General features: G+C 56.3%; 55 protein-coding genes and 1 riboswitch (2 of these 56 running past the window's edge). Of the genes, 29 read left to right on the top strand and 26 right to left on the bottom strand.

Features of this window, described 5'->3' with window-relative positions; genetic code table 11:
* A protein-coding gene (gene argJ, locus OKX01_RS15855) for a bifunctional glutamate N-acetyltransferase/amino-acid acetyltransferase ArgJ (RefSeq protein WP_094197752.1) crosses the window boundary here: on the top strand, nt 1–1,021 show its 3' portion. The gene continues 206 nt to the left of window position 1, outside the view; only the last 1,021 of its 1,227 coding nucleotides appear in the window; the start codon falls outside the window, past its left edge; it ends in the stop codon at nt 1,019–1,021.
* 75 nt (nt 1,022–1,096) lie between these two features.
* Here argJ and OKX01_RS15860 read toward each other — a convergent pair whose 3' ends face one another.
* Both OKX01_RS15860 and OKX01_RS15865 read right to left on the bottom strand, forming a co-directional pair.
* A complete protein-coding gene (locus OKX01_RS15860) occupies nt 1,097–1,258 on the bottom strand; it encodes a DUF1328 domain-containing protein (RefSeq protein WP_009460570.1) in 162 nt (53 codons plus the stop codon).
* A 106-nt stretch (nt 1,259–1,364) separates the two neighbouring features.
* Nucleotides 1,365–1,568 (bottom strand): CsbD family protein, encoded by a 204-nt coding sequence (locus OKX01_RS15865; protein WP_094197753.1) that lies wholly within the window; start codon nt 1,566–1,568, stop codon nt 1,365–1,367.
* A 400-nt stretch (nt 1,569–1,968) separates the two neighbouring features.
* On the opposite strand from OKX01_RS15865, the gene rplU reads away from it, so the two are divergent.
* The 5 genes from rplU to OKX01_RS15890 all read left to right on the top strand — a co-directional run bounded on the left by rplU (nt 1,969) and on the right by OKX01_RS15890 (nt 6,640).
* Nucleotides 1,969–2,280, top strand: a complete 312-nt coding sequence (gene rplU, locus OKX01_RS15870) for a 50S ribosomal protein L21 (RefSeq protein ID WP_003801901.1) — start codon at nt 1,969–1,971, stop codon at nt 2,278–2,280.
* Between the two features lie 50 nt (nt 2,281–2,330).
* Nucleotides 2,331–2,591, top strand: a complete 261-nt coding sequence (gene rpmA, locus OKX01_RS15875; protein ID WP_094197754.1) for a 50S ribosomal protein L27 — start codon at nt 2,331–2,333, stop codon at nt 2,589–2,591.
* Nucleotides 2,592–2,877: 286 nt separating this feature from the next.
* Nucleotides 2,878–3,966 (top strand): GTPase ObgE, encoded by a 1,089-nt coding sequence (gene obgE / locus OKX01_RS15880; protein ID WP_094197755.1) that lies wholly within the window; start codon nt 2,878–2,880, stop codon nt 3,964–3,966.
* Between the two features lie 133 nt (nt 3,967–4,099).
* The gene (proB, locus tag OKX01_RS15885; protein ID WP_094197756.1) at nt 4,100–5,257 is read left to right on the top strand and encodes a glutamate 5-kinase; all 1,158 of its coding nucleotides are present in this window, start codon (nt 4,100–4,102) and stop codon (nt 5,255–5,257) included.
* 129 nt (nt 5,258–5,386) lie between these two features.
* Complete coding sequence (locus OKX01_RS15890; RefSeq protein WP_094197757.1) at nt 5,387–6,640, top strand: D-amino acid dehydrogenase; 1,254 nt, start codon at nt 5,387–5,389, stop codon at nt 6,638–6,640.
* Between the two features lie 71 nt (nt 6,641–6,711).
* Here OKX01_RS15890 and OKX01_RS15895 read toward each other — a convergent pair whose 3' ends face one another.
* Entirely contained in the window at nt 6,712–7,488 is a 777-nt protein-coding gene (locus OKX01_RS15895) for a response regulator transcription factor (RefSeq protein WP_125277813.1), read from the bottom strand.
* Between the two features lie 112 nt (nt 7,489–7,600).
* Here OKX01_RS15895 and OKX01_RS15900 point away from each other — a divergent pair, with 112 nt between their 5' ends.
* From OKX01_RS15900 to thiC, 3 genes are all read left to right on the top strand, one after another.
* A complete protein-coding gene (locus tag OKX01_RS15900) occupies nt 7,601–7,975 on the top strand; it encodes a helix-turn-helix domain-containing protein (protein ID WP_125277812.1) in 375 nt (124 codons plus the stop codon).
* A gap of 210 nt (nt 7,976–8,185) precedes the next feature.
* Nucleotides 8,186–8,563: a helix-turn-helix domain-containing protein gene (locus OKX01_RS15905; RefSeq protein ID WP_094197760.1), complete on the top strand. Its 378-nt coding sequence runs from the start codon at nt 8,186–8,188 to the stop codon at nt 8,561–8,563.
* A gap of 40 nt (nt 8,564–8,603) precedes the next feature.
* A riboswitch (TPP riboswitch) is annotated at nt 8,604–8,698 on the top strand.
* A 55-nt stretch (nt 8,699–8,753) separates the two neighbouring features.
* Entirely contained in the window at nt 8,754–10,670 is a 1,917-nt protein-coding gene (gene thiC / locus OKX01_RS15910) for a phosphomethylpyrimidine synthase ThiC (RefSeq protein WP_108728535.1), read from the top strand.
* Nucleotides 10,671–11,790: 1,120 nt separating this feature from the next.
* On the opposite strand, the gene OKX01_RS15915 is transcribed toward thiC, so the two are convergent.
* The 6 genes from OKX01_RS15915 to OKX01_RS15940 form a co-directional block, all read right to left on the bottom strand.
* Nucleotides 11,791–12,369, bottom strand: coding sequence for an OmpA family protein (locus OKX01_RS15915; RefSeq protein ID WP_264672885.1), 579 nt, complete (start codon nt 12,367–12,369; stop codon nt 11,791–11,793).
* A gap of 266 nt (nt 12,370–12,635) precedes the next feature.
* The gene (locus OKX01_RS15920; RefSeq protein WP_094197762.1) at nt 12,636–13,625 is read right to left on the bottom strand and encodes a Bug family tripartite tricarboxylate transporter substrate binding protein; all 990 of its coding nucleotides are present in this window, start codon (nt 13,623–13,625) and stop codon (nt 12,636–12,638) included.
* Nucleotides 13,626–13,695: 70 nt separating this feature from the next.
* Nucleotides 13,696–14,433, bottom strand: coding sequence for an amino acid ABC transporter ATP-binding protein (locus tag OKX01_RS15925; RefSeq protein ID WP_094197763.1), 738 nt, complete (start codon nt 14,431–14,433; stop codon nt 13,696–13,698).
* Between the two features lie 59 nt (nt 14,434–14,492).
* Nucleotides 14,493–15,587: an amino acid ABC transporter permease gene (locus tag OKX01_RS15930; RefSeq protein WP_108728534.1), complete on the bottom strand. Its 1,095-nt coding sequence runs from the start codon at nt 15,585–15,587 to the stop codon at nt 14,493–14,495.
* Nucleotides 15,588–16,775: an amino acid ABC transporter permease gene (locus OKX01_RS15935; RefSeq protein ID WP_125277810.1), complete on the bottom strand. Its 1,188-nt coding sequence runs from the start codon at nt 16,773–16,775 to the stop codon at nt 15,588–15,590.
* A 98-nt stretch (nt 16,776–16,873) separates the two neighbouring features.
* Nucleotides 16,874–17,890, bottom strand: coding sequence for an amino acid ABC transporter substrate-binding protein (locus OKX01_RS15940; protein WP_094197766.1), 1,017 nt, complete (start codon nt 17,888–17,890; stop codon nt 16,874–16,876).
* 220 nt (nt 17,891–18,110) lie between these two features.
* Between OKX01_RS15940 and OKX01_RS15945 the strand changes: the two genes are divergently transcribed.
* The 3 genes from OKX01_RS15945 to mutY are packed head-to-tail and all read left to right on the top strand — an operon-like array spanning nt 18,111 to nt 20,778.
* Nucleotides 18,111–18,782 carry a cell division ATP-binding protein FtsE gene (locus OKX01_RS15945; protein ID WP_094197767.1) on the top strand — a complete coding sequence of 224 codons (672 nt, stop codon included), beginning with the start codon at nt 18,111–18,113 and terminating at the stop codon, nt 18,780–18,782.
* Nucleotides 18,779–19,687 carry a cell division protein FtsX gene (locus tag OKX01_RS15950; RefSeq protein ID WP_108728532.1) on the top strand — a complete coding sequence of 303 codons (909 nt, stop codon included), beginning with the start codon at nt 18,779–18,781 and terminating at the stop codon, nt 19,685–19,687. The genes OKX01_RS15945 and OKX01_RS15950 overlap by 4 nt, the downstream gene beginning before the upstream one ends.
* Nucleotides 19,687–20,778 carry an A/G-specific adenine glycosylase gene (gene mutY, locus OKX01_RS15955; RefSeq protein WP_264672058.1) on the top strand — a complete coding sequence of 364 codons (1,092 nt, stop codon included), beginning with the start codon at nt 19,687–19,689 and terminating at the stop codon, nt 20,776–20,778. The genes OKX01_RS15950 and mutY overlap by 1 nt, the downstream gene beginning before the upstream one ends.
* An 86-nt stretch (nt 20,779–20,864) precedes the next feature.
* Here the strand turns inward: mutY and rodA are convergent, their stop codons facing one another.
* The 5 genes from rodA to OKX01_RS15980 form a co-directional block, all read right to left on the bottom strand.
* Nucleotides 20,865–22,007: a rod shape-determining protein RodA gene (gene rodA / locus OKX01_RS15960; protein WP_094197770.1), complete on the bottom strand. Its 1,143-nt coding sequence runs from the start codon at nt 22,005–22,007 to the stop codon at nt 20,865–20,867.
* Nucleotides 22,004–23,863, bottom strand: a complete 1,860-nt coding sequence (gene mrdA / locus OKX01_RS15965) for a penicillin-binding protein 2 (protein WP_094197771.1) — start codon at nt 23,861–23,863, stop codon at nt 22,004–22,006. Before mrdA ends, rodA begins: the two co-directional genes overlap by 4 nt.
* A 14-nt stretch (nt 23,864–23,877) precedes the next feature.
* The gene (gene mreD / locus OKX01_RS15970; protein ID WP_264672059.1) at nt 23,878–24,459 is read right to left on the bottom strand and encodes a rod shape-determining protein MreD; all 582 of its coding nucleotides are present in this window, start codon (nt 24,457–24,459) and stop codon (nt 23,878–23,880) included.
* The gene (gene mreC, locus OKX01_RS15975; protein WP_108728530.1) at nt 24,443–25,324 is read right to left on the bottom strand and encodes a rod shape-determining protein MreC; all 882 of its coding nucleotides are present in this window, start codon (nt 25,322–25,324) and stop codon (nt 24,443–24,445) included. Before mreC ends, mreD begins: the two co-directional genes overlap by 17 nt.
* 61 nt (nt 25,325–25,385) lie before the next feature.
* Nucleotides 25,386–26,429 carry a rod shape-determining protein gene (locus tag OKX01_RS15980; RefSeq protein WP_003801946.1) on the bottom strand — a complete coding sequence of 348 codons (1,044 nt, stop codon included), beginning with the start codon at nt 26,427–26,429 and terminating at the stop codon, nt 25,386–25,388.
* Nucleotides 26,430–26,700: 271 nt separating this feature from the next.
* Here OKX01_RS15980 and gatC point away from each other — a divergent pair, with 271 nt between their 5' ends.
* Genes gatC through gatB form a run of 3 tightly spaced genes read left to right on the top strand, consistent with a single transcriptional unit; the run spans nt 26,701 to nt 29,996 of the window.
* A complete protein-coding gene (gene gatC, locus OKX01_RS15985) occupies nt 26,701–27,009 on the top strand; it encodes an Asp-tRNA(Asn)/Glu-tRNA(Gln) amidotransferase subunit GatC (protein WP_108728529.1) in 309 nt (102 codons plus the stop codon).
* A 9-nt stretch (nt 27,010–27,018) separates the two neighbouring features.
* Nucleotides 27,019–28,539: an Asp-tRNA(Asn)/Glu-tRNA(Gln) amidotransferase subunit GatA gene (gatA, locus tag OKX01_RS15990; protein ID WP_108728528.1), complete on the top strand. Its 1,521-nt coding sequence runs from the start codon at nt 27,019–27,021 to the stop codon at nt 28,537–28,539.
* Complete coding sequence (gene gatB, locus OKX01_RS15995; RefSeq protein WP_108728527.1) at nt 28,539–29,996, top strand: Asp-tRNA(Asn)/Glu-tRNA(Gln) amidotransferase subunit GatB; 1,458 nt, start codon at nt 28,539–28,541, stop codon at nt 29,994–29,996. Before gatA ends, gatB begins: the two co-directional genes overlap by 1 nt.
* A gap of 91 nt (nt 29,997–30,087) precedes the next feature.
* Here gatB and pyrE read toward each other — a convergent pair whose 3' ends face one another.
* Both pyrE and OKX01_RS16005 read right to left on the bottom strand, forming a co-directional pair.
* A complete protein-coding gene (gene pyrE, locus OKX01_RS16000; protein ID WP_094197776.1) occupies nt 30,088–30,762 on the bottom strand; it encodes an orotate phosphoribosyltransferase in 675 nt (224 codons plus the stop codon).
* A gap of 53 nt (nt 30,763–30,815) precedes the next feature.
* A complete protein-coding gene (locus tag OKX01_RS16005) occupies nt 30,816–31,706 on the bottom strand; it encodes a LysR family transcriptional regulator (protein ID WP_094197777.1) in 891 nt (296 codons plus the stop codon).
* 202 nt (nt 31,707–31,908) lie between these two features.
* Between OKX01_RS16005 and OKX01_RS16010 the strand changes: the two genes are divergently transcribed.
* The 3 genes from OKX01_RS16010 (at nt 31,909) to OKX01_RS16020 (ending at nt 34,044) form a co-directional block, all read left to right on the top strand.
* Nucleotides 31,909–32,310: a DoxX family protein gene (locus OKX01_RS16010; protein ID WP_094197778.1), complete on the top strand. Its 402-nt coding sequence runs from the start codon at nt 31,909–31,911 to the stop codon at nt 32,308–32,310.
* 57 nt (nt 32,311–32,367) lie between these two features.
* The gene (locus OKX01_RS16015; protein ID WP_264672060.1) at nt 32,368–33,177 is read left to right on the top strand and encodes a DODA-type extradiol aromatic ring-opening family dioxygenase; all 810 of its coding nucleotides are present in this window, start codon (nt 32,368–32,370) and stop codon (nt 33,175–33,177) included.
* Between the two features lie 72 nt (nt 33,178–33,249).
* Nucleotides 33,250–34,044 (top strand): exodeoxyribonuclease III, encoded by a 795-nt coding sequence (locus OKX01_RS16020; protein ID WP_094197780.1) that lies wholly within the window; start codon nt 33,250–33,252, stop codon nt 34,042–34,044.
* Between the two features lie 24 nt (nt 34,045–34,068).
* Here the strand turns inward: OKX01_RS16020 and OKX01_RS16025 are convergent, their stop codons facing one another.
* The 8 genes from OKX01_RS16025 to OKX01_RS16060 all read right to left on the bottom strand — a co-directional run bounded on the left by OKX01_RS16025 (nt 34,069) and on the right by OKX01_RS16060 (nt 45,376).
* On the bottom strand, nt 34,069–34,398 hold the full coding sequence (locus tag OKX01_RS16025) for a c-type cytochrome (protein WP_094197781.1): 330 nt from the start codon (nt 34,396–34,398) through the stop codon (nt 34,069–34,071).
* Between the two features lie 192 nt (nt 34,399–34,590).
* The gene (gene nirK, locus OKX01_RS16030; RefSeq protein ID WP_094197782.1) at nt 34,591–35,736 is read right to left on the bottom strand and encodes a copper-containing nitrite reductase; all 1,146 of its coding nucleotides are present in this window, start codon (nt 35,734–35,736) and stop codon (nt 34,591–34,593) included.
* A gap of 229 nt (nt 35,737–35,965) precedes the next feature.
* On the bottom strand, nt 35,966–36,430 hold the full coding sequence (locus OKX01_RS16035) for a MarR family winged helix-turn-helix transcriptional regulator (RefSeq protein ID WP_094197783.1): 465 nt from the start codon (nt 36,428–36,430) through the stop codon (nt 35,966–35,968).
* A gap of 129 nt (nt 36,431–36,559) precedes the next feature.
* Nucleotides 36,560–38,335: an acyl-CoA dehydrogenase gene (locus OKX01_RS16040; protein ID WP_264672061.1), complete on the bottom strand. Its 1,776-nt coding sequence runs from the start codon at nt 38,333–38,335 to the stop codon at nt 36,560–36,562.
* Nucleotides 38,336–38,337: 2 nt separating this feature from the next.
* Nucleotides 38,338–39,708, bottom strand: a complete 1,371-nt coding sequence (locus OKX01_RS16045; protein WP_264672062.1) for a spinster family MFS transporter — start codon at nt 39,706–39,708, stop codon at nt 38,338–38,340.
* Between the two features lie 69 nt (nt 39,709–39,777).
* The gene (locus tag OKX01_RS16050; protein ID WP_264672063.1) at nt 39,778–41,901 is read right to left on the bottom strand and encodes an acetate--CoA ligase family protein; all 2,124 of its coding nucleotides are present in this window, start codon (nt 41,899–41,901) and stop codon (nt 39,778–39,780) included.
* Between the two features lie 89 nt (nt 41,902–41,990).
* On the bottom strand, nt 41,991–42,830 hold the full coding sequence (locus OKX01_RS16055; RefSeq protein ID WP_094197787.1) for a p-hydroxycinnamoyl CoA hydratase/lyase: 840 nt from the start codon (nt 42,828–42,830) through the stop codon (nt 41,991–41,993).
* A 266-nt stretch (nt 42,831–43,096) separates the two neighbouring features.
* The gene (locus OKX01_RS16060; RefSeq protein WP_264672064.1) at nt 43,097–45,376 is read right to left on the bottom strand and encodes a nitric-oxide reductase large subunit; all 2,280 of its coding nucleotides are present in this window, start codon (nt 45,374–45,376) and stop codon (nt 43,097–43,099) included.
* 306 nt (nt 45,377–45,682) lie between these two features.
* On the opposite strand from OKX01_RS16060, the gene norR reads away from it, so the two are divergent.
* Both norR and OKX01_RS16070 read left to right on the top strand, forming a co-directional pair.
* Nucleotides 45,683–47,224, top strand: a complete 1,542-nt coding sequence (gene norR, locus OKX01_RS16065; protein WP_264672065.1) for a nitric oxide reductase transcriptional regulator NorR — start codon at nt 45,683–45,685, stop codon at nt 47,222–47,224.
* The gene (locus OKX01_RS16070) at nt 47,217–47,915 is read left to right on the top strand and encodes a Crp/Fnr family transcriptional regulator (protein ID WP_094197791.1); all 699 of its coding nucleotides are present in this window, start codon (nt 47,217–47,219) and stop codon (nt 47,913–47,915) included. The genes norR and OKX01_RS16070 overlap by 8 nt, the downstream gene beginning before the upstream one ends.
* A gap of 8 nt (nt 47,916–47,923) precedes the next feature.
* Here the strand turns inward: OKX01_RS16070 and OKX01_RS16075 are convergent, their stop codons facing one another.
* Nucleotides 47,924–48,727 (bottom strand): formylglycine-generating enzyme family protein, encoded by an 804-nt coding sequence (locus OKX01_RS16075; RefSeq protein WP_159063954.1) that lies wholly within the window; start codon nt 48,725–48,727, stop codon nt 47,924–47,926.
* A gap of 173 nt (nt 48,728–48,900) precedes the next feature.
* On the opposite strand from OKX01_RS16075, the gene OKX01_RS16080 reads away from it, so the two are divergent.
* Nucleotides 48,901–49,365 (top strand): nuclear transport factor 2 family protein, encoded by a 465-nt coding sequence (locus tag OKX01_RS16080; protein WP_094197793.1) that lies wholly within the window; start codon nt 48,901–48,903, stop codon nt 49,363–49,365.
* Between the two features lie 53 nt (nt 49,366–49,418).
* Here the strand turns inward: OKX01_RS16080 and OKX01_RS16085 are convergent, their stop codons facing one another.
* On the bottom strand, nt 49,419–50,075 hold the full coding sequence (locus tag OKX01_RS16085; RefSeq protein WP_264672066.1) for a TetR/AcrR family transcriptional regulator: 657 nt from the start codon (nt 50,073–50,075) through the stop codon (nt 49,419–49,421).
* 143 nt (nt 50,076–50,218) lie between these two features.
* Between OKX01_RS16085 and OKX01_RS16090 the strand changes: the two genes are divergently transcribed.
* The 8 genes in view from OKX01_RS16090 to OKX01_RS16125 are tightly spaced (at most 37 nt apart) and all read left to right on the top strand, a layout consistent with a single transcriptional unit that may run on beyond the window.
* On the top strand, nt 50,219–51,568 hold the full coding sequence (locus OKX01_RS16090; protein WP_125277803.1) for an NAD(P)/FAD-dependent oxidoreductase: 1,350 nt from the start codon (nt 50,219–50,221) through the stop codon (nt 51,566–51,568).
* Nucleotides 51,565–52,317: a DUF1365 domain-containing protein gene (locus tag OKX01_RS16095; RefSeq protein WP_094197796.1), complete on the top strand. Its 753-nt coding sequence runs from the start codon at nt 51,565–51,567 to the stop codon at nt 52,315–52,317. Before OKX01_RS16090 ends, OKX01_RS16095 begins: the two co-directional genes overlap by 4 nt.
* Nucleotides 52,314–53,585, top strand: coding sequence for an SAM-dependent methyltransferase (locus OKX01_RS16100; protein ID WP_094197797.1), 1,272 nt, complete (start codon nt 52,314–52,316; stop codon nt 53,583–53,585). The genes OKX01_RS16095 and OKX01_RS16100 overlap by 4 nt, the downstream gene beginning before the upstream one ends.
* A complete protein-coding gene (locus tag OKX01_RS16105; RefSeq protein WP_264672067.1) occupies nt 53,578–54,147 on the top strand; it encodes a chalcone isomerase family protein in 570 nt (189 codons plus the stop codon). The genes OKX01_RS16100 and OKX01_RS16105 overlap by 8 nt, the downstream gene beginning before the upstream one ends.
* Before the next feature lie 15 nt (nt 54,148–54,162).
* Complete coding sequence (locus OKX01_RS16110; RefSeq protein WP_264672068.1) at nt 54,163–55,458, top strand: MFS transporter; 1,296 nt, start codon at nt 54,163–54,165, stop codon at nt 55,456–55,458.
* Nucleotides 55,455–56,015: a DUF3833 domain-containing protein gene (locus OKX01_RS16115; protein WP_094197800.1), complete on the top strand. Its 561-nt coding sequence runs from the start codon at nt 55,455–55,457 to the stop codon at nt 56,013–56,015. Before OKX01_RS16110 ends, OKX01_RS16115 begins: the two co-directional genes overlap by 4 nt.
* 5 nt (nt 56,016–56,020) lie before the next feature.
* Nucleotides 56,021–56,812, top strand: coding sequence for an SDR family NAD(P)-dependent oxidoreductase (locus OKX01_RS16120; protein ID WP_094197801.1), 792 nt, complete (start codon nt 56,021–56,023; stop codon nt 56,810–56,812).
* Between the two features lie 37 nt (nt 56,813–56,849).
* On the top strand, nt 56,850–57,417 hold the 5' portion of the coding sequence (locus tag OKX01_RS16125; RefSeq protein ID WP_094197802.1) for a TIGR01777 family oxidoreductase. The gene runs 335 nt beyond the window's last position; only the first 568 of its 903 coding nucleotides appear in the window; the start codon lies at nt 56,850–56,852; the stop codon falls past the right edge of the window.

The raw sequence follows: 57,417 nt of genomic DNA on the forward strand, positions 1-57,417 counted from the left end.
TACTCACGATGGCATCCGCGCCCTGGTTATCAATACCGGCAATGCCAACGCCGGCACAGGTCAACTTGGCCTGGAAAAAGCCCAGCAAACGTGTACAGCAACCGCAAGCCTGCTAAACATCCTGCCCCAGCAAGTGCTGCCTTTTTCTACCGGCGTGATTCTGGAACCGCTGCCTATGGATCGCCTGTTGGGCGCTCTGCCCGCAGCGGTCAGCGATCTGTCCGACAACAACTGGTTCAATGCTGCTCACAGCATCATGACCACCGACACGCAACCCAAAATCGTGTCTCGTCAAATCCAGCTATCGGGTAAAACGGTGACCTTGACCGGTATCAGCAAAGGCGCGGGCATGATTCGCCCCAATATGGCCACCATGCTGGGTTACCTGGCTACTGACGCCGGTATCGCTCCCGAACTGCTGCGTGATATGTGCCGTCTGGCGGCGGATCGCTCCTTCAACCGCATTACGGTTGATGGCGACACCTCCACCAATGACTCTTTCATCATCATGGCAACCGGCCAAAGCGGTGTCACGGTGGAATCGATTGCAGACCCGAACTACAACACCTTGCTGGACGCCCTGGTCGACGCCTCTCGCGAACTGGCCCAGAAAATCGTGCGGGACGCTGAAGGTGCCACCAAGTTCATGACCATTCAGGTTGATGACGCCGGTTCCAGCGAAGAAGCCCTGAAAGTGGCTTACGCGATCGCCCATTCGCCGTTGGTCAAGACCGCATTCTTTGCCTCCGACCCGAACCTGGGCCGTATTCTGTGCGCCATCGGCTACGCAGGCATTAGCGATCTGGACGTCAACAAGCTGCGTCTGTGGCTGGGTGATGTGCTGGTCGCCGTGAACGGCGGTCGCAATCCGGACTACCAGGAAGAGGACGGCCAGCGCGTCATGCAGGAAGCCGAGATTCTGGTGCGTGTGTCCCTGGGTCGTGGTCAACACAGCGAAACGGTCTACACCTGCGACTTCTCGCACGAGTACGTCACCATCAACGCTGACTACCGCTCGTAATAAAAAAACCGCCTCCACCCAATGGGTGGAGACGGTTTTGCAGTTCAGACAGGCCCGCCTCTTTGCGGGCCTGTTCTATTTCTTGCCCATGCCCTTAACCAGCGAGAGCACCGCAAGAATCAAGAACACAACAAATAGTATTTTGGCAATGGACGCGGCACCAGCGGCAATACCGCCAAAGCCCAACACAGCGGCCACAATAGCAACAATAAAAAAGATGACGGCGTAGTAAAGCATACGATTCTCCTCATTATCAGTATGTACAGGACCATGGCTTTGTCTGGCGGGCCGTTTTTTTACGGCTCAAGAAACAAGCATCAGACAAAAAACTGCTCCCGCCTCACTAACGGTCATACTTGTCGTAGAAATCCTTTACTTCGCGCTCTGCCTCTTCGCGGGTACGACCATAGCGCTCTTGCACCAAACCAGCCAACTGAGTGGCATCGCCCTTGATTTTGGCCCAATCATCATCGGTGATCTCACCCCAGACGCTGCGAGCCTTACCCGCCAATTGTTTCCATTTGCCTTCGATCGTGTCCTTATTCATACGTTTCCCCTAGTCAGGTTCGAAAAATAAATGACTTACGCTTCTGTGAACGCAACACCTCTACCGTAACGGAAGGACGGCAAAACAAAGGCCACAGATTGAGGGGAAATGTAACAAGTTAGCGCTTCTGCCCTGATCGGGGGAATCTCCCGCTCTGACCTGCCTTACACAGTCTGCGTCCTTGCCCAACCCTCTACAGCCTAGGGGAGACGAAAGGATTGGATGCAAAATACTGACAGGAGAAGGCCCAAGCCATTGACAGCAAAGCCTTTTTACTCTATTATTTTTTGCTTGGCATTTTGCGTGTCAAGATTTTTTTATGTTAGATGGCATTACAGCGGGCTGTTATTTGTTATTGGCCTTTTAAGCGATGCCTGTTTGACTCTTTAAGGGATTCCCTATGTACGCGGTTATAAAAACCGGCGGTAAGCAATATCGCATTACTGCTGGCCAAAAACTCAAAATAGAACAGATACCGGCAGACATTGGGCAAGAAATTTCGCTTGACCAGGTTCTGTCCGTCGGCGAAGGTGAAGCACTGCAAATCGGTGCTCCTTTCGTTGCTGGTGCTGTGGTCAAGGCTACCGTTCTTGCGCAAGGCCGTCACGACAAAATCAAGATTTTCAAAATGCGCCGTCGCAAGCACTACCGCAAAACGCAAGGCCATCGTCAAAACTACACCGAAATCCGCATCGAAGCGATCAACGCCTAAGTTGTTGCTAAAAGCGAATTTGGTATTTTCTTCATCTAGGAGCTAAAGAAATGGCACAGAAGAAAGGCGGCGGCTCTACGCGGAACGGCCGTGACTCACAGGCCAAACGTCTGGGCGTTAAAGTCTACGGCGGTCAGGTAATTTCGGCTGGCGGCATCATTGTTCGTCAGCGCGGCACTCAGTTTCACCCCGGCGTGAACGTGGGTATTGGTAAAGACCACACCCTGTTCTCCCTGGTCGATGGCAAAGTCAAATTTTCCGTCACTGGTGCTCTGAACAAGCGTACCGTTTCGGTCGTTGCTGGCGAATAAGCCACCCGATCCAAGCGTACTCGCTGCGAAAAAGCCCTGCCGCCCTAGGCAGGGCTTTTTTTATGCATGGCCCCTGTGCCATCCTGAAAACCCGCCCACCCGGCTTAGCCAGTCTCCCTACGGCCACAGCAAGAGATTAAAAATCGGCCACTATCACGGCACATACCGGCAGCTAAGCCAATCTCCTATACACTAAGCAATTGGGGTTTTTGTTTAAAATGGTCTGCTCCCAGACCAGCAGCCCGTACGGTTCTGCGGCCCCTGGACCTATACAGCACTCATCACCATGAAATTCGTAGACGAAGCGACCATTGAAGTGGTCGCAGGCAAAGGTGGAAACGGCGCTGCCAGTTTCCGCCGAGAAAAATTTATTGAAAAAGGTGGCCCCAATGGCGGCGACGGCGGACGCGGTGGCAGCATTTATGCTCAGGCCGATCGCAACGTCAACACCTTGATCGACTACCGCTACGCCCGCCTGCACCGCGCTCGCAACGGCGAAAATGGCCGTGGCTCCGACCAGTACGGCGCGGGTGGTGAGGACATCACCCTGCGTGTGCCGGTAGGCACCATGATTTTTGACGCGGAAACCGGCGAGCAGCTGTTTGACATGAAGCGCCATGGCGAGAAAATCACCCTGGCCCAAGGCGGCGCCGGTGGTTTGGGTAACCTGCACTTCAAATCCAGTGTGAACCGAGCCCCACGTCAATTTACTTATGGCAAGGAAGGCGAGCATCGCAAGCTGCGCCTGGAACTGAAGGTACTGGCCGATGTCGGTCTGCTGGGCATGCCCAATGCCGGTAAATCCACGCTGATCACCCGCATTTCCAACGCCAAGCCTCGCATTGCGGACTATCCCTTTACCACCTTGCATCCTAACCTGGGTGTGGTGCGTTCGTCCGAAGCACACAGCTTTGTGGTTGCCGATATTCCTGGCCTGATCGAAGGTGCCTCTGAAGGTGCTGGCCTGGGCCACTTGTTTTTGCGTCACCTGACTCGCACCCGTATTTTGCTGCATCTTCTGGACGTATCCAGCCTGGATCCGGACGAGGATATTGTGGCCAAAGTAGCTGCGGAAGCCCGTGCCATTGTTGAAGAACTGCGTCTGTACAGCGAGGAGTTGTACGCCAAGCCACGCTGGCTGGTGCTGAACAAGCTGGACATGGTGTCTGATCCTGAAGACCTGAAAGCCCGCCTGCTCAAAGAGCTGAAATGGGAAGGCCCGGTATTCGGCATCTCCGCTCTAACCGGTGTGGGCACGCAAGATCTGGTGTATCAGCTGCAATCCTGGTTGGACGAAGAAAGCCGCAAAGAGCATATCGAGCAAGATATTGCCGACGGCACCCATATTTACGACGAGAGGTTTGCCCCAGACTGATCGTGCTACATAGGTCCCGGGCTTAGACTCCAGGACCGAACCCCAAAATGCCCGGAAGACGCGGTTAAACCAGCCGCCCTACTCCTGGCATTTTCTCTATTTACACGCCAAGCGATGGATTTCTGAACTCGTCATGCAGCACTCTTCTCATTCTGAATCGGCCGTTGCACAATCGCGCCGATTGGTTATTAAAGTAGGTTCGTCCCTGGTCACCAACGAGGGCAAAGGGATTGACCTGGATGCCGTAGAGCAATGGGCTACCCAGATTGCTCAACTGCATGCCCAAGGCAAGCAATTGGTGCTGGTCTCCAGCGGTGCCATTGCCGAAGGCATGGCCCGCCTGGGCTGGCCGCGTCGACCGAAGGCCATGAATGAGTTGCAGGCAGCGGCCGCCGTAGGCCAGATGGGTTTGATTCAAGCCTATGAGGTGGCTTTTGCTCGCCACGGTGTACGCACCGCCCAGATTTTGTTGACCCATGAAGACCTGGCAGACCGCCATCGCTACCTGAACGCACGCGGCACTATCAACACCTTGTTGGATCTGGGGGTGGTACCCATCGTGAACGAGAACGACACGGTGGTCACGGATGAAATCCGTGTGGGCGATAACGATACTCTGGGCGCTCTGGTCACTAATCTGATCGAAGCCGAAACACTGATTATTCTGACCGATCAAGCTGGCCTGTATAGCGCCGACCCGCGCAGCAATCCCGATGCGCAATTCATCTCGCTGGGACAAGCGGGCGATCCGACGCTGGAAGCCATGGCAGGCGGCTCGGGCAGCAATATCGGCACCGGCGGCATGATCACCAAGATTCTGGCCGCCAAGCGCGCCGCACAAAGCGGTGGCCACACCATCATTGCCTCGGGTCGGGAACAACAAGTCCTGTCGCGTCTGGCACAAGGTGAGCGCATAGGCACAGAGTTGCGTGCCACCCTGCCTGTACGTTCGGCCCGTCAACGTTGGCTGGTCGACCAACTACGTGTGCGTGGTCGCGTGTCGCTGGACGAAGGCGCAGTACGTGCCCTGGTAGACGGCCACAAGAGCCTGCTGCCCGTAGGTGTCACCCATGTCGAGGGCGAATTCGACCGTGGCGATGTCGTTGCCTGCGTGGACAAACACGGTGTGGAGTACGCCCGTGGCTTGGTCAATTACTCCTCGGACGACACCCGCCGCATCATGGGCCAGCCTAGCCACCTGATCAATGAGTTGCTGGGTAGCGAACACGATACGGAGCTGATCCACCGCAACAATATGGTGTTCCCGCGCAGTGGGCCAGATCAGGACTAAGCCTTGACCCCTGCCCTGCCCGCCTGTTGAAATAGACGGATAAAACGTATCGAATTGCGACGGTCCGTGCGAACTGTCCGCGCCTGATCGCAACACTTCCCCTTTCGGGCGATGCGCCCAAGGAACCGTATGAAGATCCTCGTGTTAGGTGCTGGCGTAGAAGGCGTAACCAGCGCTTATTATCTTGCCCGCCAAGGACACAGCGTAACGGTCATTGACCGCATGGCTGGGCCCGCTCTGGAAACCAGTTTTGCCAATGCTGGTCAACTCTCCTTTGGCTATGCCTGCCCCTGGGCCGCGCCGGGTATCCCGCGCAAGGCCATCAAATGGATGTTCGACGAGCACCCTGCCCTGACGATTCGCCCCGATGGCACGCTGACACAAATCAAATGGCTGCTGGCCATGTGGCGCAACTGCACGGCAGATCGCTACGCCACCAATAAAGAACGCATGGTGCGTCTAGCTGAATACAGTCGCCATTGCATGGCCGAGTTGCGCGCCCAGACCGATATTCAGTTCGAGCACCGCTCCCAAGGCACCTTGCAGGTTTTCCGTACGCAAAAGCAACTGGATGGCATTGCTGCCGACATCGAGGTGCTGAAAGAAGCAGGTGTCCCTTACGAGCTGCTGTCAGCGTCCGAGCTGCACACGATTGAACCGGCGCTGCGGCATGTAGAGCACAAATTGAGCGGTGGCCTGCGTTTCCCTGAAGATGAAACCGGCGACTGTCAGATGTTCACCCGCCGTCTTAGCGAATTAGCTGAGCAGGAAGGCGTGGAGTTTCGCTGGAATCAGAATATTCAGCGTATTCACAGCAATGGCACAGAGATCAGCGGCGTGCAAAGCTCCGACGGCTTGCTGACCGCCGATGCCTATGTGGTAGCCCTGGGCTCTTGGTCTACGGGTCTGATGAAAGACCTGCAAGCCATTCCGGTCTACCCATTGAAGGGCTACTCCATTACCGCCACGATTGCGGACGCCTCCCGTGCGCCCCAATCCACCCTGCTGGATGAAAGCTACAAGATCGCCCTGACACGCTTTGACAATCGTATTCGTGTGGGTGGCATGGCCGAGGTGGTGGGTTTTAACAAGCGCCTGAATCCACGCCGTGAACAGACTTTGCTGATGGTCTTGAATGACCTGTTCCCCGGCAGCTACCAAAGCGATGCGGACCTGCACTTCTGGACCGGCCTGCGTCCCAAGACACCGGACAGCACCCCGATCGTGGGCCGTAGCCGTTACTCCAACCTATTCCTGAACACCGGCCACGGCACACTGGGATGGACCTTGGCTACCGGCAGTGCGCAATTGCTGGCTGATCTGATCAGCAACAAAGAGCCTGCAATCCGTGCTGACGACTTGTCGGTGCAGCGTTACTACTAAGCCCCTGCTCTAGAGCATCAACAAAGGCTTTGCCGGGTTTAACCGGCAAAGCCTTTTTCAACTCCCCTGCCCTAATGGCGCGCCGGTTCGGCCAGCAACTGGCAATTGGCCGCAAACATATAGCCCCAGTTATGGATAGAGCGTATCGGTAAAACCGTCCCACCCTGGCTGAATTTGCGCCGCATACGGCTGACCAACACACCCAGGCGATTGATATGCAAGGCGCCAGGCGGATTGCTGATGACATCTGTTTTACTGGCAACAGCCCGCATCAGCTCGTAATGGCTAGCCCGGCGATCCTCCTCTCGCAGCAAACGGACCATAAAGGCGCGCTCCGTGCTGGTCAGACTAAATGACATGCCAACCGGTGATATCAAGGTCCAGCCTTCCTGATCCAGCACCCACTCCTGAATCAAGGAGGGTTCAGGAATAATGGGTATCTGCATCAAACGCCGTTGCAGACTCTGCAAACTGGCCGCCAGCAACTCCAAAGACGCATCCTTGGGACAAAACTGATCGCCGCCACTGTGCAAGGCTTGCAACATGGCCGAGTCCGTGGCGTCGGACTGCATCAAGATCCCGATTTGCGGACACAGCATCCGTAAGCGCACGGCTGCAGAGCAAATCTCTGCCAAAGTGCCTCCCAGCCAGGCAATACATAGTGAACCGGCATGACGCCCGCGCGTTTGAGCCAACTGCAATAAAGCCGTTACATCCGGACAAAAAATAAGACGATAACCACGTTCAGCCAGTGCCTGAATTTTTTGTTCTAGTAAATTCCGATCAGGGATAGCCGTGGCCAGGTAGAGCACAACAGGACCGCCAGCAATTTCATTTGCAACCGACATAGTTGAAACCTTAACTATAATGACATCTGATGACTATGTCGGACAGTATAAATCACGACTGTGATTTTTTATCAAAACCATCGTGCTGGCAGTTACATCAACAATCTGTTGTGTGAAACATTTCTCCGAACGCCTTCGCCATGCACGTCAATACCGCGGTCTTTCTCAGGCGGATTTGGCACGTCTATGCGGATTGACTCAAAGCGCCATCTCCAACTACGAAAACGGTACTCGTCGAGATGCCCGCGAAATACTGGAGCTGTCCAGAGCCTTGAATGTCAGCGCGGTATGGCTGCGCAAAGGTGTCGGCCAGATGGAGTTCTTGGACGACAGATATACCTTGTCCGAACCTCAGGAAGGCGCTCCGATTGTCTCCTGGCCGTTCCGTCTGTTCTCCGTCGATGAGGTGGTTGCGCTAGCCGATAGCGAACGGGATTTGCTCGATCGCACTTTGCGTCATTTGCTGGACGGCATGAAAAAGCGCTAGACACTACTCGTTTCTGCCCCCTACCTGCTGTCGCCAAGCGTCGCACTCTACTCAGTGGCTGGTTGTACACACAGCGTGATACCAGACTGCGCCCACACCTATCCTAACCTTCTCTTTGCCTAGCGAAGCAGATGGGGCCGGATCGTTTTATCACATACGGGGTTTTTCTTGAAAACCATCGTGCAGGGCGTTCCATGAACAATCTGTAGTGTGAAACACTTCTCTGATCGCCTCCGTCACGCCCGCCTGCAACGCGGCTTTTCCCAAGCCGAACTGGCCCGCCTGTGTAACCTTAGCCAAAGCGCCATCTCCAATTATGAGAGTGGCACGCGGCGTGACGCGCGCGAGATTCTGGATCTGGCCAAAGCCCTGAACATCAGCGCCCAATGGCTCAAGAACGGGCTGGGCAATATGGAGTTGAGCACAAGCCATGCGGCCACCTTGCAAGACTCCGGCGAAGGCCCGCCCATTGTGACCTGGCCCTTCAACCGCTTTTCCGTGGACGAGATTGTGGCTTTACCCCCCAAAGAACGTGACCATCTGGATCAAACCATCCGTCACCTGCTCAACGGCATGAAAAGAAAATAAGCCTTATACGTCCACAAGCAGCTCTAAAGTACCTATACTTGTCGGCACGCAGGGGTACTCGCCATTTGGCGGGTTGAGATAAACCCTCGTACCAGTACGGATAATGCCGATGCTGGGAGCGTGTGCCACAGGTGCAATGCCTGCACGGCACTTCTTCCTATATCGGCTCCACCATTTCCTTGGAGCTGCAATGACAAGCAAAACCCCTTCTTTTACGGCCACTGCGGCCAGCGTAGACCCGGCTGCGATCCAGCCCTTACCCAACTCCCGAAAGACCTATCAAACCGGCTCACGGCCTGATCTGCGTGTGCCTTTTCGGGAAATCTCTCTGGCTGATACGCCCAGCCACTTTGGCGCCGAGCCAAACCCTCCCTTAAGCGTTTATGACACCAGCGGTCCTTACACAGACCCCTCGGTACAGATCGATATTCGCAAAGGTCTGCCTGCACTGCGCCAAGCCTGGATTAGCGAGCGCAATGACACCGAGTTGATGGCAGGACTCAATAGCCAGTACGGTCAGGCCCGCCAGGCTGATCCGGAGCTGGACACCTTGCGCTTTGAACTGAAGCGTCAACCCCGGCGCAGTACTTCGGGTGCCAATGTCACGCAAATGCATTACGCACGGCGCGGCATCATCACCCCTGAAATGGAGTTTGTGGCGATTCGGGAAAATCTGCGGCGCGAGCAATACATTGAAAGTTTGCGCGCCAGTGGCCCACAAGGTGAAGAGATGGCCCGCCGCCTGACCAAGGTACACCCCGGTCAGGGCTTCGGAGCCAGCTTGCCCACCACGGTAACACCCGAGTTTGTGCGCGATGAGATTGCGCGTGGCCGAGCCATTTTGCCCGCCAATATCAACCACCCGGAAACCGAGCCCATGATTATTGGCCGCAATTTCCTGGTGAAGATCAACGCCAATATCGGTAACTCGGCCCTAGGCTCCACCATTGGCGAAGAGGTCGAGAAAATGACCTGGGCGATTCGCTGGGGTGCAGACACCATCATGGATTTGTCCACGGGCAAGAATATCCATGAGACGCGCGAATGGATTATTCGCAACTCACCCGTTCCGGTGGGCACCGTGCCTATTTACCAGGCACTGGAAAAGGTCGGCGGCATTGCCGAGGATCTGACCTGGGATATTTTCCGCGACACCCTGATTGAGCAAGCCGAGCAAGGTGTGGATTATTTCACCATTCACGCTGGTGTGCGTTTACCCTTCATTCCGATGACAGCCAGTCGCATGACAGGCATTGTGTCGCGTGGTGGTTCCATCATGGCGAAGTGGTGTCTGGCGCATCACCGCGAAAGCTTCCTGTACGAGCATTTCGAGGACATCTGCGAGATCATGAAGCAGTACGACGTGGCTTTCTCACTGGGTGACGGCTTGCGCCCCGGTTCGGGCTATGACGCCAATGATCAGGCGCAATTCGCGGAACTGCGTACCTTGGGCGAGTTGACTCAGGTTGCGTGGAAGCACGATGTTCAGGTCATGATTGAAGGCCCAGGTCATGTGCCTTTGCATCTGATTCCAGAGAACATGCAGTTGCAGCTGGAGCACTGTCATGAGGCCCCCTTCTATACCTTGGGGCCTTTGGCAACCGACATTGCACCGGGCTACGATCACATCACTTCCGGTTTGGGCGCGGCGATGATTGCCTGGCAAGGCACGGCGATGTTGTGCTATGTGACGCCCAAGGAGCATCTGGGCTTGCCGAACAAGAAAGACGTGAAGGACGGCATCATCACGTACAAGATCGCGGCACATGCCGCGGACTTGGCCAAGGGGCATCCTTCGGCGGCATTCCGGGACAATGCCTTGTCCAAGGCGCGCTTTGAATTCCGTTGGGATGATCAGTTCAATCTGGGGCTGGACCCGGATACCGCGCGTGAGTTCCACGACGAGACTTTGCCTAAAGACTCGATGAAAGTGGCGCACTTTTGCTCCATGTGTGGGCCCAAGTTCTGCAGCATGAAGATCTCGCAGGATGTACGTGACTATGCCAAGGCTAACGGCCTAGATGAGCAGTCCGCTGTGGATCAGGGGATGAAGGAGATGTCAGTACAGTTCGTTCAGCAGGGCAGCAAGCTGTATCAGGAGGCTTGAAGCTTTATTGAAGACGAGCCTGGTGTGAACATGATCGTTGTTTGATCAGGCCTTGATGGGTTAAAGCCCTGGGTGGATTTTTTCTGCCTGGGGCTTTTTTTGCGGGGTTCGTTGCTTCATTTGTTGCTTCATTTGTAGGAACGCGAAGCTTGTCAGGCAAAAGAGATCGTTGCAGAAGACGCCAATTGAGCCTAGCTTCAGGGTGTCCGGCCTGAGAGTTTGCCGGTGCTGCGCACCGGTGCCCTTGTCGGAAGATAGCTACGGGCGCATCCTGAACTCACCGGGTACTTGGTCCCCCGGACCAAGTACAAGCGTCCGGCTCAAACAGCAGGATGCTTGCACCCCTACGCTATCTCCCGCCTGCGGCAAACCCTCTAAACCGACCGGACACCCTGAAGCTAGGCTCAACTGGCTCACAATCGTTTTTTTCTGGACAGTTCAAACCGCATGCTTGGATGGCGTATGACACTTTCCTGGCCTGCGTCGAATCTATGACCTCCCACCTCAGGCCTCTCACCTGAGACCTTTAACCTCCGACCTCTCACCTCAGTCCTTTCACCTCCGACGTCAAACGTCAAACCTCAAGCCTCAAACTTCAGATCCGAGATCCCAAATCTCAGACCCTTAATACATGATTGCTTGAATAGCCACGGTATAAGCCCTTGGGGGCGGTGGGGACCCGGAGGGGCGATTCAGAGTACTTGCCGCAGGCGGGGGCATCATCCGGGATGCAAGCACTCTGCTGTTTGAGCGGGACGCTTGTGGTTCGTCCGGGGGACGAACCACCCCGCGAGTTCAGAGTGCGCCCGGATGAGAACCTCGACAAGGGGACCGGTGCGCAGCACCGGCAAGTGCTCAAGCCCCTCCGGGTCCCCACCGCCCCCAAGGGCGTGCTCATTACTGGGTTCTACTCAATAATCAGCCTTACCCCCAAAGCAACGGTGACGCCATCAGCGACAACAGATAAGCGCCAATTGGCAGCTCACAGCTAACAACAAGCAACAAGCAACAAGCAGAGGACCCTGCCCTCAAACTCCATTACTCCCCGATCGAGCACAAAAAAAGCCCGGTTAAAAAACCGGGCCTTTTGTCAGCACGCCTTAAGGCGGCAAGCAGAGACTTACTTCTGCGGAGCGTACAAATACAACTCCACACGGCGGTTCATGGCGCGGCCTTCAGCCGTGGCATTATCGCCAATAGGAGCATTCGGACCACGGCCTTCCACCATCAGACGACCTTGCCCCACACCTTGCTGTGTCAGGTAGTTGGTTACCGCACTGGCACGGTTGACCGACAAAGCCTGGTTGGTTTGCGCCGAACCGGTGCTATCGGTATGACCAACAGCCTTAGCACGCAACTCGGGATGCTGATTCATCGCACGAGCAACACTGTCGAGCACAGGCAGCAAAGCGGGTTTCAACTGATAGCGACCCGTATCAAAAGACACACTGCTAGGAATATTGACCCGCAAGCTGCCATCAGCCATTTCGGTCACATCCACACCCAGCCCAGTTGCCCCAGACTGCTGAACATCCTTTTTGATGCCAGACCAGTTATACGCAGCAATACCACCAGCCAGGGCGCCGATACCTGCACCGATCATGGCTGCCTTGCTGCTATCTCCGATCAAGGCCCCAATACCCGCCCCCACAGCAGCACCGCCGCCGGCACCCATTGCGGTACGACCGCCTGTGCTCATATTGTCCATAGTGCCGCAAGCGGCCAAAAGGGAAAGAGCACCCGCACATGCTGCTAATTTTGCAGAACGAATGGAAATTGTCATTATTGGCTCCGTAATCTTAAGTTAAGTACCAAGACCGCTTGAATGCCTCTAATACTAGCAAGAGGCACACCAAGCAGGTACTTCAAAACAGACTTCACTGCCTTGTTTAACAATTCTTGATCTTGCCAGCGACCATGCCAACTTCAGTCACCCATTGCCTTGGGGGCTACGCCCTTGAATACTTAAAACAACTCTGCACCCGAGTCAGCAACGACTTCTTTGTACTTCTTAAGATCATTGCTGACAAGCTCGCTGAACTCGGCCATGGTGCCAGGCTCAACATCCGAGCCCATGGTAGCCAGGGCTTCACGTACAGCGGGATCCATCAAAGCCTTGGCGTAAGCGGCATGCAACTTGTCCAGAACGGGCTGAGGTGTACCGCCGGTGGCGAACACACCGAACCAAGTGCCCAGGTCGAATGGTTTCACGCCAGCCTGTTCCATAGTGGGAACCTCAGGCAAGAAAGTGGAACGATCCAGAGTCGTCACAGCCAAGGCTTTTACGGTATCGGCCTTGATCAACGGCGCGGCCGAAGCCAGGTTGTCAAACATGAAATGCACTTGGCCAGCCAGCAATGCTGTCTTGGCAGGATTGGCACCCGCGTAAGGGACGTGCACGGAATTGATCTGGGCACGGGTATTCAGAACCTCACCGGCCAGATGGCCTGCACTGCCATTACCGCCCGAGGCAAAGTTCATTTGACCAGGATGCTCTTTAGCGTAGTTGATCAGGTCCTGCACCGAAGCAATCTTGTTTTGCTCGGCAAACTCTTTGTTTACGATCAAGATGTTAGGCACCGAGGCAACCAGCGCGATGGGCGCAAAGCTTTCGACTGGGTCAAACGGTATCGCCTTGTACAACCAGGGGTTGATGGCGTTGATCGCCACCGCACCCATCATCAAGGTGTAGCCGTCTGGCGCAGCCTTGGCCACGATGCTGGCACCGATATTGCCACCTGCTCCTGATTTGTTCTCCACCACGACCGTACCCAGATCGTCTTTGACACGTTCAGCCAGCAAGCGCGCCATGCTATCCAAGGGGCCACCCGGCGGGTACGGCACCACGAACTGGATCGGTTTGGAAGGATAGGAATCCTCTGCCATGACAGCCGGGGCAGCCATGACAGCCGCAACACCAGAGACCGCCAGCAGCCACTTACAGACACGAAACATCACTTTTTTCCTTGAAATAAAAATGCATATGGGCTGCGTAAAGCAGCCCGTACAGAGCAACCACTGACCCTTAATGGATGATCTGGCTTAAGAACTCGCGTGTTCTTTCACTGCGTGGCGAGTCAAAGAACTCATCAGGCGTATTTTGCTCGATGATTTCGCCCTGATCCATAAAAATGACCCGATCTGCCACTTTACGTGCAAAACCCATCTCGTGGGTCACACACAGCATCGTCATACCGGTATGCGCCAGCTCGACCATTACCTCCAACACTTCCTTGACCATTTCCGGGTCCAGCGCCGAGGTCGGCTCGTCAAACAGCATGATCTTTGGCTCCATGCACAAGGAACGGGCAATCGCCACGCGCTGTTGCTGCCCACCGGAAAGCTGTCCAGGATACTTGTTGGCCTGCTCTGGAATACGCACACGCTCAAGGTATTGCATGGCCAGTTCCTGAGCCTGGGCCTTGGTCTTGCGACGTACCCACATCGGCCCCAAAGTCAGATTTTCCATCACAGTCAGGTGAGGAAACAGGTTGAAGTGCTGAAACACCATGCCCACATCACGCCGAATGGCCTCAACCTGACGCACATCGTTGGTGAGTTCCTCACCGGCCACAATAATCTGCCCTTGCTGATGCTCCTCCAAGCGGTTGATACACCGAATAAGGGTGGATTTTCCCGAGCCAGAGGGTCCACAAATAACGATGCGCTCGCCTGGGGCCACATCCAAGGTAATGTCGCGCAGCACATGAAACTGCCCATACCATTTATTGACGTTCTTTAGCTGAATAATGGCGTCTGCCATGCAAAACTCCTTGTCTGGCCAGCAAAGCCCCGGTGCTACCCAAGGCTTTGCCACCTGTGTCAGCGTTCATAACCCGTTTGCAAACGTCGCTCCAGCGAACGACTGTAGCGAGAGATGGAGTAGCAGAACACAAAATAAATCAGTGCGATGAACAGATAGGCTTCCCGGCTAAAGCCGCGCCAGGCCGCATCGGCCAGAGCGACTTTGGCGGCCTGGGTCAAATCGAAGATACCGATAATCACGACCAGGGAGGTGTCCTTGAACAAGGAAATAAAGATACCTACCAATGGCGGAATCACGATCTTGAGAGCCTGCGGCAAAATGATCTGGCGCATGGTGCGCCAGTAGCTCAAACCCAGCGAGGCGGCCCCTTCATACTGTCCTTTGGGAATAGCCTGCAAACCACCCCGCACAGTTTCCGCAATGTAGGCCGCCGCAAACAAAATAATCGCGATCTGGGCACGCAGCAGTTTGTCGATGTTAAAGCCCTCGGGCATGAACAACGGCAGCATCACCGAGGACATGAACAGCAAACTGATCAGTGGTACGCCACGAATCAGTTCGATGTAGACCACGCACACCGCCTTGACGGCCGGCAAGCGCGAGGTACGCCCCAGGGCCAGCAGCAAGCCCAAAGGAAAGGCGAAAGCGATGCCGAAGGTAGCCAGAATCAAGGTCAGCGGCAAGCCGCCCCACAGGCTGTTTTCTACATAGCTCAAACCCAGCACGCCGCCCCACATCAAAATACCCACGACGATCAGGCCGACCAGCCATAGCAAAGGCAGCCACGGTTTCCAAAACCAGCGCACGCAACTGCACACAATCAGCAGGGTCAGCAAGATAGAGGCCAGCAAGGGCCGCCATTGCTCGTCATAGGGATAGATGCCAAACAGGATCAGGCGGTGCTTTTCACGAATGAAAGCCCAGCACGCCCCGGCACTGGCCCGACAGTCCTGTGCGGTTTGTGCATCGAAATTGGCCTTGATGAACAACCAATCGATCATCGCTGGTACGGTCATCAACAACAACCAGGCCGACAGCGCCGTCAAAATGGCGTTCAAGGGGGAAGAAAACAGGTTCTGGCGCAGCCAACCCAATGTGCCCCGCTGCAGCGGCGGTGGCCCGCTTACGGTGGATGTAGGCGTATGGCTCATTTATCGCTCCACCAAAGCAATGCGGTTGTTGTACCAGTTCATGAAAACCGAAATCGACAGGCTGACCGTCAGGTAGGCCGCCATGATGATCAAAATGCCTTCAATCGCTTGCCCTGTCTGGTTCAAGGTGGTGTTCACCACAGACACAATATCGGGATAGCCAATGGCCACGGCCAAAGAGCTGTTTTTAGTCAGGTTCAGGTATTGGCTGGTCATGGGCGGCACAATCACACGCAATGCCTGAGGCAGAACCACCAGACGCATCATGCGGCCACGAGACAGACCCAGCGCCTGCGCCGCCTCCCACTGTCCTTTACCCACTGCCTGAATACCGGAGCGCACCACTTCGGCAACAAAGGCCGAAGTATAGGTGACCAAACCGGCCAGCAAGGCGGCAAATTCAGGCGATAAGGTCGCGCCCCCGACAAAGTTGAAACCTTGTAGGCGGGGCATATCCAACGCCAAGGGCTCGGGACTGAGCAATAAGGCCAGAACCGGCAGCACAACAAGCAGCAAAATGCCAAAACGGAGGGTGGGAAAAGGACGGCCCGTATTTTCCAGACGACGACGCGCCCAATGCGCCATCAGAACCCACAACACCACGGCCAGACCCAGACCCATGAAGATCCAGTCCATGCCATCGCCCTGCAAGGTCGGCAGCTTCAAACCGCGATTCGATAGAAATACGCCACTGATCGGGTTCAAAGCCTGCCGGGGTCCGGGCAAGGTCTCGGTAATCAGGGCGTACCAGAAGAACAGTTGCAGCAGTAGTGGCACGTTACGCATCACTTCCACGTACAAGCCCGCCAAACGGGAAACCAGCCAGTTCTTGGACAGGCGTGCAATGCCCAGCAAGGTGCCAAACACGGTGGCGGCAATAATGCCGATCACCGCCACTTTCAGCGTATTGACCAGGCCGACCAGAATGGCCCGCCCATACGTGTCCGAGGGCGTATACGCCAGAGCCGACTCGCCAATGGCAAAGCCTGCCTCTCGGTCCAGGAAATCAAAGCCTGTAGAAATATTGCGGACAGCCAAGTTGTGCAAGGTATTGGAAACCAGATACCACACACAAAAACCGAGCACACCCAAAATCAGCACCTGGTAGATAATGCCGCGTGTGAACGGATCATTCCAGGACAGGCGCCGTTTAGGGGGCGCTGGCACGGCAGGTGTATTTTGTGCCATAGCGTAAAACCCATGGATGCAGCACTACGCGTAGCCCTGCGAGGTGGCGCACGTCTGGCCGAAGCCAGACGCAAAAACAAACAGCGAAGACCGAAATCTTACCGCACTGGCCAGCCGTACATCACCCCACCGTCACGCCATTGTGCGTTCAAACCGCGATCGAGCTTCAGTGCTGTCGATTTACCCAGATTACGCTCGAAGCTTTCTCCGTAATTGCCAACCTGTTTGATGATGTTGTAGGCCCACTTGTTATCCAACTTCAGACCTTTACCCAGCTCTCCGGACACGCCCAGAATGCGCTGAATATTGGGGTTATTGCTCTTGGTCATTTCATCCACGTTAGCGCTGGTAATGCCATATTCCTCCGCTTCCAGCATGGCATTCAGAGTCCATCGCACCAGCGTGAACCAGTCATCGTCACCCTGACGCACGAACGGGCCCAACGGCTCTTTGGAGAAGTCCTCAGGCAGGATATCGAACTCGTCCGGTGTCGTCTGGGCAGCACGCATGGCAGCCAGTTGGGATTTATCGCTGGTAAAGCCGTCGCAACGACCGGAGGTAAAGGAGCGCATCGCCTCTTCAGGATTGTTGATCACCACAGGGTTGAATTTGATACCCTGGCCCCGGAACCAGTCCGCCAGATTCAACTCGGTTGTCGTGCCAGGCTGTACACACACAGCAGCTCCATCCAGCTCTTTGGCACTTTTGACACCCAGGGATTTTTTCACCATCACGCCTTGGCTGTCATAGTAGTTGATGCCAGCGCTGACCAAGCCCAAGGTCGTGTCGCGCGAGATCGTCGCAGTGGTGTTGCGGGTTAGCACATCCACTTCCCCCGATTGCAGGGCGGTAAAGCGCTGCTGGGTGGTCAAGGGCGTCACCTTGTATTTTTTGGCATCCCCAAAAACAGCAGCGGCGATCGCACTGCACATGTCCACATCAATACCAGACCAGGCTCCCTTACTATCGGCCAGCGAGAATCCTGCAATACCTGTTGAGACACCACACTGGACAAAGCCCTTTTTCTTGACCGAGTCCAGGGTTTCACCTGCTTGTGCATTAGCGGCCAGGGCCATCAACGCAACACTACATGCAATGGTTTTCACTAAGGTCATGGAATATCACCTCCTGTTTACTTTTGGTAAATGGATGCAGATTACAATTGCAGCTAAGCTGTGGTGTCCAATCGTAGAGCCAGACTGTGCAAACACGCATCGGGGGTTTCCCTCTAACAATCTGACGAATACTTTTACCTACGTCGACACTTTCAGGCAGGCCCCCATAGCCATTCCCTAGGGGCTTTTCAAGCAGACTCCTCTTTAATTGTGCGTCGCGATGATCGAGTTCCAACACGTTTTTAAATCGTATGGCCGCAGTAAAAATATTCTAGCCGACATTAATTTTCGCATTGATGACGGCGAATTCATTTTTGTGTCCGGCCCATCGGGAGCAGGTAAATCCACTTTATTGCGTCTGATCGGGGGGCTGGAGCTGCCTAGCCGTGGCTCGGTCCAGGTCAACGGGCACAGGCTGGACAAGCTGCCCGCCCGCGCGCGCCCCTATCTGCGACGCGCTGTGGGCGTGGTTTTACAAGATACACACTTGCTGCAAGACCGCAGCGCCCTGGCCAATGTGCTCCTGCCTCTGGCAGTCGTAGGCCTGGAGCCCGGCACAGCCCAGGCACGTGCCCGCGCCGCCATGGAAAAAGTGGGGCTACGCGGCAAAGAAGATTTAAAGCCGGTGGAAATGTCCGGTGGTGAGCAGCAACGGCTGGCCATTGCCCGTGCGATTGTCAATCGTCCGGCTATTTTGATTGCGGACGAGCCTACCGCCAATCTGGACGCCGATAACGCCAAGCGCATCATGGATGTTTTGATGGACTTTAACCGGGTGGGTGTCACCACCCTGATTGCCTCGCACGATCTGAATTTGATGGCACGCTATGCGCGTCGCACCCTGCTGATTCAGGACGGCCGCTTTTCCGATCATCCAGGAGTGCTGGCATGAGAACCTGGCTGCGTCATCACCAATATGCTTTCCTGGTGGCTTTGCGCCGTCTGAAAGTGCAACCCTTCTCCTCCCTGTCCAATCTGCTGGTCATTGCCCTGACTCTGGCAGTACCTGTGCTGGGAGCCAGTATCTTGCTGGCCGCCCAGCCTGTCGTGCGCGAAATCCCTACCTCGCCCGAAATGACCGTGTTCATGAAACAGAACAGCACGCTGGAGCAAGCCCAGGCCTTCAGCCAGGCCGTGGGCAAAGAGTTTCAAACTGAACTGGCCAATATCAGGCTGGTCAGCAAGGAGCAGGCGCTCAAGCAATTGCAGAGCAACCCCAGTTGGACAGAGGCTTTGGGCGCCTTGCCCAGCAACCCCTTGCCCCACGCCATTGTGCTGACCCTGCATGAAACACCAGATCTGGTCACGCGGGCCGATACCTTAGCCAAAACCCTGCAAGGTCGCCAAGACGTGGATAGCGTGCTGCTCGATAGCGAATGGGTGCAGCGTCTGGCCGCGATCCTGAGCTTTATCCGCATTGGCTTATGGATATTGATGGCAGGTGTGGGCGTGGTGGTGATTGCCACCGTGTTCAATACCGTGCGCCTGCAAGCCCTGAACCAGCGTGAAGAAATTGCCGTGGCCCGTTTGGTCGGCGCGACCGAAGCCTTTGTACGCCGCCCTTTTCTGTACATGGGTGCGCTAACCGGCCTGCTTGCCAGCGCGCTGGCATGTGGCCTGGCTCTCTTGGCCCTGACTCCGCTGAACAAGGCCCTATCCAGTCTGGCCCAAAGCTACGGCGTCCAGCTAGCGCTCAAGCTGCCGGAATTTTCTCTTTTGCTGACAGCTGCTATATTGGTCGCCATTTTGGGCGCACTGGCGGCTCGCTGGTCTGTTACCCGTAGTACCCAATATTGATGTCGCTTCCTGAACCCTGTCCCCAAAATCTGGCCGAAAAAGTGGTGGCCTGGCAAAGAACCTCCGGCCGCCACCACCTCCCCTGGCAGAACACGCAAGACCCTTACCGCGTCTGGCTTTCCGAAATCATGTTGCAGCAAACCCAGGTCGCCACTGTCCTGGGTTATTACGAGCGCTTTCTGGAACGCTTTCCTACCGTCAAGGATCTGGCCGCTGCCGAGCAAGACGAGGTCATGCCCTACTGGGCCGGTTTGGGCTATTACGCTCGCGCCCGTAACCTGCATCGCTGTGCCCAAGAGGTCATGGAAAAATGGGGCGGCCGTTTCCCAGGCAATGCCACGGATCTGGCGACCTTGCCCGGCATAGGTCGCTCCACCGCCTGTGCCATCGCCGCCTTCTGTTTTGGCGAACGCAGCCCCATCATGGACGGCAACGTAAAACGTGTGTTTACGCGCTATTTCGGAATTTATGGGCCCACGCAGAAAAAGGCCGTGGAAAACACCTTGTGGGCCAAGGCGGATGAAGTCGTCGAGCTTGCTCCGGCAAGCCTGGATATGGCGGCCTACACCCAAGGGCTAATGGACCTGGGCTCGCAATGCTGTACGCGCAGCAAGCCCACCTGTAGCCTATGCCCGCTGCAAAGCAACTGCTATGCCCATACCCATCAGGCCCAGTCCGAACTACCCAGCCCCAAAGAGCGTATCCGCCAGGATGAGCGCTATGCGCATGTGCTGATTCTGGAGCTGAACGGTCAGGTCTTGCTGGAGCAACGGCCTGACAAAGGTATTTGGGGTGGCCTGCTCACTCTGCCCCAGTTTGACGATGCCGTCAGCCTGCAAACGGCGGCACTGCACTGGTCTCATGAAGAAGCGATTGCGCTGGCCTCTTTCCAGCACGTGTTCTCACACTTCAAGCTACACATCACACCGTGGCTGCTGCAAGTGGACGAATCTACCCTGGCCGAGCCAATGGCAGGCCAGCAATGGCAGGATCATGAAGCTCTGGAGCAAACCGCTTTACCTGCACCTATACGCAAGCTACTGCTGGGTTTGTATCAAAACCAAGATAGTGAACAACTGCTTCTACCTTGATGCCAAGACCCCCGGTATCATCCGGGGTAAGCGAGACAGCCCCTGGCTACGCGCAGCACCAAGCCAGGAGCACCCAAGGTCAAGCACTATGAAGGTCGCGCGGGCTTATCGTTGCTGATGCTCATCAGCATTCCGCAGGCCACACCCAGCGTCATCAAGGCCGTGCCGCCGTAGCTTAGAAATGGCAAAGGCACGCCTACCACGGGCAAAATCCCCGTTACCATGCCTATGTTCACGAACACATAGACAAACAGCATCATGGACATGGAACCGGCCAGCAGACGGCTGAACTGGGTATGAGCCACAGCGGCAATCGACAAGCCGCGCAGAATCAGCAAGGCATACAGCACCAGCAGCATGATGCCGCCATACAAACCGAATTCCTCGGCAAACACCGCAAAAATAAAGTCGGTGGTACGTTCGGGAACAAAGTCCAGATGAGACTGGGTACCCATCATATAGCCTTTGCCGTAAACCCCGCCCGAGCCAATCGCAATCATGGACTGAATGGTGTGAAAGCCCCTGCCCAGACGGTCGCTACCCGGATTCAGCAGCGTGCAGACCCGGTGTTTCTGATAATCGTGCAGCACCACCCAATCCAGGTCAGGCACGCAGATATAGTCTTCGTAGTAAAGCAAAGCACTGATGCCCAGCACCAGCACGACCACAATCGGCACAATCAGCTTGAAGGACAGGCCTGCAAAATAAATAACGCAAAAGCCAGCAGCAAACACCAGCAAGGCGGTACCCAAATCCGGCTGACGCACAATCAGCAGGAACGGAATCATCAGCAAAATACCCGCCACCACAAAATCCAGCAGGCTCATCTTGGGCCGCTGATAGCGGTGAAAATACCAGGCCAGCATCAAGGGCACAGAAATCTTAAGCATTTCCGAGGGCTGAATACGCGCCACCCCCAGATCCAGCCAACGCGTCGCGCCTTTGCTGGTCTCGCCAAAGAACTCCACCCCCAAAAGCAGTACCACCCCAACCGAATAAACGACTGGGGCCAACTTCATCCACATCGCCGGTGGAATCAAGGCCGCAACCCACATCACACCAAAGGCCAGCAGGAAATTGCGAACCTGGTCAGCAAAGCGCCAGTCCGTCCCCCCGACGGCTGAATGCATGATCGTCATGCCCAGCGCAGCCATCAGCACCAGCAACAGCAGCAAGGGCCAGTCAAAGGCAGTGACAGCTTTCAGGCCCAGTTGCAAAAGTCGCTTCATTGCATCTGCCCTCGCTCTACCAACCAGTAATCAAAGACCTTGCGCACAATCGGTGCTGCAACCGAACCACCCCATCCTGCGTTTTCCACAATCAGGGCAACTGCAATTTTAGGGTTTTCTGCCGGGGCGTAAGACATGAACAAGGCGTGATCACGCAACCGTTCGTCAATGGCGTTCGCATTGTACTTGGCACCGCGCAGGCTAAAGACCTGTGCGGTCCCTGTCTTGCCAGCAGCCTGATAGGCTGCTCCCGCAAAAGCGCGCCGTGCCGTGCCTTGGCGCACCACATCAACCAAAGCCTGTTTGACCACATCCACATTAGCCTGCTTCAAGGGGATCAGCTTGGCATCAATACGCACGGGCTGCTCAATTTCCGGGTCGTGGGGACTTAGCGTCTGGGTGACCAGGTGCGGAGGCCGCACAATGCCATTGCTCGCCAGCACAGCCGTGGCATGAGCCAGTTGCAACACGGTAAAAGAGTTATAGCCCTGGCCTACCGCCACGGAGATACTCTCCCCGGCATACCAGCGCTGTTGCGCCGGTTTGCGATAAGCCTTACGTTTCCACTCGGTAGAAGGCAAAATGCCTTGGCGTTCACCATCCAGGTCAATGCCAGTATGCTGGCCAAAGCCAAACTGCTTCATGAAGTCGTGCAGATTATCGACGCCGATTTCCGGGCCTAAGGAATAGAAGTACGTATCCGAGGACACCACCAAGGCACGGTGCATATCGGTAGACCCGTAAACCGCCCCACCCGCGTTACGGAAACGCTGACCACCAAACTCAAAATAGCCAGGATCGGAAATACGATCGGTCGCCTTGCGCTTGCCGGTCTCCAAAGCCGCCAACGCCACGAAGGGCTTGTAGGTCGAACCAATCGGATATGTACCGTACAGGGGACGATTAATCAGCGGATGATCGGGCGAGTCATTTAACTTGCGCCAGTTCTCTACGTCGATACCGTCGATAAACAAGTTCGGGTCAAAGGACGGTGCGGACACAAACGCCAGCACTTCCCCCGTGCTGGGTTCAATCGCCACCAACGCACCACGTCTCCCGGCAAACAAACCTTCGGCCATCTTTTGCAGGCCAATATCCAGCGACAGGCGCAGGCTGGCACCCGGTACAGGGTCCACGCGACTCAAGGTACGCACAGGACGACCTGAAGCGGCCACTTCCACCTCTTCAATACCCGTGCGTCCGTGCAGGGTCTTTTCCCAGGTTTTCTCAATCCCTTTTTTGCCAATCACCTGCGTGCCTCGGTAGTTACCGGTTTGCCCGGTTTCTTCCAGACGCTGCTGGTCGCCTTCGGAAATACGGCCTACATACCCCAGCACGTGCGCCGCTGACTCGCCGTGCGGGTACTCGCGCACCCAGCGGGCCTGTAAGGTCACTCCGGGGAATTTGAAAGCATGGGCAGCAAACCAGGCCGCTTCATCATCACTTAGGTTATTGCGCAGTAAAATCTCGGAATATCGGCTGTTTTGGGCGGCGTTCTGCTTGAATCGGCGACGATCGCGTGGACTTAGCTCCACCAATTCACCCACGCGATCCAGCATATCGTCTACGGGCTCGCCCAGACTGGCGGGCACCACCGACAGCGTGTAGTCCCGATAATTACGAGCTAAAACCTCGCCATTGCGGTCCAGAATCTCGCCTCGTCGGGGAGTAATCGGGATGACAGCAATACGGTTTTGATCAGCTCGAGCGGCAAAGCCTTCGTAGCGCACCACTTGCAAGTACCACAAGCGCACGCCCAAAATTCCTAGCAGCACGCAGGCCAGAACGGCGGCCACCAGAACACGAAAAAAAATGCGTTGGCGCAACTGGTGTGAGGTTTTTTTGAATTCAAACATGGCCGCCCTACCAATCAGGACGAACCGGAGTCGGATTCGTCCAGACGTCGCTGCGGCAAGAACAGCACACTATCGGCCAGCGGCCACAAAGCGGCTGTCAGCAAGGTGCCAGCCGCCCACTCCCAGCCAGACCACTCCCCCACCAGCCAGGCGTGCAACACCTGCACGATCAACTGTGCCAGCAACATGACGACTGCCATGTGTAGAAAGTGAATCCACATACCGAAGTTCAAGATGCGCTTGCGCAAAAGCAAGGCACCATACACGACCAGCACGTAGGCCAGGGCATGCTCGCCCAGGAGACTGCCATCATGCACATCCACCAAAATACCCAGCACGAAAGCCAGGGACATGGGAACACGGCGTGGCTCATGCACGGCCCAAAAGCCCAGTACCAGCATCAACAGGTCCGGCGCAAAGGGCAGCAGGCGCCAGGGCAACATGGACCCCAGCCACATCAAAAGAACTGAGCCCCACACCAGCCACGGGCTGGAAGCACGCGAAAACGGGCTGCTATCAATAGGCTGCAAACTGCCCAGAGATGAAGACCGGACTTTGCGGCTAGGGGTGTCCGAGGACTCAGCGTGTCGCGTCATCAGCATCGTCCTGTTCAAGAGAGCGTTCGCTCTCGGGCACCAGCAAAATGAGAAAATGACGGTAACGCTCGGGGTGCGATAAGGGCGTCACCAAAGCCAGCGCAAAACCGGAGGCATCATCGCGTTCGATACTGCTGACCGTCCCGACCGGCAAACCAGCGGGGAACAAGCCGCCGATACCACTCGTGATCAAGGTATCGTCTGGCTCCAGATCCACGTCACTGGTCAGAAAACGCACCTCTACCTTGCCACCGGGGTTGCCACCAAAGGCAATCAAACGCAGGCCATTACGCAGCACCTGTACCGGCACCGAGACTTTGTCGTCAGTAATAAGCGCGGCCTCCGAGGTAAAACGCGTGACACGCACCACCTGCCCCACAACCCCGCCTTCGTCAATAACGGGCATACCGGGACGAATGCCACTTGCCGAGCCCTTGTTGAAAATCAGGTGACGCGCATACCCATTGGGCGGTTCGTACAGAACTTCAACCGCTACAGAGGGCTGGGTGACGGTATCGGCCACTTGCAACAAACGACGCAATTGTTCGTTTTCAGCAGAAAGCTGAGCGGCATGGGTAGAGAGCTGAGCCAGCTCGATGCGCTGGCGTTGCAAGGCCTCTTTTTCAGAACGGGCGGTCGAGGCCGCATCCGTCCAGCTACTGAAGTACGTAACCAGATCACGCGGCGCGAGCATGACGCGCTGAAAGGGGTAGAGCACAGTGGCAATCGCCTGACGTACAGGCTCAAGCACAGAGTAACGAGCATCGGTGATCAACAGGCCCACTGTCAGCACCAAAAGAGCGGCCAAACGCAGCTCAGCAGATGAGCCACGCCTAAATAGCCGGATGGAGCCTTGTTCTCGCATTACTCAAACACTCGATCACTTGTCCCAACGAACAGGCATTGCCGTAGGGGCCAAGCAAGGATCAATCGTAAATGAATACGGACTCCAGACGCTCCAAATGCTCCAGAGCCTCGCCGCAACCCCGTACCACGCACGTCAGAGGATCTTCGGCCACCACAACGGGCAAACCGGTCTCTTCTTGCAATAGACGGTCCAGATCATGAACCAGCGCACCACCCCCGGTCAGGACAATGCCCTTGTCGGTGATATCCGCACCCAGTTCAGGAGGAGTTTGTTCCAGAGCGGTTTTAACCGCAGAGACGATCTGATTCAAGGGATCGGTCAGCGATTCCAGGATCTCGTTGGACGAAACCGTGAAACTACGTGGCACCCCTTCGGACAAATTGCGACCCTTGACTTCAATTTCACGAATTTCAGTGCCAGGAAATGCGGAGCCAATCTCTTTTTTGATCAATTCAGCGGTGGGCTCACCGATCAGCATGCCGTAATTGCGACGGATGTAATTAATAATGGCTTCGTCGAACTTGTCGCCACCAACGCGCACCGATCCTTTATAGACCATGCCGCCTAAAGAGATCACGGCCACTTCGGTAGTACCACCACCAATATCCACGACCATGGAACCACTGGCATCGGACACGGCCAGACCGGCACCGATTGCTGCCGCCATGGGCTCTTCAATCAGGTAGACCTTGCTGGCGCCCGCGCCTAATGCAGATTCTTTGATGGCGCGGCGTTCTACCTGGGTAGAGCCACAAGGCACACACACGATAATACGTGGGCTGGGGGCAAACATGCTGCGGGGGTGAACCATGCGGATAAACTGCTTGAGCATTTGCTCGGTCACAGTAAAGTCCGCGATCACACCATCCTTCATGGGCCGGATGGCTTCAATATTGCCAGGCACCCGACCCAGCATTTGCTTGGCCTCCTGCCCAACGGCCTGAATGATTTTTTTACCATTAGGTCCACCTTCATGGCGGATGGCTACAACGGACGGTTCATCCAGTACGATACCCTTGCCGCGTACATAAATAAGGGTATTGGCCGTACCGAGGTCGATTGCCATATCGCTGGAAAAGTAACTGCGTAGGAATCCGAACATGGGCGCGCAAAGTGTAAAGTGTTTGGGGGAAAAGACAGGTAAATTCGGCGCGGAACTCAAGCGTAAAACGACAGGCACAAGAACCAGGCAACGAATTCAAAAATACCTGGAAAGAAAACGATCAATGATAACTTATAATTGCACTACATTAGGACTGTTTTAATGGTCAGTTAAGTTCTGTAACCCCCGCATTTGCTGTAAAAGTGCCAAACTGTCCTTAACTGACAGATTTCCGCTTTTTTTTATTACTTATTTTCCAGTACCCACCCACATGTCTATCACTGAACAGGATGTTGCCCGTATAGCGCAACTGGCGCGCCTTGATCTTTCTGCTGAACAAGCCTCCCAGGTCGAGCACGATTTGACGCGCATCCTGGGCCTGATCCAGACCTTGCAAACCGTTGATACTCAAGGCGTTGAGCCGATGGCCCACCCTTTGTCCGCCCGCCAGCAGATCAGTCTGCGTCTGCGCGAGGACAAGGCCCTGCCTTGCGGAACGGTAGAAAGCCGCCAGGCCATGATGCGCAACGCCCCCGCCGAGCAGGATGGCCTGTTTCTGGTGCCCACGGTCATCGAATAAAGCAAAACCATGTCTTTTACCCCTGAATTCGCGACTATTGCAGCGCTGCGACTCGCTCTGCAAAACAAAACCGTCAGTGCCCGCGAGCTGGCCCAGCAAGCCCTGGACAACAGCGCCCGTCAAAAAGAGCTCAATGCCTTTGTTCAGCAAGACGCCGCCCTGACCCTGGCACAGGCCGATGCCGCCGATGCCCTGATTGCCCAAGGCAAGGCCGGTCCACTGACCGGCATCCCGATCGCCCACAAAGATTTGTTTGTCACCAAGGATTGGCAGACCACCGCCTGCAGCAAAATGCTGAAAGGCTATGTCAGCCCCTTTGACGCGACGGTGGTGACCAAGCTGCAGGCAGCCGGTGCTGTCTCGCTGGGCAAACTGAACTGTGACGAGTTCGCCATGGGTTCGCGCAACGAAAGCTCGGTATTCGGTCCCGTACGTAACCCCTGGGATCACACCATGGTGCCCGGTGGTTCGTCAGGTGGTTCCGCCGCTGCGGTGGCCGCTGGTCTGGTAGCTGGTGCAAGCGCAACCGATACCGGCGGCTCGATTCGCCAGCCTGCCGCCCTGTGTGGTGTCAGCGGCATCAAGCCCACCTACGGCACGATTTCCCGCTTTGGCATCATTGCTTACGGCTCCAGCCTGGATCAGGCCGGCCCTATCGCCCGTAATGCCCGCGACTTGCTCGATCTGCTGGAGACCATGTGCGGTTTCGACCCCCAAGATGCTACCAGCCTGGAATTTTGCGACGATCAGCCCAATAACGGCGCGCGGATTCGTCAGCAATTTGAACAGCAACAGTCGCAGCAAGAAGCCCAAGGCAGTCAGCCACTGAAAGGCCTGCGTATTGGTGTGCCCGCCCAGTTCTTTGGCCCCGGCCTGGACCCGGTCGTTGCCGACGCCATCGAAGCCGCCCTGAAAACCTACGAAAGCCTGGGTGCAGAACGCGTCACCGTGCAACTGCCCCTGACCGAGCTGTCTGTCCCTACGTATTACGTCATCAGCCCCGCTGAGGCCTCAACCAACCTGTCACGCTTTGACGGTGTACGCTTTGGCCACCGCGCCAGCCAGTACACCGACCTGAACAGCATGATCTCGCGTTCGCGCTCGGAAGGTTTTGGCCCTGAGGTGGTACGCCGCATTCTGGTTGGCACTTACGTGCTCTCGCACGGCTACTACGACGCCTACTATCTGCAAGCCCAACGCGTACGCCGCATGATTGTGGACGACTTCCAAAAAGCCTTTGAACAGTGCGACCTGATCCTTGGCCCCGTCACACCGGCCCTGGGCCGCAAGCTGGGTGCCACCATCGAGGACCCCACTACCGACTGGCTGGGCGATGTCTACACGCTGGGCGTCAGTCTGGCTGGTCTGCCCGCCATGTCCATTCCTTGCGGCTTCAGTAACGATGAGCGCCCCTTGCCCATCGGCCTGCAAATCATTGGCAACTACTTCCGTGAAGGCCAATTGCTGGCCTTTGCCGACCGCTTCCAGCAAGTCACCGACTGGCATCAACGTCAACCAGGACAACAATAATGGAATGGGAAATTGTGATCGGGCTGGAAACCCATACCCAGCTCTCGACCGAATCCAAAATCTTCTCCAGCAGCAGCACCCGCTTTGGAGCCTTGCCCAACACGCAAGCCAACGAAGTCGATATGGCCCTGCCTGGCGCGCTGCCCGTCTTTAACCGTGGTGCTGCCGAACGGGCGATCCGTCTGGGTCTGGCCGTTGGTGGCCACATTGCGCCACGTTCCGTGTTCGAGCGCAAAAACTACTTCTACCCTGATCTACCCAAGAACTACCAGATCAGCCAGATGGAAATCCCCGTCGTCAGCGGCGGCACAGTCAGCTTCATGCTGGATGGCGAAGAAAAAACCATCAATCTGACACGCGCCCACCTGGAAGAAGATGCCGGTAAATCCCTGCATGAAAACTTCCGTGGTCCTTACGGCGAGTCCAGCACCGGGATCGACTTGAACCGAGCAGGCACTCCGCTGCTGGAGATCGTGTCCGAACCTGAAATGCGCTCGGCTGCTGAAGCCGTGGGCTATGCCCGCGCCTTGCACAGCCTGGTAGTCTGGCTGGGTATTTGCGACGGCAATATGCAGGAAGGCTCGTTCCGCGTCGATGCCAACGTATCGGTGCGCCCCAAAGGCCAGAAAGAATTTGGCACCCGTTGCGAACTGAAAAACATCAACTCCTTCCGCTTCCTGGAACGTGCCATTCAATACGAAGCACGTCGCCAGATCGAACTGATCGAAGACGGTGGCAAGGTCATTCAGGAAACCCGCCTGTACGACTCGGATCGCGATGAGACCCGCAGCATGCGCAGCAAGGAAGATGCACACGATTACCGCTACTTCCCCGACCCTGACCTGCCACCTCTGTTTATCAGTGAAGAATGGATCGAGCAGGTTCGTCAGAACATGCCTGAACTGCCCGCCCAGAAACAGGCCCGCTTCGAGCAAGAGTTTGAACTGAGCCGTTACGACGCCTCGCAGCTGACGGTAGACCGCGCCACTTCCGACTTCTTTGAAGCCATCTTGCAAGCAGGTTCCAGCGCCAATGCCAAACTGGCTGCCAACTGGGTGCTGGGCGAGCTGTCGGCTGCCTTGAACCGTGAAGAAATCAGCATCGAACAGTCCAAAGTCAGCCCGGCACAATTGGCTCAGCTGATTGCCCGTATTGCTGACGGCACCATCTCCAACAAGATTGCCCGCGATGTCTTTGCGGCGCAGTGGGATGGCGAGCTCAATGGCGATGTAGATGCCATTATCGACGCCCGTGGCTTGAAGCAGATCAACGATGTGGGTGCCATTGAGGCCATGGTGGACGAAGTACTGGCCGCCAACCCCAGCATCGTCGAACAGCACCGTGCCGGTAAACCCAAGGCCTTCAACGCCTTGGTCGGCCAGGTGATGAAGGTTGCCAAGGGCAAGGCCAATCCGCAGCAAATCAATGAAATGCTCAAGCAAAAGCTGGACGCTTAAGTCCGGACTCTGCGCTTAGCGGACACAAAAACGCCAGGCCAAGGCCTGGTGTTTTTTTTACTACTGAATCCTGCTTAACAAACGCGGGAGATCAGACGCCGTAGCGATCACGGTAGGCTTTCACCTGGGGAGCATGAGCGGCCAAGGTCGTATCGTCTGCCAATACCGCCATGATGTCAGCCAGCGAAGCAATGCTGATCACGGGAATACCGTAAGTCTGTTCCACTTCCTGCACAGCAGAATGCGCGGACAGTTCCTGGTCATTACCAGCGCGTTCCATGCGATCCAGAGCAATCAGCACCGCAGCAGGCTCTGCACCCGCCGCCTTGATGATCTGCATGGATTCACGCACGGACGTACCCGCTGTGATCACGTCATCAATAATCACGACCTTGCCTTGCAAGGGTGCTCCCACCAGGGTACCGCCTTCGCCGTGGTCTTTGGCTTCTTTGCGGTTGAAGGCAAAGGGCACGTCACGATCACCAATTTGAGGATGCTCAGCCAGGGCAATCGAGGTCGCGGCAGCCAAAGGAATCCCTTTGTAGGCAGGCCCGAACAGCATGTCAAACGACACGCCCGAATCCAGTAAAGCCTGGGCATAGAAACGGGCCAGTTGACCCACACTACGTCCCGTATTGAACAGGCCGGCATTGAAGAAGTAAGGACTCAAACGGCCAGACTTGACCTTGAATTCCCCAAAGCGCAGCACTCCCTGTTCCAGGGAAAAGCGCACAAAATTGCGACGATTATCGTTAGTAGCCGACATGACAGAGTATGAAAAAGATAGAGACGAACAGCATTTTAGCGTGTTGTGCGCCATCACTTGGCAGGTTCGGCCAGTTCTTCTAACAAGAAGTCGATAAAACTGCGCACTTTAGGTGTCAAATAGCGACGACTGGCATAGACAGCGTGCAGTTGTTGCCGCTCTTCGGTGTAATCAGGTAGCAAGCGAACCAAACGACCACTGTTCAGATCATCCATGACCAGCCACTGGGGCAAATAGGCCAACCCTGCTCCGCCCAAGGCGCTGTAATAGGTCAGGTTCGTGTTGTCCGAGCGCATAAAAGGATTCAGGCGCAAGGACTCCGGCCCGTCCGGCCCTAACAGCTCGAAGCTGGGCTGCTGCAAATAACTGGGACTGATAGCAGGCAAACGCATCACCTCAGCACAGTTGCGCGGCATGCCGTGCTGGGCCACAAACGCCGGGCTGGCCACCAGATGAAAAGGCATGGGGCAAATAAGACGCGCAATCTGATGCGGGGCAGGCTCACGCATCACCCGCAGAGCCAGATCAAAACCTTCCGCCACCAAATCCACTTTGTGATTGCTCAGGCTCATGTCCAGAGTCACTTCCGGAAAGCGTGTTTGGTAATCGTGCAACAACTGCGCCACTTTGCGATTTGCAAACCACACCGGAGCCGTCACCCGCAAGGCCCCTTGCGGCTGATGCCCTGAACCCGACAAAGCCTGCTGCCCGCGTTCCAGGGTATCGAGCGCCTGCAGGCAATAGTCAAAGTAAGTCTGCCCCAATTCTGTCAGACTCAAACGACGGCTGCTGCGATGGAGCAAGCGGGTGCCTAGCTGTTTTTCCAGATTGGCCAGGTGTTTGCTGACCATAGGCGCTGACATGTCCAGACGTTGCGCCGCCGCGGCAAAACTGCCCGCCACCACGATCTCTCTGAACACCCGCAAACTCTGAATCGTATCCATGCTTTCCTAATAAGAAAGTAACTAATGAAAATAGGCCTGTTTATTTCCTGATAGTAATTGATTAATCTAAAAAAAGTGCCAACCCGATGCCTGTCTGGACCTTGAACGGGCGGGACCAGCTCCAGGCTGACATCGAAACGATGTCACTTCCCCGGGTCAGGTGCTGTTTTACCGATACTGTCAACTTTCCAAAGGAAAACACATGAGCGCCCTTACTTCCAGCTGGACTCCTCGCATCCTTAGCCTGCTGCGCTTTGTCACAGGCTATTTACTGCTGACACACGGTACTGCCAAGATCCTCGGTTTCCCCAAAGTAGACATGTTTGCCAACCTGCAGATCACCTCTCTGTATGGGGTTGCAGGCATCCTGGAACTCGTTCTGGGCGGCTTGCTGGTGCTTGGGCTGTTTTCTCGCTTTGCAGCCTTTGTTGCATCGGGCCTGTGCGCGTTTGCTTATTTTATTGGTCACGCCACCTCCAGTACCTTTGCCACTCCAATTCTCAACGGCGGCGAAGCGGCGGTTCTGTTCTGCTTTGTGTTCCTCTATCTGGCTTTTGCTGGCCCGGGCCCCTGGAGCATTGACGCAGGTCGCAGCAAAGACTGATTGCCCCACTCAACCCCTTAACCCCTGCCTCTATCTGGCGGGGGGCAGGAGATCATCATGACAATGCCCACCTATTTCATTTCGCACGGTGGCGGACCCTGGCCCTGGATCTCCGAGGCACAAACCATGTACGCCCCGCTGCGTACTGCCTTGCAGGACATTCCACGCCAACTGGGCCGCACGCCCAAAGCAATCGTGATGGTCTCCGCCCACTGGGAAGCCCAACAGGCACATTTGCTGGTCGCAGCCGCAGCACAACCGAGCATGGTGTACGACTACTATGGCTTTCCACCCCATACCTACGAGATCCATTACCCTGCACCGGGCGATCCTGCATTGGCCCAGCAGGTCTGTAACCTGCTGGAAGGCGCTGGCCTGCCCACTCATCTGGATATGCAACGCGGCTTTGACCACGGCGCCTTCGTACCGGCTTATGTCATCTACCCGCAGGCCAAAGTGCCCATGGTTCAGTTGTCCATTCACGCCAACTATGACCCGGCCCTGCACTACGCCATGGGCCAAGCCCTGGCCCCCTTGCGGGACGAGGATGTGCTGATTATTGGCAGCGGCCTGAGCTACCACAACCTGCGCAATATGGGACCCGGTGGTGTGGAGCCCTCGGCCCAGTTTGATGCCTGGCTACACCAGAGCCTAAGCCTGGAGGATCCCACTGTTCGCCGTCAGGCCTTGATGGATTGGGAACAAGCTCCGGCAGCACGTATTGCCCATCCGCGCGAGGATCACCTGGTCCCCGTCATGGTGGCTGCCGGGGCCGCACGTGGCGATACCGCGCATCGCTTTCACCATGAAACACACGCCTTTGGTGGCTTGACCGTGTCCAGCTACCGCTTTGGCTCGGCCACGTAACAAGCTCTGACGGCCACTGACATACAGGCAGGTTACGGGTTACAGTGCTGACGCTATAAGGAGAATTGCCACGTGTTACGCGTCACCTCGTTAAACGTCAACGGTATTCGGGCTGCTTTTCGTAAAGGCCTGCCCGCCTGGCTGGAAGCCCAGAAACCTCATATTGTCTGCATGCAGGAAATCAAGATCAGCGAGCCTGATCTGACCCCCGATCTGACCCACCCCGGTCAGTATCACGGGCATTTCCACCACGCGCAGAAAAAAGGCTATAGCGGCGTAGGCCTGTATCTGAATCACAAAGCGGAAAATGTGGTCGAAGGGATGGCCTGCGAGGAATTTGATGCCGAAGGCCGTATCATTCGCGCCGACTGGCATGACCTGAGTGTCATCAGCGCCTACCTGCCCTCCGGTTCGTCGGGCGACGAGCGTCAAACGGCCAAGTACCGCTTTCTGGATCATTTTGAGCAGTGGATTAATGGCTTGATGCAGGAGCACCGTGATACTGGCCGCGAATTCATCATTTGTGGTGACTGGAATATTGCACACCACGAAGCCGATCTGAAAAACTGGAAAGGCAATCTGAAAAACAGCGGCTTTCTACCTGAAGAACGTGCCTGGATGACAAAAGTGCTGGACGAGCTGTCCTGGGTAGACGTGTATCGCAGCCTGCATCCCGACACCACCGACGAGTGCTACACCTGGTGGAGCAACCGCGGCCAGGCTTGGGCCAAAAATGTGGGGTGGCGCATTGATTATCAAATTGCCACCCCAGGTATTGCTGCCAAGGCGCGTCATGCCACAGTCTATAAAGAAGAGCGTTTCAGTGACCATGCGCCCTTGACGGTTGATTACGACTGGAGCTTGTAAGCCCAGTCTGAGAAGGTCAGCGCCTTAGCTGCCCTTCTCAATCATGTAGCGCACCACACTACGCAATTGCTCGTCCGTGGCTTTGGGGGCAGCACCACGCGGTGGCATGGCGCCCTTGCCATTGATAACCACTTCCATCAGGGCGTCTTCGCCTTGAGCAATCAAGGGCGCCCAACGAGCCTTATCACCCAGGCGGGGCGCATTGGCCATACCGGATGCGTGGCAGACCATACACGACGATTTATATAGTTTGAGGGCTTCGTCGGAATCGGCATGTGCTGCAGGAACAGCGGCCAACAAGAGCAAAGCGGCCATTGCAGATGACATCATGGTGGCGGGGCTATAGATTCTCATGGTTTTACCCTTTAAACAGTCGGCATGAACGCATGCCCGGCTGATACTTCGTTTGCAGAACAAGGGACCTGGTTTTCAAAGTCCATACCCCCTGCTTGTTCTTGGCTTGTTTACGATACTGCCTGCAAGCCCGGACGGAATTGATTCGTACTCCTGTTCCTCAATTCCGCGCTCCGGGTACCAACTCCTGCCTTAAGCCTTGATCGGACCGGGAGGGCTGACTTGTTTCATCAAGTCATCGTTCCAGTCGCCTTCGACCAGGACGTGACCTGCGGCGCCCAGCTCCATGGCTTCGATCAGGTTGTGGTTCACGTAGGCGTACACTCCAGGCTGCTTGAAGGTGTAGAGCGCCACACCGGCCGAACCGCCACGAATGAACCAGGTTTCCAGGTTCTTGGCGGGTGGGTCATCAAATTTACCCAGTTCCCAAACCCAGTCACCGTGCCCCCCGATCAGGTGGGGTCGCGTATCGCGGTTGGCCTGCGAGTGAATGAACAGCACGGTTTCACCCACTTTGGCCTTCATGGCACCGTCACCCATCAAGGCACCGACCTTACCGTTGAACACCACATGGCTGGGGATCAGGCCACGCATGGCTTCCAAGGTATCACCGTAGCTTTCCGCCGATGAACCATACTTTTTAAAGTTACCCTTTTCATCACGAGGGATGTAGAGGTCAAACTCACCAATGCTGTAGACACGGTCGTAATGCAAGGGGTTACCAGCCGAGTCTTTCAGGCCGTCGCGTGGCAGCACCATGACGGTACCGTGCATGCCCTGAACCACGTGCCAGGCAACCGAGCCTTCTGGTGCGCAGTGGTAAATGAAGGTACCGCTGCGGTCGGCCTTGAAACGCAGTGTGGCTTGCTCCCCAGGGTTCACGTTGGTCAGCTTGGCACCGCCCAGCGCACCGGTCGAGGCATGAAAGTCGATATTATGCGGCATGGTGTTGGTGGCCGGGTTCACCAGGGTCAGCTCCAGGTAGTCGCCTTCATGAACCACCATGGTAGGACCGGGCATGGAATCGTCGAACATCATGGCGTGCATGGTGGTGCCGTCACGGTCAACCTCGATTTCGCGCTCGGAGATGGTCATGCGAAATTCCACGACACGCGGCTCGGGACCCACTTTTTGCTCGTGTTTATGGACCATGGGAGGCGCAACCAGATCCACCTTGACCCGTTCCAGCTTGGCGATCTGCTCTTCTGTACGTGCAGCCAGCCAGGGCGCATTCTTTTTGGGGGCGGCTGTTTCGCGGGCTTGTACTTGCGCCGCCAACAAAGTGGTTCCTGCGGCCACACCTAGGCCAGCACTTTTCAAGAAATGACGACGTTCCATACTACCTCCGGTTTGATCCAGGCGTAATGCCTGCTGATTAAATAGTTGATTGCTCTAACAGTTACAGGATGTATTTGAACGCACTTAATCTACGCCATCTTTGTTGCAGCGCAAGCATTGGCGATGCGCACAAAAAAAACCGCCTCAACGGCGGTTTTAAAAAATACCTGTTAACGATACGCCGCAACCCGATCCGCAAGGATCGTCTGCTCAGCCATTCTGCAACTGATCAGCTTTCGCGACTCTCTTGGACGGCCATCAGTTTGTCCAGGGCCGAGAACAAATGGCGCCGCTCGGTAGCGGTGAGAATCTGTTCCAATTCCTCCTCCAATTTTCCGACCTGCTCTTCAGCAGGCAAGAGCAAAGTCTGGCCTTGAGCAGTCAGATGCAATTGCTGCAAACGTCGATCACGCGGGTCTGAATGGCGTTGGATCAAACCACGCTTGACCAGACGCTCGACCACCGGCACCAGATTGGACGGCGAGATATCCAGCGTTTCACCCAATTGGCGTAAATAGATTCCCGGATTGGCATCGAGCAAGATCAAAATAGAAAACTCGCTGGGCTTGAGATCATGCTCGGCAACACGATGCGCAAACAGCTTATGAATATGAATTTCCGTACGCGTGAGGCGATAGCCCAGAAAGCGCAGAAGGCGCGACTGGTCAACAGCGGATTCGAGAGCACTGTCCATGAGTTGGTGTCTGACTAAAAAGAGAAAAACGCCAGCAAGACAGTGTCGACATACTATCGACACCATCCTGAGCGGCACACCGTTGATCGGTGCAGACATCAATCATAGAACATAGACCTGTAAACCGTCTCAGACGAGCTTTTGCATGGGCACTGTGCGTGCCGCTGTCGCCTCTATCCTGCTCAAATAATAGCGGGCGTCCAGCAAGCCATGATCAAAGAAATAATCAGCACTGGCCACCTTACGCTCACACAAGCTGGTATCGGCCTGCAAGCGACTGACCCGCCCTGCCCGTGCCCAGGCAAATGCCATACACACGGTACCGACCAAGCGCAGATAATCCTCCGCACACCACGCCAGCACTTGCGTATCGTGTTGAGCACGGGAGCACAAATGGGTCGTCACTTCGTGCAGATGGTCGCTCCACTGCCTTAACGCTTTGCCCCACGGACAGTCCGCCATCGCACTCAGGCAAGCATCCGCCTCCCCGCGCCAGGTCTGGAGCAAAGGTTGCAAGGCCTCGGGGCCCACGGCAGCAATCTTGCGCTGCAGCAGATCCAGCGCCTGGATCTGGTTGGTTCCTTCATAAATCATGGCAATACGCACATCCCGAAGCGTTTGCTCAATACGATACTCATGCACGTACCCATAGCCGCCAAAAACTTGTAGTGCGTCGCTGGCCAGGGCAAAGCCCCGCTCTGTAAAGAACGACTTGACGACCGGTGTCAGCAAAGAGGCCAGACTCAGCGCCTGAGCCTGCTCGTCGCCCTCTGGCAGGCTCTGCGCCAAATCAAGCTGATGCGCTGTCCACGCCGCCATCACCCGCATACCCTCCGTCCAGACGCGTAAGTCGGCAAGGATGCGTTGCATGGCAGGATGATGGGCAATAGGGTCCGCTGCTCCCTTGGCCGTTGCCGGGCGAGGTTGCACCCGCATCTGATGACGTTCGTGAGCATAAGTGCGTGCCAATTGCCACGCAGCTTCTGCATGCCCCAAGCCTTGCAAGCCAACATGCAAACGAGCCGAATTCATCATGACAAACATGGCAGCCAGACCTTGATGCGGCTTGCCAAGCAACCAGGCCTGGGCAGCCTCGAAACGCATCGTACAAGTAGCACTGCCCTTGATACCCATTTTCTTCTCAATACCATCGCAATAAATCGTATTGGGAACCAATCCCTGTTCCTGGGGAATCAGGCGTGGGGCCAGGAACAAGGACAGCCCCCGTGTACCGGCAGGGGCATCGGGCAGACGTGCCAGCACCAGATGAACGATGTTCTCGCTCATATCCTGATCGCCACCAGAGATGAAAATCTTGTTGCCATGCAAGCGGTAGGAACCATCTTGTTCGGGCAGTGCCTGGGTACGTAACAAACCCAAATCGGAACCGGCTTGTGGTTCTGTCAGGCACATCGTGGCCAACCAACGCCCGCTAACGATAGGCGGCAGATAGGTGCGGCGGATGTAATCATCACCATGAGCATGCAAGCAGGCGTACGCACCATGCAAAATTCCCGGATACATGGCCCAGCCGTGATTGGCCGATGCCAGCATTTCATGCAAGGCCGTATCCAGCAACTGAGGCAGACCCTGGCCACCCACGCTGGGATCGCAGGCCAAAGCAGGCCAGCCCGCTTCCACAAAATCGGCATAGGCTTTAGCAAACCCGTCTGGCGTCAAGACCCGTCCGTGCTCCAGACGACAGCCTTGCAAGTCCGCTGGCCCATTGAGCGGGGCCAATACGTCAGCACAGAAGCGTCCGGCCGCCTCGAGCACCCTATCTGCCGTTTCCTGATCCAGCCCCTGGTGCGCCGACAAACGGCACCACTCTTTTTCCGCCTGTAAGCAATACTGCTGCACAAACCGGAAATCCTCCAAGGGGGGCTGATAATGTGATGCTTGCATACTTAAATCCTCTCTTGCTGCGCCAAACCGGCGACCAATTGACGATAAGGGCCAATCGCCCGGGCCAGGCACACGACTGACAGCAAGGCCGCCAAGGCTGAGACCAAACCCAATGACAACCCTACTTTCTGCTCGTCATAAAAAATAAAGTCCGTGAAAAAAGCGACCAGAAACGGGCCCATGCCCAAGCCAATCAAATTGATCAGAAGCAGATAAATCGACGTGACCTGCCCCCGCAATTGATTGGGCGTAATCGCCTGCAAGATAGGAGGAGCCAAGGCAACGGGCATCCCCAGAAAGAAGGTCGTTGCTGCCACCGCTACCAACGCAAACTCAGCAGAAGGGGCAAAGGCCAGCGCCACGCCAGTCACGATCAGAACGCTGGTGGCGATCAAGGAAATAAGGATCGAGCCTACCAGCTTGCCGCGTGCGGTCAGATGATCAGCCAGAAAGCCACTGACCAGCATGCCCCCAATCCCAAATGTCAAAATAATGACCCCGTAAGCTGGGCCAATTTCACCCGGAGTCCAGCCCCACTGGCGGATAAAGGTAGCGGGCAGCCAGGCCGTGACGCCAAACGTGATCATGGCGGTCAGCCCCGGAGCCAGCAGCAGTGGAAAGTAGGCCCGTTTATGACGCAGCACATAGCGCCAATCCGGGGCGCAAGCCGATCCGGTACGCGCGGTTGGGCTGGCCTCTTTCAGGCCCCGCCGCACCGGCTCCCGCACCGTTAGCATCAGCAGAACAAGGGGGATACCGGGCAAGGCCACAAAGATGAAGGCCGCCTGCCAGGGTTTGAAGCTGCCCAGCAGCGGAAACACCAGCGTCCCTGACTGGCTGGTCGCCTCAATGACCAGCCCACCCACAATGAAGGCAGTCGCCGATCCTATATAGACCCCCGATGTATAAATACTCATGGCACGGGCCCGGCGCTCGGGCGCAAAGTAATCGGCCAACATAGAATAGGCGGCCGGAGACAGGGCGGCCTCGCCAATGCCCACGAACATGCGGGCGACAAAAAGCGATGCGAAACCAGTCACATAGCCCCCTGCGGCAGTGGCCAACACCCACACCACCATTCCAATCACAATCAGGTTGCGGCGATTCCAGCGGTCTGCCAAGCGGCCCAGAAAAATCCCAACAAACGTATAGAAAATGGCAAACGCAAAACCGTGAACAATACTGAACATCCAATCTGACAGATGCAGATCCTTTTTGATGGGCTGCACCAACAGGCCCAAGATCTGGCGATCCACAAAGGACAGCGTATAGGCCAGCAATAAGACAATCGTGACGTAATACGCATAGCCCAAGGTCGAAGGCTCGGTGGAAGCGGGCACGCGTACACGGCCCGGCAAATAAGGCAGGCTCAAGGCAAGCTCCTGTGAAGGATGGAGAAAGGAATTAAATGGGCTGGCATGAACAGCCAGCCCTGGTGGACCTCAGCTGCTTTGACCCTGAATCAGCATCAGGGCATCTAATGCAAGCACACCTTGAGCTTCGGGCAACACAATCACCGGATTAAGGTCTATTTCACGAATAGCAGGCGTGCCACGCAACACCTGCCCGAGGCGGACGATCAGCTCGGCCAATGCCTCACGATCAAGCCTGGGGGAGCCTCGATAGCCATGCAACAAGGCCGCTGCCTGCAACTGATCGAGCTCATGCAATACCTGCCTTACGGACAGATCAGCATCCAGCAGACGAACATCACGCATGATTTCCGCCGTAACTCCTCCCATACCTACCAAAATGACCGGCCCCCATTGCGGGTCCTGACGCGCCCCTACAATCATCTCCAGGCCACGCCGTCCCATGGCCTCTACCAGCACACCATCCAGGACAATATTGCCGTCGTAGTTGGCCACATTGGCATGCAGACGCATCCAGGCTTGCTCTAAAGATGGCCTGTCGCCAACGTTAAGAATGACACCGCCTGCATCACTCTTGTGGCTTAACTGCGCAGACTGAGCCTTGAGCGCAACAGGCCAACCCAGCGCCTGGGCGACCTCTACCGCCTGCTCCAGGCTAGTAGCCAGTTCTCCACGAGCAAATGGTATGCCCGCTTGGGCCAGGATTTGCTTGGCCTGATATTCAGGCACAACGGTGCGATCTGCCGGCAAAGCTAAGGCTTTGGGTTCACTGTGACTGCTTTCAAAACGGCGTGCTTGCAACGCTGTCAACCGTTGCACGGCACGCAAGGCCCGCTCGGTACTGGGGAAATACGGAACGCCCAGGCTGCGCAGTTGCTCAATGAACTCGGGTGGGACAGCCGCCCCCTCATCCAATCCGGCCAGCACCACGGCTTTACGGGGACGCAAATCGTGTATGGCTCGCAGCACCGGGGGCATTTTGATGCCGCAGGTCACCGCATCGCCCTGAATCAGACCAATGACAAGGGTGGAGAAGCGTTCGTCCTCCAGCAACGCCGTCAAGGTACGGTAATAGAGGTCCGGATCGACCAAACCTTGTGCCGTCAGGTCCAAGGGATTGCTCACACCCACAAAACCGGGCAACACCGCCCTTAGCTGCGGCGAGTCCTGGTCACTGATCACCGGCAGATCCAGTTGCAAGGCCTCGGCCCAATCCAGGGTCAAGGCTTTGAAGGCGCCTGACTCTCCCAGAACCGCTACGCCCGCAGCCGGCAAGGCCGGACAACGAATGGCAATCTCGGCGATATCACCTAGCTCTTCCAGTGTTTCTGCAAAAACAGCACCCGCACGCTCCATCTTGGTGCGCATCAAGGAGTAGTCGCCAGCCAGAACCCCGGTATGTGTGGCCGCAGAAGCGCGAGCCGCACTGCTTTTGCCTGGATGAAGCAGGACAAGCGTCTTGCCCTGACGACGTGCCTGGGCCACGGCTGCCAGCATGCGCTCTGGATGACGAAATTGCTCGACAATCATCGCAATAACGCGGGTATGGCTTTGTTCCAGCAAGAACTCCACATAATCTTCCGCAACACTGGCCGCCTCATTACCCGTTGAGACGGCGTAGGACAAGGGCAAGTGACGGCTGGACAAGGTGGTGCACAGCACCGTCATCATGGCACCGCTTTGCGACACCACCCCGATGCACGGTTGCGACGCGCAGGTCTTGTCCCGAATATCCACTTGCACAAACGTCAGTGGCACACCTTGCTGATAATTGATGCTCCCCAGACAGTTAGGCCCTTCAATCACCATGCCTGCCTCAGCCGCGATTCGAGCAATCTCGCTTTGCTCGGCTTGGCCCTGCTCTCCGGCCTCGGCAAAACCTGCCGAGAAAATGATCGCCGCACCGACACGCCGCTTGGCCAGCGCACGAATGGTATCCAGGACGGCCGTTTGTGGAATCGCCAAGACAGCCACATCCACTCCGTCAGGAAGCTGTTCAACGGATGCCAGGCAAGGGCGGCCTGCTATCTGGGCGCGCTTGGGATTGATCAAGTAAATCTCACCGGCAAAACCGTTGCGTTCCAGATTACCCAGTACCGATGCACCTAGTGCGCCGGGTGTGGCAGACGCGCCCACAATAGCAATGGAACCCGGCTTTAACAGCCGTCCGATATCCGGCCGCTGAGCGGCCACCCTCTGTGTCCTTATCACTGTTGTCTCCCATTGGGTGATGTCAGCTCTCCTTCAGACCAAGGAGGCTGCCTCCCCTGCTGTGCCGTTTATCAGGCTTTTTGTTTGGAAAGGTCGTAGGTTCCCAGGCCAGGCTTGTATGTTTTATCGTCCAGGAACTGACGCATACCCTCTTTGCGGCCTTCGTTATCGAAACTGTTGGCTGCTTCCTGAACTCGCACCAGATAATCTTCAGCATTGTCGTAAGTCATTTCCCGCACACGACGAATGGCATCTTTGGTGGCCTTCAAGGCAATCGGGTTCTTTTGCAGCAAGGTTTGCGCAACCTGCGTCACGCGCTCTTGCAAGCTCTCCAAGGGCAAGGACTCATTGACCAGCCCCCACTGGGCTGCCGTACGCCCGTCGATGTTCTCACCCATCATGGCGTGATACATCGCATTACGGAACGACAAAAGCTCGACCGCAACCTTCGAGGCACCACCACCGGGCAAAATACCCCAGTTGATTTCAGACAGGCCAAACGTGGCCTCATCAGCGGCAAACGCCAGGTCGCAGGCAAACAAGGGGCCGTAGCCTCCACCAAAGCACCAGCCATTGACCATCGCAATCGTCGGTTTCTGAAACCAACGCAACCGGCGCCACCAACCGTAACTTTCACGTTGCGCCTTGCGCGTCCCTTCCAGGCCTGTGGCCTCGGTCTCCCGGAAATACTCTTTCAAGTCCATGCCGGCAGTCCAAGCCGAGCCCTCGCCACTGAGCACCACGACACCCACGTCCTCACGGAACTCCAGCTCATCGAGTACACGCATCATCTGACGATTCAGTTGCGGACTCATGGCATTGCGTTTTTCGGGACGATTGAATTTCACCCAGGCGATACGGTTCTCTACCGTACAAGACACGGTTTGCTCTTCTGTGCGTTCAATATTCATCAGCCTTCCTTGCTCTTGTGAAACTGGATCTCTATCCAATTAATTTGAATCAATAATTATTATGATAAATAACTATTATTGATCATCACAATACAGCGTTAACCCTAGGTGCTCGCAAACACAATCCACACAGCCTGACAAAACGGCCACCAGCTTGGTGTTCGTACTCGGAGCACACCATTCCCTCCAACATAAAAAAAACCGCCCGAAGGCGGTTTTCTTGTCGATGCGCTCTCATAGAAAAAGAGAGCGCCAGTAAAAAAAGATCAGGATGTTTTGATGGCACCGACTGCATTGGCCGGCGTTATCCGACGCCGTGCAGAGATACGTACCCAAACCTGCTGGAACACGATCAAGGCACCGGCAATAAAGACGACGTCACCCAAGGTGCGCCACCAACGCAGAGATTGCAGGATGGGCTGCTGCATGAACTCTTCGCTGCGGGCGTACCACATGCCTTCCGAAATGCTGGCCCAAGCCTGAATAATCCCGGCAGGCAGCAAGCTGACGAACATCATCAGCACCAGACCACCGTTCAGTGCCCAGAAGCCCCAGCTCATCACACGGTCGTTATAGCGAACCTCGGGCGAGATATAACGTACCACCAGCAAGACAAAGCCCAGAGACAGAAAGCCATACACACCAAACAAGGCAGCGTGTGCATGCAGTGGTGTCGTGTTCAGACCCTGAATGTAGTACAGCGAGATGGGTGGGTTGATCAGGAAACCAAACACACCAGCACCGAGCATGTTCCAGAAGGCCACGGCCACAAAGAACATGACGGGCCAACGCAAATCGCTCATCCAGCCGGCTTGTTTCTGCATTTTCCAGTTATGGAAGGCTTCGTAACCCAACATGATCAAAGGCACCACTTCCAACGCACTGAAAGAAGCACCAATGGCCATGATCGGAGTGGTCGTACCCGAGAAGTACATGTGATGCAAAGTACCCGGCACCCCGCCAACCAGGAACAGCGAGGCGGCAGCCAGACCGGCAATGGTGGCACTGCGCTTGGAAACCAGACCCAAGGTCAGGAAGATAAAGCCCATGGCAACCGTGGCAAAGACCTCAAAGAAACCTTCAACCCACAGGTGAACCACCCACCAGCGCCAGTACTCCATGATGGTGATATTGGTGTGCTCGCCGTAGAACAGGCCAGTCCCGTAGAACAGGCCAATGGCCACGGTAGAGATGGTCAGCAGGACCAGCAAGTGGTTGTCGCCCTTGTCTCGACGCAAGGCAGGCCACATGCCACGCAGCATCAGCAACAGCCAAAAAGCCAGACCAATGAACTTGATGATCTGCCAGAAACGTCCCAGATCCAGGTATTCGTAGCCCTGGTGACCAAACCAGAAGTTCAGCTCGGGAGGCAGAATGTTTTTGATAGTCAGGAAGTTACCGGCAAAAGAACCAATAAAGAGCACAACCAGAGCACCGAACAGGATGTCCACACCCAGGCGCTGGAACTTGGGATCCTCGCCCCCGTTAATCAAGGGCACCAGGAACAAGCCGGCGGTCAGAAAACCACTGGCAATCCACAAGAGAGCTGCCTGAATATGCCAGGTACGGGTCAGGGAATAAGGGAACCACTGCGACACGTCGATGCCATAGAACATCTGGCCTTCAACCGTGTAGTGTGCGGTAAAGCCCCCCAGGAAAACCTGGATGACAAACAGGGCAACCGTCAGGAAGGCATATTTTTTCAGGGCACGCTGTGAAGGGGTCAGGCGGAAAGCCAGAACCGGGTCGGTAGCCGGGGCAACAGGGGCTTCCTCTTCTTTGTGCGTAAAGGCCCAGATCCAGACCAGCAGGCCAATACCGGCCAGCAAGAGCACGATACTGACGATGGACCAGACGATATTGGCCGTGGAAGGATAGTTATCCACCAAGGGCTCGTGCGGCCAGTTGTTGGTATAGCTGACGGTGGTGCCAGGACGATCAGTTACCGTGGCCCAGGACAGCCAGAAGAAAAAGCGGGTCATGTCCTGACGGCGCTGCAGCTCTGGCAAGGTGTTGTCCTTCATGGCAAAGCTCTCGCGGCTGGATTTCAGCTCGGGCGCGTCACCAAACAGGTCAATGTAGTACTGGGAGGTAGTGTCGATGGCCTTGGCGCGACGTTCACTGATCTGCAGCACGCCCGTCGCTTCATCAATGCGGTTAGGACGGTATTCGTCCTGCAGTTCCTGCCGCAAGGTGGCCTGCTGACTGGATGTCAGCTGATCATAGTTCAGCGAGTAGGTTTGCTGGGCAGCCAAGTCCAGCCAGGCCAGAGCCTCGCGGTGCAACCAGTCGGCACTCCAGTCCGGTGCCTGGTAGGCCCCGTGCCCCCAGATCGAGCCCAGTTGCATACCGCCGGTACTTTGCCAGGCGGACTGGCCACGATGTATCTGTTCCTGTGAGGTAAATTCACGGCCATCCGGTGTGACTACCTTGACCGGCATGGGGGGTGCCTGACGATACACCTCCACACCTGTCCATCCCAGGATGGCAAAGGTGACCATGGTGACTGCCACCAGGGACCACCATAGTTTTTTATAGCTACGCATTTTCTTCTCCGTCTCGCTGATGAATCAAACGACCCAATCCAAACAGGTCCTGGCAGGACCCAGTTACCTGGTCAAAACCTGTTTGGGTACGGCCCCGGAACGGGGGACGGACCGAAGTACACGCCTTGTAGCGATGTTCTGCTAAGTCGGGGGTCATGTCATAGTCCTTAAAAATGTATGACAAGACCTCTAAAGCAAAGACCGTGCCAAGTCCAAGACGACATAGATCAATGGTTTGCCACCATCCTAGGTATAAACTACCCCAACAAAACTGGGTATTTTTCACCATAAGGGTATTTTCCACCCATGCTAGATCTTTTGATTGCCGACCTTGCCACCGAGATTCCCGGGCCCTTACGTCTACAGCGCATGGTGCATTTGCTGGCTAGGCACTTTGGCTGTGATGCAGCGGGTTTGCTGAAACTGGATGACACCGTATTGCGTATTGTTGCAGCCAGCGGCTTGGGCCATGACACCCTGGGGCGTCACTTCGTGATTGCAGACCACCCCCGTTTGAACCGAATTTTGAGCTCATCCAACCTGACCCGCTTTGAACCCCACTGTGGCCTGCCCGACCCTTACGACGGCTTGCTTGATGACAAACTGGGCCAGCCTTTGCCGGTACACGATTGCGTAGGGATTACCTTGCAAGCCCAGGGCACACCCTGGGGCATTCTGACGCTGGATGCCTTGCGGCCAGGGACGTTTTCAACCTCCATGCTGATAGAACTGAAGCACTGGTGCCTGGTGCTGGAGAGCGCGATCCGCATCAGCGAACTGGAAGAAGAGAACCGCAGTCTACGACTGCTCTCCACCTTGCCGCCCGATTATTTGTCACGCCATAACTCGGCCGCCATCATTGGCAACAGCAAACCGCTGCAGGAAGTCATTCAGTTGCTGGACACGGTGGCCTCCTCAGAGCTGCCTGTACTTTTACTGGGCGAGACGGGGGTAGGGAAAGAGCTGTTTGCACAGCGCCTGCATCAACGCTCACCACGTCACAACAGTCCCTTGATCTACGTGAACTGTGCTGCCCTGCCCGAGTCTTTGGCGGAAAGCGAATTATTTGGACATGTAAAGGGGGCCTTTTCCGGGGCGCATGAAAATCGCGCCGGGCGCTTTGAAGCGGCTCAGGGCGGCACCCTGTTTCTGGATGAAATCGGTGAGTTGTCTTTGACGATTCAGGCCAAGCTGCTGCGTACCTTGCAGAATGGCGAGATTCAACGCTTGGGGGCGGACCACCCCATCAAGCTGAATGTGCGTCTGGTTGCCGCCACCAACCGTGACCTGAGTCAGCAGATCGCCCAAGGCGGTTTCCGGGCGGACCTGTTTCACCGCCTGTCGGTTTTTCCACTTACCATCCCTGCCCTGCGCGAGCGCCATCAGGACATCTTGCTGCTGGCAGGCCATTTTTTGGAAATCAACCGATCCCGTTTGGGATTACGCGGAATTCGCTTGTCTCCCGACGCAGAAGCCGCTTTACTGGCTTATCATTGGCCGGGTAATGTTCGTGAACTGGAACATTTGATCAGCCGGGCAACTATCCGCCTGCTGGTCGACACGCCAGAACGTAACCAAATATTTACACTTAGCGCTGATAATCTCAATTTGTTACCTTCTATCCACCAGCCTGTCGCAGCGACCAGTATGGCGATTGATCCCCCCCGCCAATCCTTGCGTCAGTCCGTTGAGCAACTACAGAGCCAACTGATCCGAAAGGCTTTGGAGGATACCACCGGTAACTGGAGCCAGGCTGCCCGGCAGCTAGGCATAGACCCCAGCAATCTACACAAGCTGGCCAGCAAACTAGGGCTAAAAACCCGCTCAGAAAGCTTAAGTGATGACTGACATCTCCTACCCCTCCTTGTTAGCCAACCTGCCCGTTTTCTCCACGCTGGACGCAAGCGGCATCGATGAGCTGTGGCAAGAAGGACGCCTGATCCACTACGACAAGGACAGCCAGGTCTTTCGCCAGGAACAAAGCAGCGACCATTTTTTCGTCCTGCTCCAAGGCCTGATCAAAGTCGTGCGCACCATGCCCAATGGCTCGCAACTGCTGGTACGTTTTGCCTTACCGGGCGATGTGATTGGCATTGCCCCAGCACTGCGCCGCCGCAACTACCCGGCTACCGCTATCAGCGTGACCACCAGCGCGGCATTGGCCTGGCCAGAGAAATCCTGGGACAGCCTGACACAACGCTTTCCGTGCCTGCTCAATTCTGCGCAAGATACCGTCGCACAACGACTCAGCGATGCGGATGATCGCCTGTTGGAAATTCATAGTCTGGAAGTGGAGCAGCGGCTTGCTCACAGCCTGCTGCGTTTGATTCGCCAAGTGGGCCAAAGCGGCGCACAAGGCACATCCTTGAGCATTCCGGTGACCCGGCAAGATCTGGCTGACCTGGCCGGGACCACCTTGTACACGGCCAGCCGTGTCGTCAGTAGCTGGGATCACCAGGGCTTGATTCTGGCAGGCCGCAAACAAATTACGATTGCAGACCTGGACAAGTTTGCACAAGCCGTTCTGGAGCGTGGCTAAGTGCCAGCCTAATCGTCAGTGACCAGACGCAGCCCCAGATAACGCGGTGGCACACCAACCGAACACGCCCCGGTTTTAGGATCGCGGATAAAGTCGGGCATCACCGCAATATGCTCGCCCCCCAAGGTGCGTACACCGCAGTTTTCCAGGCGTGATTCTGCACGAGGCATGCTGATGCGGTGTACCCGTACGTGGCAGGTATTGGTCCATTCGGCCACCTGCCCACCAGCATCAAATACCCCATAAGCATTGGCCACGCCCTGCCCCAAGGGCGCTAAGGGCACCTCTTGCTCCTGTTTGCGCTTGTAGCTTTCCTGATATTCCTGCAGCCACAAAGCGGCCTGCTCATTCTCATCCAGCCCACCCTGCGCCGATTCAGGTACTTTCTGATCGGCGAAATAGCTCCATTCCAGATACTGCGGCAAACGGAATGTCTTGCCTGTACGCTCGCTTAACCAGGCAGCGTAATCCTGTCCGTCCTGCCAGCTCACCCCGACAACCGGCATATTCTTGGCCTGCCCTCGACCCACTGCGTCTGCAGCCTTGCAACGTTCTGCACGAACGCACTGATCGTACTCGTACTGGCTGACTTGATATTTCATCGCTTTCAGGGTCGGGGCCGGGGCATACATCACCGTATCGGACGCGACCAAGCGGCCATCGAGCAAGTACTCGCCAGCCTGCATGAGCTCACGTGCCGGGCCAGCCACTTCCACCAGCTCTGGCAAAGCGGACGGATTGCTGGACTCGCCAGCCGAACATCCGGCCAATATGGCCACTAACAGCACGGATCCCACTACATGGCTTCGCATTATGCACTCCCTAGAGACAATCACCATTGAAACGTAGCGAGAACATTGCGTCCTTGCTCCAAGGCAAACAGCGTCTACAAGAAGTCAAATTATCCAACCCGCTCTTTGGCCTGTTGCTTGAGCCTTATACTTGTTGTTTCCTCATCGTCCCTTGAATCCTCAGGCTGACACCCATGAAGACTGACTTGCCCGCAGGTTCCGATGATAGTGCGGCGGCAGTGCGCCGAATCGTCCAGCTCTATCAAGAGCTGGCACCAGACCGGCTCTCCGAGCTTGAGGCCTGTTACGCGCCTGATGCCTATTTCAAGGACCCCTTTAACGAAGTGCGTGGCGTGCCGGCCATTCGACGCATCTTCGAACATATGTTTACGGCGCTACAAGCACCACGATTTGTCATTACGCAGCAGATCGTCCAGGATCACCGGGCCTTTCTGGAATGGGAGTTCCGTTTTCGACTCCGTCGGTGGAAGCCGGACGTTGAACAATGCATCAAGGGGGCTTCGTTCCTGTCCTTTGATGAACAGGGACGGGTGTCTCATCATCGCGATTATTGGGATGCGGCCGAGGAGCTTTACGCAAAACTGCCGCTACTGGGCGTATTGATGCGCTGGCTGCGACGCAAGCTTGCTACCTCTTGAGACAACAAGCAATCGGAACACACACAAGCCCCTGCTTGCGTTTGGAGATCACCCTACGGAGTGGGGGGCTTCAGGCCAGGTCCTGCCAAACCATCAAACGTGGTGCTGGTCACCCATTCAATGATTTGCTCATGGGTGTACTGGCCGGACTCCTTGAGCAAACCCACCACAGGATCGCACGCGCGCGCAAATAGGGTATAGAGCACAAGCTCAACGGGCAGACCCGTTTGGAGGCCGCCTGCTGTCTGTGCCTCGATAATCCAGGTGCTCAGACGATTACTCAAGGCGATCAGACGATCCATATACTCGTCATTCGATTGGAGCGAGGTGCTAAGGTTCGAGTTCTGCGCGGGCAACGACGGCATTTCCCCTTGCAATTGGGTGTGCATCGTCCAGCGCACCACTGATTTGAGCTGATCGATTGCTGCAATCGGCGCACCCAAGTCAGCCGCGCTCTTGGCCTGTCTACGCAACTCGTCCACAAAAGCCAAGGCGCGATCCAAGACGCCAACCATTGCGGCCGCAGCAAGCTCTTCCTTAGACGTGAATAACTTATACAGGCTGGCCTTGGCCATGCCCGCCTCGGCGGCAACTTCGTCGACCGTCATGGCGTCGTAGCCCTTGGTAGCCAATAGCCGGTTCACAGCGGTCACGATAGCTTCTTCGCGCACCCGCTGGATTTGTTGTTTGATTGAGGATCGAGCGTTCATACATCACATTTTAGGACGAATGGGACTATCTTGAACACTAGATAGTGCAAAAATAATATTTAGGGTTTATAGTTTGAACTAAGCAGTTCACATTTTAATCCTTATGGTCTATTGAGCACTATAGCAATACTCAAGGAGCTGCCATGCGTCGTATCGCTGTCATAGGTTCGGGCATTTCCGGTCTGGCCGCTGCCTTTCGTCTGGCCAGCACGCAGACCTCTCATCGCGTGTGCTTGATCGAGGCAAACAGCTATTTCGGCGGACATGCCAATACCGTCCAACTAAGCCTGGACGGAATTTGTCATGGTGTAGATACCGGGTTTCTCGTATTCAATCACCGCACCTACCCCATGCTCACGCAACTGTTCAAAGAGCTGGATGTGGAAACGGCACCGTCCGAAATGTCTTTTTCAGTGCAGGTGCCCGACGCCCACGGCAGACCGGGTATGGAATGGAGCGGCAGCTCCTTGAACGGGGTTTTTGCACAACGCAAAAATTTGCTGCGCCCACGCTTCATTGGCATGCTGCTCGAGATCATGCGTTTCAATCGTCTGACCACGGACATTGCCCAGCGCCAGGTCGAGTCGCAGCTCAGTGCCTCGATAGAAACCTTTCTTGATCAGCACGGCTTTAGCAGCGCCTTTCGCCACCACTATCTACTACCCATGATTGGCAGTATCTGGTCTTGCCCGACAGATCAAATGCTGCGTTTTCCCGTTACTACCTTGATTCGCTTTTGCCACAATCATGGGCTGATACAGATCACTAATCGGCCTCAGTGGCACACCGTTCGAGGGGGATCGCAACAGTATGTGCGTCGCATGATTGAACGGCTGCAACAAGACGGTCGCCATGAAACACGCTTGAATACCCCGGTGCTCAGCCTCAAACGCCTGCCACAGGGGGTTTTAGTAGAAATGCCCCACGGGTCGGAACAGTTCGATGCCATCGTACTGGCCTGCCATAGTGACCAGGCATTGCACTTACTTGGCAAAGACGCGACACAACAGGAACAAGCCGTACTGGGCAGCATCCGCTATCAGGCCAATGAAGCGGTTTTGCATACCGATACCTCCGTCTTGCCACAACGCACAGCGGCTTGGGCGGCATGGAACTACGAGCGCGCCTCCTGCGTGAATTCAGAAGAGGCAGGGGTTTGTCTCCACTACCTGATCAACCGATTACAACCCCTGCCCTGGCAACAAGCCGTGCTGGTTTCCCTGAATCCAGCCCGCCCAATAGACCCGGACAAGGTGCATGCCCGTATTGGCTACCACCATCCGGTCTTTGACCAGGCCGCCATCCAGGCACAACCGCTTGTCGAGCAACTGCAAGGCCAACGCCGCACCTGGTTTTGCGGCGCCTGGTGTGGCTACGGGTTCCATGAGGACGGCTTGCGCTCTGGCCTGAATGCGGCCGACAAGGTCCTGCTGTCTCTTGAGCACGAACAGCCAGCGCCCCCCATCGAGATCAACGAGGAGGAAACGGTATGAGCACCGTCCCTCTTATTGGCTTTGGCCATATTTGGCACCGCCGGCTACGGCCGGTCGATCACGCCTTTCGTTACCCCGGTTATTTCCTGCTGCTTCCCATGCGCAGCCTGCGTGAGCACCCCGTTGCTGTGCTACGTCGCAATCGGCGCGGCTGGATCAGTTTTCACGATAGTGATCACGGCGACGGCAGCAATGACGCTCTGGCCTGGTTCGAGGCCTTGCTGCAAGAAGAAGGCATACAGGACGCCGATGGGGAAATCTGGTTGCATACCTTCCCCCGTGTCCTGGGCTATGTCTTCAAGCCCGTCAGCTTTTGGTACGCACATCGGGCAGACGGCTCGCTGGCGGCGATTCTGGCTGAGGTCAACAACACCTTTGGTGAGCGCCATGCCTATCTTCTTGCCGGACCGGATCTGGACTGGGACTGTGAGCAAGTGGCCAGCAAGCAATTTCATGTGTCTCCATTTTGCGAGACTCAGGGAGAGTATCGCTTCCGCTTCAAACGCAGTGACCGCGCCAACCTGGCACTCATTGATCTTTACGACGACGCAGGCCCCGTGCTGCGTACGGGCGTTCAAGGAGTGTTGCATCCCTTGAGCACCACGACCGTGCGCCGGGCCTTTTTTGGCACGCCGCTCATGACCCTTGGGGTCATTTTCCGCATCCACTGGCAAGCACTGCGCCTGTGGGCAAAGCGGCTTCCTTTCCATCGCAAACCACCAGCGCCCAAGCGCTCTGTCACACGATGAATACAAGCACCGCCACCCTCTTGCGCAAGTCCGCCGATGCAAAACGCGTCTTGCCACCTAGCGCGAACCGCGTCCTGAAGCTGTTGACGCATCTGCCTCATGGCCAATTGGAGCTTCAATTGCCCGATGGGCAACTGCGGCATTGCCCCAAACAGAGCGCCCCGGATGCAGACGCACGCTGCACAATCAAGCACTGGGAAGCGCTGGAGCGCGTTCTAAGCTCGGGCGATATTGGTTTTGCCGAAGGTTATATAGACGGCCTATGGGACAGTGACGACCTTAGCGGACTCTTGCGCCTGTGCATCGACAACCGCGACCACCTGGAGCAACTGGTATATGGTCACTGGTGGGGCCGTCTGGGCTTCAGGCTACGGCATATGCTTCGCCGCAACACACGGGCAGGCAGCGCCAAAAACATCCATGCCCACTACGATCTGGGCAACGATTTTTATCAGCTGTGGCTGGATCCGACCATGAGTTACAGCTCTGCGTGGTTTGAAGGTCTCAGCGGCAGCGCCTTGCAAGAGGCAGATCTGGAGCAGGCCCAGCAGAACAAAATACGACGTGCGTTGCGCGAGACAAGGCTGCAACCAGGTCAACGCCTGCTGGAAATCGGCTGCGGTTGGGGGGCACTTGCCCAGACAGCGGCCACGGAGTTCGGCGCACAGGTCAGCGGTGTGACCTTGTCGCGTGAACAACTTCACTGGGCCACGCAGCGCATCACCCAAGCAGGCCTGCAAACACAGGTGGATCTGCGTTATCAGGACTACCGGGACTTAGCTGCCGAACACGCGGCGCAGCCATTCGACGCCATTGTGTCCATTGAAATGTTTGAAGCGGTCGGACATGAATACTGGCGCACCTACTTCCAGACCTTACATGACTGCCTCAAACCGGGGGGCCATGCTTGCCTGCAATCGATCACCCTGCGCGAAGACCTTTTTGAGCGCTATTTGCACTCTTCCGACTTCATTCAGCAGTTCATTTTTCCGGGAGGACTGTTGCCCAGTGTCACGGCCTTCGAGCGCGAGGCGCAACGAGCAGGCCTGGAAATAGTCAAGAAGATGAGCTTTGGCAAGGACTATGCCGAAACGCTCAGGCGCTGGCGTCAGGCTTTCGAGCACAAGCTCGATGCTGTACGAAGCCAGGGCTTTGACGAACGCTTTGTACGCATCTGGCGATTTTATCTGGCCTACTGCGAGGCTGCCTTTGATATGGGCAACACCGATGTGGTCCAGTTCACATTGAGAAGGCCCGACCATGCCTGATCTTCGACGACGCAAAACCCTGATCTGGGGCATCAGTCTTCTCGCTCCTACCCTTACTGCCATGACCAATACTGTCTTGGCGGCCACACCGGCTGCCCCCCAGGAGCTGCGCTCCACCCTGCCCGCTGCCCATTTGCTTGGCAGCGGCCCCATGCGCTTTTTTGGACTGCGGGTTTACGAGGCGCGCCTGTGGGCGCTGCCGGACTTCGAGCCAGCACAGTATGCACGCCAGCCTTTCGCACTGGAACTGATCTACGACCGCAAGCTGGAAGGAGAGGCAATTGCCGAGCGCTCAATAGCCGAAATGCGACGTGTCGGCAGCTTCTCTGAACAACAGGCACGCCAATGGTTGCTCCTGATGACAAAGGCCTTTCCTGATGTGCTGGCTCAGGATCGGCTGCTGGGGGTAACCGACGGGACCGGCGATGTACGTTTTTTCCACAATGGACGCGAGACTGCACGTATTCAGGACGCAGAGTACGCGCGCCTGTTTTTTGGAATCTGGCTGTCTGAGCAAACGTCGGCGCCCGGTCTGCGCGCGGCATTGCTGAGTAAACGCTAAGAAAGGCACGACATCATGCCCTCCCAAGAACTTGGCCCCTCCACACCGCTGCACTGGCGTACAGGGCTCTCTTACGGCAGTCTTGGCCTACCGCTGGCTTTTGTGTCGCTGCCTTTATACGTCAACCTGCCTCATTACTATGCAGCGGTGGCGGGCGTGCCCCTGGCCAGTCTGGGTGCCGTACTGCTTGCCACTCGAGCCATTGACGCGGTGCTCGATCCCGCATTGGGACGCCTGGCCGATCGCCTTTTGCATCGAGGACAACGTCAAGCCTGGCTGGCAGCCGTGCTGGGCAGTGTCATCATGGTCTTGGGGTTTGCCGCCTTGTGGCATCCTCCCCTGGCTGTTCAAGAGGGGGCGCTAGTCTGGCTGGCGGTCAGCCTACTGGTATGCACCCTGGCCTATAGCGCCGTGAGCATACTGCATCAGGCCTGGGGTACCCGTTGGGGAGGTGACCCCCATTGGCGCGCACGAGTGACAGCATGGCGGGAAGGCGCCACGCTTGCCGGTGTCCTGCTGGCCAGCATCTTGCCTACCTGGCTGGGCTTTGACGTGACCAGTATCGTGCTTTTTCTGGCTCTTGCCCTAGGCTTGCTCGGACTGCATAGCTTGCAACGATTCACAGCAAGCCCAACACGTTACGGACATCGTCACATCAGACCTGCTCAGGCCACCTCACCCTGGGCAGATGCCAGTTTCCGCCGGCTGTTATCAGTCTTCATGCTCAACGGTGTGGCCGCTGCCATACCCGCCACCCTGCTCCCGTTTTTCGTAACGGACCGTCTGCAGGCAGCCGATATGCAACCACTTTTCCTCTTGTGTTATTTCGGTGCTGCGGCGGCCGGGCTGCCACTGTGGATCAAGGCCGTTTCGCGCTGGGGCCTCGCCCCCAGTTGGCGCGCTGGCATGCTGGCAAGCATCATCGCCTTTTCGCTAACACCCTGGCTTGATGCTGGTGACGACAAGGTCTTCATCCTTATCTGCCTGGCAAGCGGGCTTGCCCTTGGCGCGGATCTGGCACTGCCAGGCGCTTTGCTGACCGGTGTCATCCATGAGTCCGGTCACGGTGGCTCGGGCGAAGGACGATATCTGGGCTGGTGGGCTTGTGCCACCAAGCTCAATCTGGCTTTAGCCGCCGGGCTGTGTCTGCCGCTGCTCGCCTTTCTGGGTTACCACAGCGGCACGACCGACCCGGCAGGCCTGCAGGCACTGGCCTGGACCTATGGTGGCCTTCCCTGCCTGTTCAAACTGCTGGCGTGGGCATGCCTATGGCGCGCTGAGCACCTGCACACCTCCTGGAGACTGATATGAAATTGACAACATGCCGTGTCTCGACCCTGCCCTGGCGGCGCGCCATTCTGGGACTGACACTCACCGGATTGCTGGCCGGGTGTGTAGGGCCCACCGTACAGGACTATGCCCAGGAGCGTCCCGAACTGGACCTGCGTCAGTATTTCAACGGGCCCTTGACCGCCCACGGCTTGTTCACAGACCGCTCCGGCAAAGTGGTCAAACGCTTCACCGTGCGCATGACAGGCACCTGGAATGGCGATGAAGGCGTGCTCGATGAGCACTTTGTCTACAGTGATGGCACCACACAGCAACGGATCTGGCATTTGAAATATCTGGGTGACGGCCATTACACCGGGCGCGCGGACGACGTGGTGGGACAAGCACAAGGGCAGACCGCGGGCAACGCCTTCCATTGGAATTATGTGCTGGCACTGCCCGTGGACGGCAAAGTCTGGAACGTCAACATGGACGACTGGATGTATTTGATGGATGGTCGCACCATGCTCAACCGCGCCGCCATGAGCAAATTTGGTTTTCATCTTGGTGACGTAACCTTGTCCTTCACTAAGGAGTAAGTGTGATGGCACTGCTGCACACAAAACTCAACCCGCCGATCAGTCAATGGCAAGGCAAATGCGCCTGGATTGTCGGCGCCTCATCGGGCATAGGCAAAGCCACCGCACAAGCACTCCATGCCCAAGGAGCACGTGTCATCATCTCGGCCAGAGATGCCGATGCACTGCACACCCTGGCTGATGGCCGAGATGGCTTTCTGGCCGTACCGCTGGATGTCACCCAACTCGACTCCATGGTGGCGGCCAAGACAATGGTTCAAGCCTACGCGGACAAGGCCCCGGACCTGGTGCTGTATTGCGCTGGCAGATACCAGCCTCAACGAGCGACGCAATTCGATCTGCTTGAAATGCAGCGACATCTGGACGTTAACTATGTCGGCGCACTGCACCTGCTGGACACGGTTCTGCCGATGTTGCTTGCAGCCGGACGCGGTCACCTGGCTTTAGTCGGCAGCGTGGCCGGCTATCGAGGGCTGCCGATGTCCCTGGCCTACGGCCCCACCAAAGCGGCGCTGAACAACCTGGCCGAAAACCTCTACCTGGACCTGCACCCTTTGGGGCTGGGTGTTTCCATTATCAACCCGGGGTTTGTGGACACCCCATTAACTGCACAAAACAGTTTCAAGATGCCCGCACTGATCACCCCCGAAGAAGCGGCGCAGCATATCTTGCACGGCTGGAAACAGGGACAGTTTGAAATGAACTTTCCTCGCCGTTTCACTGGCTGGGTCAAACTCATGCGATGCTTGCCAGATAGCTGGTATTTCTGGGCGGTACGCCGTGTCACCGGCATGTAATTTCACCGGCGGCTCACTGTTAAACACGGAGAATCCGATGCGCATCCTTCTGACCGGGGGCACCGGCCTCATTGGACAGGCCCTTTGCCAACAATGGCAAGCTCAGGGCCATGAACTCTGGGTATGGAGCCGCACCCCGCAGCAAGTTCCCCAGTTATGCCCGGGCGCAAAAGGCGTAGCCACTCTTGAAGAGCTAAATGGCAACGCGCCATTTGACGCCGTCATCAACTTGGCTGGGGCCCCGATTGCCAATCAACGCTGGACTGATTCACGCCGCCAGCTTCTGTGGCGTAGTCGTGTGGATCTGACTCGCCGCCTGGTGGACTGGATGGGGCAGCAAGCGTCGGTGCCGCCCATATTGATCTCGGGCTCAGCCACAGGCTGGTACGGAGACGGTGGGCAACAGCCTTTATCCGAAGACAGTGCACCAAGCCACAAAGACTTCGGCAGCCAACTTTGTGTGGCCTGGGAGCAAGAGGCCGAACAGGCACGCCAATGGGGGGTACGCGTGGTCTTGCTACGCACCGCACCCGTCTTGGCCAACAATGCAGGAATATTGGCTCGGCTCCTGCCCTCGTTCAAGCTGGGATTGGGTGCCAGACTAG

The sequence above is a fragment of the Alcaligenes sp. SMD-FA genome, assembly GCF_025960365.1.
In the GTDB taxonomy this organism is placed as follows: Bacteria; Pseudomonadota; Gammaproteobacteria; order Burkholderiales; family Burkholderiaceae_B; genus Alcaligenes; species Alcaligenes aquatilis.

Coding starts and splice junctions, on each gene's coding strand:
- pyrE (WP_094197776.1), bottom strand. CDS start 30,762: ATGTCGGCTACTAACGATAATCGTCGCAATTTTGTGCGCTTTTCCCTG.
- OKX01_RS15860 (WP_009460570.1), bottom strand. CDS start 1,258: ATGCTTTACTACGCCGTCATCTTTTTTATTGTTGCTATTGTGGCCGCT.
- OKX01_RS16080 (WP_094197793.1), top strand. CDS start 48,901: ATGAAGACTGACTTGCCCGCAGGTTCCGATGATAGTGCGGCGGCAGTG.
- thiC (WP_108728535.1), top strand. CDS start 8,754: ATGACAAGCAAAACCCCTTCTTTTACGGCCACTGCGGCCAGCGTAGAC.
- OKX01_RS15935 (WP_125277810.1), bottom strand. CDS start 16,775: ATGGCACAAAATACACCTGCCGTGCCAGCGCCCCCTAAACGGCGCCTG.
- obgE (WP_094197755.1), top strand. CDS start 2,878: ATGAAATTCGTAGACGAAGCGACCATTGAAGTGGTCGCAGGCAAAGGT.
- OKX01_RS15930 (WP_108728534.1), bottom strand. CDS start 15,587: ATGAGCCATACGCCTACATCCACCGTAAGCGGGCCACCGCCGCTGCAG.
- mrdA (WP_094197771.1), bottom strand. CDS start 23,863: ATGTTTGAATTCAAAAAAACCTCACACCAGTTGCGCCAACGCATTTTT.
- OKX01_RS16090 (WP_125277803.1), top strand. CDS start 50,219: ATGCGTCGTATCGCTGTCATAGGTTCGGGCATTTCCGGTCTGGCCGCT.
- OKX01_RS16095 (WP_094197796.1), top strand. CDS start 51,565: ATGAGCACCGTCCCTCTTATTGGCTTTGGCCATATTTGGCACCGCCGG.
- OKX01_RS16005 (WP_094197777.1), bottom strand. CDS start 31,706: ATGGATACGATTCAGAGTTTGCGGGTGTTCAGAGAGATCGTGGTGGCG.
- gatC (WP_108728529.1), top strand. CDS start 26,701: ATGTCTATCACTGAACAGGATGTTGCCCGTATAGCGCAACTGGCGCGC.
- OKX01_RS16010 (WP_094197778.1), top strand. CDS start 31,909: ATGAGCGCCCTTACTTCCAGCTGGACTCCTCGCATCCTTAGCCTGCTG.
- norR (WP_264672065.1), top strand. CDS start 45,683: ATGCTAGATCTTTTGATTGCCGACCTTGCCACCGAGATTCCCGGGCCC.
- OKX01_RS16110 (WP_264672068.1), top strand. CDS start 54,163: ATGCCCTCCCAAGAACTTGGCCCCTCCACACCGCTGCACTGGCGTACA.
- OKX01_RS15945 (WP_094197767.1), top strand. CDS start 18,111: ATGATCGAGTTCCAACACGTTTTTAAATCGTATGGCCGCAGTAAAAAT.
- mutY (WP_264672058.1), top strand. CDS start 19,687: ATGTCGCTTCCTGAACCCTGTCCCCAAAATCTGGCCGAAAAAGTGGTG.
- OKX01_RS15940 (WP_094197766.1), bottom strand. CDS start 17,890: ATGACCTTAGTGAAAACCATTGCATGTAGTGTTGCGTTGATGGCCCTG.
- gatA (WP_108728528.1), top strand. CDS start 27,019: ATGTCTTTTACCCCTGAATTCGCGACTATTGCAGCGCTGCGACTCGCT.
- OKX01_RS16120 (WP_094197801.1), top strand. CDS start 56,021: ATGGCACTGCTGCACACAAAACTCAACCCGCCGATCAGTCAATGGCAA.
- OKX01_RS16015 (WP_264672060.1), top strand. CDS start 32,368: ATGACAATGCCCACCTATTTCATTTCGCACGGTGGCGGACCCTGGCCC.
- OKX01_RS15950 (WP_108728532.1), top strand. CDS start 18,779: ATGAGAACCTGGCTGCGTCATCACCAATATGCTTTCCTGGTGGCTTTG.
- OKX01_RS15920 (WP_094197762.1), bottom strand. CDS start 13,625: ATGTTTCGTGTCTGTAAGTGGCTGCTGGCGGTCTCTGGTGTTGCGGCT.
- OKX01_RS15925 (WP_094197763.1), bottom strand. CDS start 14,433: ATGGCAGACGCCATTATTCAGCTAAAGAACGTCAATAAATGGTATGGG.
- OKX01_RS16100 (WP_094197797.1), top strand. CDS start 52,314: ATGAATACAAGCACCGCCACCCTCTTGCGCAAGTCCGCCGATGCAAAA.
- OKX01_RS16105 (WP_264672067.1), top strand. CDS start 53,578: ATGCCTGATCTTCGACGACGCAAAACCCTGATCTGGGGCATCAGTCTT.
- mreD (WP_264672059.1), bottom strand. CDS start 24,459: ATGACGCGACACGCTGAGTCCTCGGACACCCCTAGCCGCAAAGTCCGG.
- OKX01_RS16025 (WP_094197781.1), bottom strand. CDS start 34,398: ATGAGAATCTATAGCCCCGCCACCATGATGTCATCTGCAATGGCCGCT.
- OKX01_RS16070 (WP_094197791.1), top strand. CDS start 47,217: ATGACTGACATCTCCTACCCCTCCTTGTTAGCCAACCTGCCCGTTTTC.
- gatB (WP_108728527.1), top strand. CDS start 28,539: ATGGAATGGGAAATTGTGATCGGGCTGGAAACCCATACCCAGCTCTCG.
- OKX01_RS16035 (WP_094197783.1), bottom strand. CDS start 36,430: ATGGACAGTGCTCTCGAATCCGCTGTTGACCAGTCGCGCCTTCTGCGC.
- mreC (WP_108728530.1), bottom strand. CDS start 25,324: ATGCGAGAACAAGGCTCCATCCGGCTATTTAGGCGTGGCTCATCTGCT.
- OKX01_RS16115 (WP_094197800.1), top strand. CDS start 55,455: ATGAAATTGACAACATGCCGTGTCTCGACCCTGCCCTGGCGGCGCGCC.
- OKX01_RS16075 (WP_159063954.1), bottom strand. CDS start 48,727: ATGCGAAGCCATGTAGTGGGATCCGTGCTGTTAGTGGCCATATTGGCC.
- OKX01_RS15980 (WP_003801946.1), bottom strand. CDS start 26,429: ATGTTCGGATTCCTACGCAGTTACTTTTCCAGCGATATGGCAATCGAC.
- OKX01_RS15865 (WP_094197753.1), bottom strand. CDS start 1,568: ATGAATAAGGACACGATCGAAGGCAAATGGAAACAATTGGCGGGTAAG.
- OKX01_RS16040 (WP_264672061.1), bottom strand. CDS start 38,335: ATGCAAGCATCACATTATCAGCCCCCCTTGGAGGATTTCCGGTTTGTG.
- OKX01_RS15915 (WP_264672885.1), bottom strand. CDS start 12,369: ATGAGCACAGGCGGTCGTACCGCAATGGGTGCCGGCGGCGGTGCTGCT.
- OKX01_RS16085 (WP_264672066.1), bottom strand. CDS start 50,075: ATGAACGCTCGATCCTCAATCAAACAACAAATCCAGCGGGTGCGCGAA.
- nirK (WP_094197782.1), bottom strand. CDS start 35,736: ATGGAACGTCGTCATTTCTTGAAAAGTGCTGGCCTAGGTGTGGCCGCA.
- OKX01_RS16060 (WP_264672064.1), bottom strand. CDS start 45,376: ATGCGTAGCTATAAAAAACTATGGTGGTCCCTGGTGGCAGTCACCATG.
- rpmA (WP_094197754.1), top strand. CDS start 2,331: ATGGCACAGAAGAAAGGCGGCGGCTCTACGCGGAACGGCCGTGACTCA.
- OKX01_RS16055 (WP_094197787.1), bottom strand. CDS start 42,830: ATGAATATTGAACGCACAGAAGAGCAAACCGTGTCTTGTACGGTAGAG.
- proB (WP_094197756.1), top strand. CDS start 4,100: ATGCAGCACTCTTCTCATTCTGAATCGGCCGTTGCACAATCGCGCCGA.
- rodA (WP_094197770.1), bottom strand. CDS start 22,007: ATGAAGCGACTTTTGCAACTGGGCCTGAAAGCTGTCACTGCCTTTGAC.
- OKX01_RS15895 (WP_125277813.1), bottom strand. CDS start 7,488: ATGTCGGTTGCAAATGAAATTGCTGGCGGTCCTGTTGTGCTCTACCTG.
- rplU (WP_003801901.1), top strand. CDS start 1,969: ATGTACGCGGTTATAAAAACCGGCGGTAAGCAATATCGCATTACTGCT.
- OKX01_RS15890 (WP_094197757.1), top strand. CDS start 5,387: ATGAAGATCCTCGTGTTAGGTGCTGGCGTAGAAGGCGTAACCAGCGCT.